The sequence below is a fragment of the Micromonospora sp. NPDC047620 genome (assembly GCF_043205005.1).
Taxonomy (GTDB): domain Bacteria; phylum Actinomycetota; class Actinomycetes; order Mycobacteriales; family Micromonosporaceae; genus Micromonospora.
On the sequence record NZ_JBIDDG010000007.1, the window covers coordinates 115,344 to 170,747 of the forward strand.

At 73.6% G+C, this 55,404-nt stretch carries 52 protein-coding genes, 1 tRNA gene and 3 pseudogenes (2 of these 56 running past the window's edge); 30 read left to right on the forward strand and 26 right to left on the reverse strand.

Translation table 11 applies throughout. The features are described from left to right. From ACGF5C_RS10545 to ACGF5C_RS10580, 8 genes and pseudogenes are all read right to left on the reverse strand, one after another. Positions 1–717, reverse strand: the 5' portion of a protein-coding gene (locus ACGF5C_RS10545) for an acyl-CoA carboxylase subunit beta (RefSeq protein ID WP_393299399.1). Its footprint begins 672 nt before the window's first position; 717 of the gene's 1,389 nt are visible here — the first part of the coding sequence; the start codon lies at positions 715–717; its stop codon lies beyond the left edge, outside the window. Positions 718–778: 61 nt separating this feature from the next. After that, positions 779–2,005, reverse strand: a complete 1,227-nt coding sequence (fabF, locus tag ACGF5C_RS10550) for a beta-ketoacyl-ACP synthase II (RefSeq protein ID WP_393299402.1) — start codon at positions 2,003–2,005, stop codon at positions 779–781. A gap of 2 nt (positions 2,006–2,007) precedes the next feature. Further along, a complete protein-coding gene (locus ACGF5C_RS10555; RefSeq protein WP_007072348.1) occupies positions 2,008–2,247 on the reverse strand; it encodes an acyl carrier protein in 240 nt (79 codons plus the stop codon). Between the two features lie 84 nt (positions 2,248–2,331). Further along, positions 2,332–3,276: a beta-ketoacyl-ACP synthase III gene (locus ACGF5C_RS10560; protein WP_357450886.1), complete on the reverse strand. Its 945-nt coding sequence runs from the start codon at positions 3,274–3,276 to the stop codon at positions 2,332–2,334. After that, the gene (locus ACGF5C_RS10565) at positions 3,273–4,442 is read right to left on the reverse strand and encodes an acyltransferase domain-containing protein (RefSeq protein ID WP_393299405.1); all 1,170 of its coding nucleotides are present in this window, start codon (positions 4,440–4,442) and stop codon (positions 3,273–3,275) included. The genes ACGF5C_RS10560 and ACGF5C_RS10565 overlap by 4 nt, the downstream gene beginning before the upstream one ends. A 78-nt stretch (positions 4,443–4,520) precedes the next feature. Beyond that, positions 4,521–5,798, reverse strand: a pseudogene (locus ACGF5C_RS10570) (PucR family transcriptional regulator); the annotation flags it as partial. A gap of 73 nt (positions 5,799–5,871) precedes the next feature. Further along, positions 5,872–6,540, reverse strand: a complete 669-nt coding sequence (locus ACGF5C_RS10575) for a response regulator (protein WP_393299408.1) — start codon at positions 6,538–6,540, stop codon at positions 5,872–5,874. Between the two features lie 16 nt (positions 6,541–6,556). Then, positions 6,557–7,747, reverse strand: a complete 1,191-nt coding sequence (locus ACGF5C_RS10580) for a sensor histidine kinase (protein ID WP_393299411.1) — start codon at positions 7,745–7,747, stop codon at positions 6,557–6,559. A gap of 266 nt (positions 7,748–8,013) precedes the next feature. Here ACGF5C_RS10580 and ACGF5C_RS10585 point away from each other — a divergent pair, with 266 nt between their 5' ends. The 3 genes from ACGF5C_RS10585 to ACGF5C_RS10595 all read left to right on the forward strand — a co-directional run bounded on the left by ACGF5C_RS10585 (position 8,014) and on the right by ACGF5C_RS10595 (position 9,107). After that, on the forward strand, positions 8,014–8,553 hold the full coding sequence (locus ACGF5C_RS10585; protein ID WP_393299414.1) for a hypothetical protein: 540 nt from the start codon (positions 8,014–8,016) through the stop codon (positions 8,551–8,553). 96 nt (positions 8,554–8,649) lie between these two features. Continuing rightward, on the forward strand, positions 8,650–8,994 hold the full coding sequence (locus ACGF5C_RS10590; protein WP_393299417.1) for a hypothetical protein: 345 nt from the start codon (positions 8,650–8,652) through the stop codon (positions 8,992–8,994). Positions 8,995–9,014: 20 nt separating this feature from the next. Further along, positions 9,015–9,107, forward strand: a complete 93-nt coding sequence (locus ACGF5C_RS10595; RefSeq protein WP_393299420.1) for a zinc-binding dehydrogenase — start codon at positions 9,015–9,017, stop codon at positions 9,105–9,107. A gap of 108 nt (positions 9,108–9,215) precedes the next feature. Here ACGF5C_RS10595 and ACGF5C_RS10600 read toward each other — a convergent pair whose 3' ends face one another. Beyond that, positions 9,216–9,866, reverse strand: a complete 651-nt coding sequence (locus ACGF5C_RS10600; protein ID WP_393299423.1) for a hypothetical protein — start codon at positions 9,864–9,866, stop codon at positions 9,216–9,218. A gap of 226 nt (positions 9,867–10,092) precedes the next feature. On the opposite strand from ACGF5C_RS10600, the gene ACGF5C_RS10605 reads away from it, so the two are divergent. Further along, positions 10,093–10,734 (forward strand): copper resistance CopC family protein, encoded by a 642-nt coding sequence (locus tag ACGF5C_RS10605; RefSeq protein ID WP_393299426.1) that lies wholly within the window; start codon positions 10,093–10,095, stop codon positions 10,732–10,734. A 76-nt stretch (positions 10,735–10,810) separates the two neighbouring features. Here ACGF5C_RS10605 and gltX read toward each other — a convergent pair whose 3' ends face one another. The 3 genes from gltX to ACGF5C_RS10620 all read right to left on the reverse strand — a co-directional run bounded on the left by gltX (position 10,811) and on the right by ACGF5C_RS10620 (position 14,911). Beyond that, positions 10,811–12,220 carry a glutamate--tRNA ligase gene (gene gltX / locus ACGF5C_RS10610; RefSeq protein WP_393299429.1) on the reverse strand — a complete coding sequence of 470 codons (1,410 nt, stop codon included), beginning with the start codon at positions 12,218–12,220 and terminating at the stop codon, positions 10,811–10,813. Between the two features lie 85 nt (positions 12,221–12,305). After that, entirely contained in the window at positions 12,306–13,583 is a 1,278-nt protein-coding gene (locus tag ACGF5C_RS10615; protein WP_393299432.1) for an MFS transporter, read from the reverse strand. Continuing rightward, positions 13,580–14,911 (reverse strand): GH1 family beta-glucosidase, encoded by a 1,332-nt coding sequence (locus ACGF5C_RS10620; RefSeq protein ID WP_393299435.1) that lies wholly within the window; start codon positions 14,909–14,911, stop codon positions 13,580–13,582. Before ACGF5C_RS10620 ends, ACGF5C_RS10615 begins: the two co-directional genes overlap by 4 nt. A 187-nt stretch (positions 14,912–15,098) precedes the next feature. Here ACGF5C_RS10620 and ACGF5C_RS10625 point away from each other — a divergent pair, with 187 nt between their 5' ends. Next, positions 15,099–15,545, forward strand: a complete 447-nt coding sequence (locus ACGF5C_RS10625; RefSeq protein ID WP_393299438.1) for an SRPBCC family protein — start codon at positions 15,099–15,101, stop codon at positions 15,543–15,545. Positions 15,546–15,682: 137 nt separating this feature from the next. On the opposite strand, the gene aceE is transcribed toward ACGF5C_RS10625, so the two are convergent. Beyond that, a complete protein-coding gene (gene aceE / locus ACGF5C_RS10630; RefSeq protein WP_393299440.1) occupies positions 15,683–18,427 on the reverse strand; it encodes a pyruvate dehydrogenase (acetyl-transferring), homodimeric type in 2,745 nt (914 codons plus the stop codon). 222 nt (positions 18,428–18,649) lie between these two features. Between aceE and ACGF5C_RS10635 the strand changes: the two genes are divergently transcribed. Further along, positions 18,650–19,054 carry a YjbQ family protein gene (locus tag ACGF5C_RS10635; RefSeq protein WP_393299443.1) on the forward strand — a complete coding sequence of 135 codons (405 nt, stop codon included), beginning with the start codon at positions 18,650–18,652 and terminating at the stop codon, positions 19,052–19,054. 58 nt (positions 19,055–19,112) lie between these two features. On the opposite strand, the gene ACGF5C_RS10640 is transcribed toward ACGF5C_RS10635, so the two are convergent. Then, entirely contained in the window at positions 19,113–19,697 is a 585-nt protein-coding gene (locus tag ACGF5C_RS10640; RefSeq protein ID WP_393299446.1) for an NADPH-dependent FMN reductase, read from the reverse strand. Between the two features lie 94 nt (positions 19,698–19,791). Here ACGF5C_RS10640 and ACGF5C_RS10645 point away from each other — a divergent pair, with 94 nt between their 5' ends. The 5 genes from ACGF5C_RS10645 to ACGF5C_RS10665 all read left to right on the forward strand — a co-directional run bounded on the left by ACGF5C_RS10645 (position 19,792) and on the right by ACGF5C_RS10665 (position 24,054). Further along, positions 19,792–20,274, forward strand: a complete 483-nt coding sequence (locus tag ACGF5C_RS10645; protein ID WP_393299449.1) for a MarR family winged helix-turn-helix transcriptional regulator — start codon at positions 19,792–19,794, stop codon at positions 20,272–20,274. Positions 20,275–20,325: 51 nt separating this feature from the next. Beyond that, complete coding sequence (locus ACGF5C_RS10650; RefSeq protein WP_393299452.1) at positions 20,326–22,806, forward strand: transketolase C-terminal domain-containing protein; 2,481 nt, start codon at positions 20,326–20,328, stop codon at positions 22,804–22,806. A gap of 110 nt (positions 22,807–22,916) precedes the next feature. Next, the gene (locus ACGF5C_RS10655; protein ID WP_357450928.1) at positions 22,917–23,354 is read left to right on the forward strand and encodes a DUF3052 domain-containing protein; all 438 of its coding nucleotides are present in this window, start codon (positions 22,917–22,919) and stop codon (positions 23,352–23,354) included. A gap of 80 nt (positions 23,355–23,434) precedes the next feature. Next, complete coding sequence (locus ACGF5C_RS10660) at positions 23,435–23,902, forward strand: peroxiredoxin (protein ID WP_091104391.1); 468 nt, start codon at positions 23,435–23,437, stop codon at positions 23,900–23,902. A gap of 80 nt (positions 23,903–23,982) precedes the next feature. Further along, positions 23,983–24,054: transfer RNA gene (locus ACGF5C_RS10665), tRNA-Val, on the forward strand. A 77-nt stretch (positions 24,055–24,131) separates the two neighbouring features. Here the strand turns inward: ACGF5C_RS10665 and ACGF5C_RS10670 are convergent. Then, a complete protein-coding gene (locus ACGF5C_RS10670; RefSeq protein ID WP_393299455.1) occupies positions 24,132–24,407 on the reverse strand; it encodes a tyrosine-type recombinase/integrase in 276 nt (91 codons plus the stop codon). A 298-nt stretch (positions 24,408–24,705) separates the two neighbouring features. On the opposite strand from ACGF5C_RS10670, the gene ACGF5C_RS10675 reads away from it, so the two are divergent. The 3 genes from ACGF5C_RS10675 (at position 24,706) to mraY (ending at position 28,821) form a co-directional block, all read left to right on the forward strand. Then, positions 24,706–25,287, forward strand: coding sequence for an IS607 family transposase (locus tag ACGF5C_RS10675; RefSeq protein WP_393299458.1), 582 nt, complete (start codon positions 24,706–24,708; stop codon positions 25,285–25,287). Further along, positions 25,284–26,663, forward strand: coding sequence for an IS607 family element RNA-guided endonuclease TnpB (gene tnpB, locus ACGF5C_RS10680; RefSeq protein WP_393299461.1), 1,380 nt, complete (start codon positions 25,284–25,286; stop codon positions 26,661–26,663). Before ACGF5C_RS10675 ends, tnpB begins: the two co-directional genes overlap by 4 nt. A 1,054-nt stretch (positions 26,664–27,717) precedes the next feature. Further along, a complete protein-coding gene (gene mraY / locus ACGF5C_RS10685) occupies positions 27,718–28,821 on the forward strand; it encodes a phospho-N-acetylmuramoyl-pentapeptide-transferase (protein WP_393299464.1) in 1,104 nt (367 codons plus the stop codon). A gap of 569 nt (positions 28,822–29,390) precedes the next feature. Here mraY and ACGF5C_RS10690 read toward each other — a convergent pair. From ACGF5C_RS10690 to ACGF5C_RS10700, 3 genes are all read right to left on the reverse strand, one after another. Next, positions 29,391–30,344 (reverse strand): peptidoglycan DD-metalloendopeptidase family protein, encoded by a 954-nt coding sequence (locus ACGF5C_RS10690; protein WP_393299467.1) that lies wholly within the window; start codon positions 30,342–30,344, stop codon positions 29,391–29,393. Then, entirely contained in the window at positions 30,341–30,655 is a 315-nt protein-coding gene (locus tag ACGF5C_RS10695; protein WP_393299470.1) for a hypothetical protein, read from the reverse strand. The genes ACGF5C_RS10690 and ACGF5C_RS10695 overlap by 4 nt, the downstream gene beginning before the upstream one ends. Before the next feature lie 280 nt (positions 30,656–30,935). Next, positions 30,936–31,811 carry a hypothetical protein gene (locus ACGF5C_RS10700; protein ID WP_393299473.1) on the reverse strand — a complete coding sequence of 292 codons (876 nt, stop codon included), beginning with the start codon at positions 31,809–31,811 and terminating at the stop codon, positions 30,936–30,938. Between the two features lie 135 nt (positions 31,812–31,946). Between ACGF5C_RS10700 and ACGF5C_RS10705 the strand changes: the two genes are divergently transcribed. After that, positions 31,947–33,758 (forward strand): sigma-70 family RNA polymerase sigma factor, encoded by a 1,812-nt coding sequence (locus ACGF5C_RS10705; protein WP_393299476.1) that lies wholly within the window; start codon positions 31,947–31,949, stop codon positions 33,756–33,758. Positions 33,759–33,839: 81 nt separating this feature from the next. Next, positions 33,840–34,286, forward strand: a complete 447-nt coding sequence (locus ACGF5C_RS10710; protein ID WP_393299479.1) for a GNAT family N-acetyltransferase — start codon at positions 33,840–33,842, stop codon at positions 34,284–34,286. Positions 34,287–34,359: 73 nt separating this feature from the next. Here ACGF5C_RS10710 and ACGF5C_RS10715 read toward each other — a convergent pair whose 3' ends face one another. After that, complete coding sequence (locus ACGF5C_RS10715; protein WP_393299482.1) at positions 34,360–34,947, reverse strand: GNAT family N-acetyltransferase; 588 nt, start codon at positions 34,945–34,947, stop codon at positions 34,360–34,362. Positions 34,948–35,068: 121 nt separating this feature from the next. On the opposite strand from ACGF5C_RS10715, the gene ACGF5C_RS10720 reads away from it, so the two are divergent. Continuing rightward, the gene (locus ACGF5C_RS10720) at positions 35,069–35,866 is read left to right on the forward strand and encodes an alpha/beta fold hydrolase (protein ID WP_393299485.1); all 798 of its coding nucleotides are present in this window, start codon (positions 35,069–35,071) and stop codon (positions 35,864–35,866) included. A gap of 78 nt (positions 35,867–35,944) precedes the next feature. On the opposite strand, the gene ACGF5C_RS10725 is transcribed toward ACGF5C_RS10720, so the two are convergent. After that, positions 35,945–36,685 (reverse strand): SDR family NAD(P)-dependent oxidoreductase, encoded by a 741-nt coding sequence (locus ACGF5C_RS10725; RefSeq protein ID WP_393299487.1) that lies wholly within the window; start codon positions 36,683–36,685, stop codon positions 35,945–35,947. A 103-nt stretch (positions 36,686–36,788) separates the two neighbouring features. Next, complete coding sequence (locus ACGF5C_RS10730; RefSeq protein ID WP_393299489.1) at positions 36,789–37,370, reverse strand: dihydrofolate reductase family protein; 582 nt, start codon at positions 37,368–37,370, stop codon at positions 36,789–36,791. 75 nt (positions 37,371–37,445) lie between these two features. Here ACGF5C_RS10730 and ACGF5C_RS10735 point away from each other — a divergent pair, with 75 nt between their 5' ends. Both ACGF5C_RS10735 and ACGF5C_RS10740 read left to right on the forward strand, forming a co-directional pair. Further along, positions 37,446–38,027, forward strand: a complete 582-nt coding sequence (locus tag ACGF5C_RS10735) for a TetR/AcrR family transcriptional regulator (RefSeq protein ID WP_393299492.1) — start codon at positions 37,446–37,448, stop codon at positions 38,025–38,027. A gap of 136 nt (positions 38,028–38,163) precedes the next feature. Continuing rightward, positions 38,164–39,309, forward strand: coding sequence for a polysaccharide pyruvyl transferase family protein (locus tag ACGF5C_RS10740; RefSeq protein WP_393299495.1), 1,146 nt, complete (start codon positions 38,164–38,166; stop codon positions 39,307–39,309). A gap of 52 nt (positions 39,310–39,361) precedes the next feature. On the opposite strand, the gene ACGF5C_RS10745 is transcribed toward ACGF5C_RS10740, so the two are convergent. Next, positions 39,362–39,568, reverse strand: coding sequence for a hypothetical protein (locus ACGF5C_RS10745; RefSeq protein ID WP_393263104.1), 207 nt, complete (start codon positions 39,566–39,568; stop codon positions 39,362–39,364). A gap of 106 nt (positions 39,569–39,674) precedes the next feature. Here ACGF5C_RS10745 and ACGF5C_RS10750 point away from each other — a divergent pair, with 106 nt between their 5' ends. Beyond that, positions 39,675–40,196 carry a DinB family protein gene (locus ACGF5C_RS10750; protein WP_393299498.1) on the forward strand — a complete coding sequence of 174 codons (522 nt, stop codon included), beginning with the start codon at positions 39,675–39,677 and terminating at the stop codon, positions 40,194–40,196. 37 nt (positions 40,197–40,233) lie between these two features. Here the strand turns inward: ACGF5C_RS10750 and ACGF5C_RS10755 are convergent, their stop codons facing one another. Next, positions 40,234–41,106 (reverse strand): carbohydrate kinase family protein, encoded by an 873-nt coding sequence (locus ACGF5C_RS10755; protein WP_393299500.1) that lies wholly within the window; start codon positions 41,104–41,106, stop codon positions 40,234–40,236. 278 nt (positions 41,107–41,384) lie between these two features. Between ACGF5C_RS10755 and ACGF5C_RS10760 the strand changes: the two are divergent. The 3 genes and pseudogenes from ACGF5C_RS10760 to ACGF5C_RS10770 form a co-directional block, all read left to right on the forward strand. Beyond that, positions 41,385–41,844 (forward strand): annotated as a pseudogene (locus ACGF5C_RS10760) (ATP-dependent helicase); the annotation flags it as partial. Between the two features lie 191 nt (positions 41,845–42,035). Continuing rightward, positions 42,036–44,759 (forward strand): annotated as a pseudogene (locus ACGF5C_RS10765) (SNF2-related protein); the annotation flags it as partial. Further along, the gene (locus ACGF5C_RS10770; protein ID WP_393299503.1) at positions 44,756–45,832 is read left to right on the forward strand and encodes an SWIM zinc finger family protein; all 1,077 of its coding nucleotides are present in this window, start codon (positions 44,756–44,758) and stop codon (positions 45,830–45,832) included. The pseudogene ACGF5C_RS10765 and the gene ACGF5C_RS10770, both read left to right, overlap by 4 nt. A 181-nt stretch (positions 45,833–46,013) precedes the next feature. Here the strand turns inward: ACGF5C_RS10770 and ACGF5C_RS10775 are convergent, their stop codons facing one another. The 3 genes from ACGF5C_RS10775 to ACGF5C_RS10785 form a co-directional block, all read right to left on the reverse strand. Then, positions 46,014–46,271: a DUF3040 domain-containing protein gene (locus ACGF5C_RS10775; RefSeq protein ID WP_111132775.1), complete on the reverse strand. Its 258-nt coding sequence runs from the start codon at positions 46,269–46,271 to the stop codon at positions 46,014–46,016. A 1,005-nt stretch (positions 46,272–47,276) separates the two neighbouring features. Further along, positions 47,277–47,492 carry a hypothetical protein gene (locus ACGF5C_RS10780; RefSeq protein ID WP_393299505.1) on the reverse strand — a complete coding sequence of 72 codons (216 nt, stop codon included), beginning with the start codon at positions 47,490–47,492 and terminating at the stop codon, positions 47,277–47,279. Positions 47,493–47,641: 149 nt separating this feature from the next. Next, positions 47,642–48,313 (reverse strand): bifunctional DNA primase/polymerase, encoded by a 672-nt coding sequence (locus ACGF5C_RS10785; protein WP_350707799.1) that lies wholly within the window; start codon positions 48,311–48,313, stop codon positions 47,642–47,644. 245 nt (positions 48,314–48,558) lie between these two features. Here ACGF5C_RS10785 and ACGF5C_RS10790 point away from each other — a divergent pair, with 245 nt between their 5' ends. From ACGF5C_RS10790 to mctP, 7 genes are all read left to right on the forward strand, one after another. Further along, positions 48,559–49,785: a helix-turn-helix domain-containing protein gene (locus ACGF5C_RS10790; protein WP_393299508.1), complete on the forward strand. Its 1,227-nt coding sequence runs from the start codon at positions 48,559–48,561 to the stop codon at positions 49,783–49,785. A gap of 16 nt (positions 49,786–49,801) precedes the next feature. Next, positions 49,802–50,374, forward strand: a complete 573-nt coding sequence (locus tag ACGF5C_RS10795; protein WP_393299511.1) for a flavoprotein — start codon at positions 49,802–49,804, stop codon at positions 50,372–50,374. A 169-nt stretch (positions 50,375–50,543) separates the two neighbouring features. Then, entirely contained in the window at positions 50,544–51,380 is an 837-nt protein-coding gene (locus ACGF5C_RS10800; RefSeq protein WP_393299833.1) for a Nif3-like dinuclear metal center hexameric protein, read from the forward strand. Then, positions 51,370–52,107 carry a zinc ribbon domain-containing protein gene (locus ACGF5C_RS10805; RefSeq protein WP_393299514.1) on the forward strand — a complete coding sequence of 246 codons (738 nt, stop codon included), beginning with the start codon at positions 51,370–51,372 and terminating at the stop codon, positions 52,105–52,107. The genes ACGF5C_RS10800 and ACGF5C_RS10805 overlap by 11 nt, the downstream gene beginning before the upstream one ends. Before the next feature lie 3 nt (positions 52,108–52,110). Next, positions 52,111–53,334, forward strand: coding sequence for a bifunctional RNase H/acid phosphatase (locus ACGF5C_RS10810; RefSeq protein WP_393299517.1), 1,224 nt, complete (start codon positions 52,111–52,113; stop codon positions 53,332–53,334). Positions 53,335–53,575: 241 nt separating this feature from the next. After that, on the forward strand, positions 53,576–53,818 hold the full coding sequence (locus tag ACGF5C_RS10815; protein WP_393299519.1) for a DUF3311 domain-containing protein: 243 nt from the start codon (positions 53,576–53,578) through the stop codon (positions 53,816–53,818). Positions 53,819–53,876: 58 nt separating this feature from the next. Further along, positions 53,877–55,404, forward strand: the 5' portion of a protein-coding gene (gene mctP, locus ACGF5C_RS10820; protein WP_393299522.1) for a monocarboxylate uptake permease MctP. Its footprint extends 128 nt past the window's final position; the window shows 1,528 of its 1,656 coding nt (coding positions 1–1,528); its start codon is at positions 53,877–53,879; the stop codon falls past the right edge of the window.

Consider the following 55,404-nt stretch of genomic DNA (forward strand, 5'->3'; position numbering starts at 1 on the left):
GACCACCGGCTTGACGTCGTAGGCCCGGTTCGTCTCCACCGGCATCTTCGCCGCCAGGTCGTGCCCCTGGTCGCCCTCCACCGCCACGTCGTCGGGCGACAGCCGCCCCTGGCGTCCCAGCAGCGCGGTGAGCTTGCGCGACTCGGCCAGCGCCGACTCGTCGTCCTTGCACGTCACGTGGACCACCCCGGAGCGGCGGCCGTGCGGCTCCGGCCCGCCCAGCCGCTCCATGTCGACCTGCTCACCGGTGACGCTGCGTACCACCTCCGGACCGGTCACGAAGATCCGTCCGGCCCCGCTCATGACCACGATGTCGGTCAGCGCCGGCCCGTACGCCGCGCCGCCGGCCGCCGGACCCAGCACCATCGAGATCTGCGGCACCCGCCCCGACGCGCGCACCATCGCGGCGAACACCTGACCCACCGCGTCCAGCGCCACCACGCCCTCGGCCAACCGGGCCCCACCGGAGTGCCACAACCCCAGCACCGGCACCCGCTCCCGCACCGCGGTGTCGATGGCGTCCACGACGTGCCGGCACCCCTCGGTGCCCATCGCCCCGCCCATCCGCGTGGCGTCGGTCGCGTACGCGACCGCCGGCGTGCCGTCGATCTCGCCCCGCGCCCACAGGACGCCGGAGGTGTCCCGGGGCGCCATCAACCGCAACGAACCGGCATCGAACAGCGCCCGCAGCCGCAACTCCGGATCTCGGTAGTCCACGACGGGTGAAGTGTCCGCACCAACGGCGGTGGTGGTCACGTGAGCCTCCAAGGCTGTGGTCTCAGGCCCGCGTGAAGACGAGAGCCACGTTGTGCCCGCCGAAGCCGAACGAGTTGTTCAGCGCGGCGGGGATGTCCATGTGGCGCGCCTTGTTCGCGGCCACCTCCAGGGTGAGGCCGTCGTCCGGGTCGTCGAGGTTGATCGTCGGGGGCACGACACTGTCGCGGATCGCCAGGATGGTGGCGATCGACTCCAGCGCGCCCGCCGCACCCAGCAGGTGACCGGACATCGACTTGGTGGAGGACAGCACCGGGTGGTCGCCGAGCGCCTCGTGCAGCGCCTTGATCTCCGCCACGTCACCGACCGGGGTCGACGTGGCGTGCGCGTTGACGTGCGTGATGTCGGACCTGGCGACGTCCGCGTCGGCGATCGCCTTCGCGATGGCCCGGATCGCGCCCTCCCCCTCCGGGTGGGGCTGCACGATGTCGTAGCCGTCGGAGGTGATGCCGGCCCCGGCCAGGCGCGCGTACACCCGGGCACCCCGGGCGGCGGCGTGGTCCGCGCGCTCCAGCACCAGGATGCCCGCGCCCTCGCCGAGCACGAAGCCGTCGCGGCCCTTGTCCCACGGCCGGGAGGCCCGCTCCGGCTCGTCGTTGCGCGTCGACATGGCCCGCATCGAGCTGAAGCCGGCGATCGGCAGCTGGTGGATGACCGCCTCGGTGCCGCCGGCCACCACCACGTCGGCGCGGCCGGCGCGGATCATGTCCAGGCCGAGCGCGATCGCCTCCGCACCGGTCGCGCAGGCGCTGGCCACCGAGTGCACCCCCGCCCTCGCGCCCAGCTCCAGCCCCACCCAGGCGGCGGGGCCGTTCGGCATCAGCATCGGGATGGTGTGCGGGGAGACCCGCCGTGGCCCGGACGCCTCCAGGACGTCGTCCTGGGCGAGCAGGGTCAGCGCGCCGCCGATGCCCGAGCCGACGCTGACGCCCAGCCGCTCCCGGTCCAGCCCGGAGTCGGCCAGGCCGGCGTCCGCCCAGGCCTGCTGCGCCGCGATGATCGCGATCGCCTCGGAACGGTCCAGCCGGCGCAGCTTGACCCGGTCCAGCAGGCCGGCCGGATCCACCGCGAGCTGGGCGGCGATCCGGACCGGCAGCTGCGCGGCCCACTCCGGGGTGAGGGCACTCACCCCGGAGCGGCCGGCGAGCATGGCGTCCCAGGTCGACGCGACGTCCCCGCCCAGCGGGGTGGTCGCGCCGAGCCCGGTGACGACGACGTCGGTGTGCGCCATGATCAGGACTGCGCCTCGATGTAGCTGACGGCGTCCCCGACGGTCTTCAGGTTCTGCACCTCGTTGTCCGGGATCTTGACGCCGAACTTCTCCTCGGCCGCCACCACGACCTCCACCATGGAGAGCGAGTCGACGTCCAGGTCGTCGGTGAAGGACTTCCCCTCGGCCACGTCGTCCGGGTTCACCCCGGCAACCTCTTCGAGGATCTCGGCGAGGCCGGCGGTGATCTCGTCACGGGTCATTGCGGTTTGGTTCCTCTCATCGGTTTCACTCGACGGCCGACGACGCCGGCCGTCACTCCCCGGCGCTGGCGCGCCGGAGGGGCTTCAGGGGCAGCGGACGACCTGACCGGCGTAGGTCAGGCCGCCGCCGAAGCCGAAGAGCAGCACCGGGGCGCCCGAGGGCACCTCCCGCCGCTCGACCAGCTTGGACAGGGCCAGCGGCACGCTCGCCGCCGAGGTGTTGCCGGACTCGACGATGTCCTTGGCGATGATCGCGTTCGGGATGCCGAGCCGCTTCACGATGCCGTCGATGATCCGGGCGTTGGCCTGGTGCGGCACGAAGGCGGCCAGCTCCGACGGGTCCACCCCGGCGCGCTCGCACGCCTGCCGGGCCAGCGGCGCCAGCTCGGTGGTGGCCCAGCGGAAGACCGACTGACCCTCCTGCTGGATGTACGGGCGCCAGCCCTCGATGCGTACCGCGTCGCTCTTCTCCGGGGCCGAACCCCAGACCACCGGGCCGATGCCGGCGGGCTCGTCCTCGGCGGTGGCCGTCACCACGGCGGCGCCCGCGCCGTCGGCGAAGATGATGCAGGTGGAGCGGTCCGTCCAGTCGACGATGTCGGAGAGCTTCTCCGCGCCGATCACCAGGGCGTTGCGCGAGGCGCCGGCCCGGACGGCGTGGTCCACCGTGCCCAGCGCGTAGGCGAAACCGGAGCAGGCCGTGTTGATGTCGTACGCCCCGGGCGCGGTGATGCCGAGCTTGGCGGCGACCCGGCAGGCGACGTTCGGGCTGCGGTCGACGGCGCTGCAGGTGGCCACGACGACCAGGTCGATGTCGGCGGCGGTGAGGCCGGCGTTGGCCAGCGCCTTGCCGGCGGCGGCGGCGGCCATGTCGGTGACCGACTCGCCGTCGGCGATCCGTCGGGTGACGATGCCGACCCGGTCGCGGATCCACTCGTCGCTGGTCTCCACCAGCTGCGCGATCTCGTCGTTGGTGACCACCCGGGAGGGCTGGTAGTGCCCCATGGCGAGGATCCGGCTGCCGGTCATGCGTGACCTCCGATGCGAACGAGCGGCTGGCCCGGCGCGACCGGGTCGTCGTGGTGGGCGAGCCACTCGGTGAGCACCCCGCTGGCGTGGGCGGCCACCTCGACCGGGCCCTGCCGGGTGGCGATGTGGCCGACGACCTGCCCGGCGTCGAGCGTCTCGCCCTCGGCGAGGCCCTCCGCCGGCTCGAAGGTGCCGGCCGACGGGGCCACCACCACGCGGAACTGCATGGTCGGCTCGTGGCTCGGCGCCATCCCGTGCCGGGCGATCAGGTCCCGTGCGGCGGGCAGGTCGTCCGGGGTGTTCAGGGTGACGATCTCCGGGAGGCCGCTCTCCTTGAGCTCCCGCTTGACCAGGCCCGCGAGGGTGCCCGCCGGGGGCAGCTCGATCACGCCGGTCACCCCGAGGTCGGCCAGCGTGCGCATGCAGAGGTCCCAGCGCACCGGCGCGGTGACCTGCCGGACCAGGCGCTGCACCATGTCGCGCCCGTGGTTGACCGCGGCGCCGTCGATGTTGGACAGCAGGATCCGGGTCGGGTCGGCGGGGGTGATCCCGGCGGCGACGGCGGCGAGCGCCGCCTCGGCGGGGGCCATGTACGGGGTGTGGAAGGCGCCGGCCACCTTGAGGCGGATCACCCGGGCCTTGGTCGGCGGCTCGGCGGCGAGCTTCTCCAGGCCCGCGACCGCGCCGGCGGCGACGAACTGGCCGGCGCCGTTGCGGTTGGCCGGGTGCAGCCCGTGCGCGGCGATCGTGGCGAGCACCTCGTCGGGGTCCCCGCCCAGCACGGCGGCCATCCCGGTCGGCTCCAGCGCGCAGGCGTCGGCCATCTCGCGGCCGCGTACGCCGGCGAGGGTGATCGCCGCCTCCGCGGGCAGCACCCCGGCGAGCGCCGCCGCGCCCAGCTCGCCCACGCTGTGGCCGGCGGTGACGGTGACGTCGTGCGTCGGCAGGTGTTCGGCGGCGAGCAGCGCCGCCGCGACCAGCAGCGGCTGGGTGCGGGCGGTGTCCTTGATCTCGTCGGCGTCGGCCGCGGTGCCGAGGTGCACCAGGTCGACCCCGGCCATCGCCGACCACCACCGCAGACGGGCCTCGGCGCCGGGCAGGTCGAGCCAGGGGGTCAGGAAGCCGGGTTTCTGGGAACCCTGGCCGGGAGAGAGTACGGCGAGCACGTCTATGACTCTCCCGGATACGCGCGGGTAGCGCTGTGCCGCCCTCGACCAAACCGCACTAGAACCTTTGGAGGGTTCCTACAAAGATCGGCGGTGATCGTCACCCGACTGTGATGTTTTCCTGACGGCTGGGGTCATTGTCTGGGTTGGGACCACCGGGACCACCGGGTCGAGCCGGCCGACGGTGAGCGCCACCTGGAGGGCGAACGCGTCCCGCGCGGTGAGCGGCGAGAAGCCGGTCACGTCGGCGATCCGCCGCAGCCGGTAGCGCACCGTGTTCGGGTGCACGAAGAGGGCGCGGGCGGCGCTCTCCAGCGTGCCGCCGGCCGCGAAGAACGCGTCGAGGGTCTCCAGCAACTCGCCACCCGCCCGCACGAGCGCGGCGTAGACGTCGTGCCGCAGCCGCCGGCGCGCCTCCGCGTCACCGGCCAGCGCGCGCTCCGGCAGCAGGTCGCCCGCCGGCACCGGCCGGGGCGCGGTCGGCCAGGCGGGGGCGGCCCGGAAGCCGGCCAGCGCGGCGCGGGCCGACTCGGTCGCCTCGTCCAGGCTCGGCACGGCCGGGCCGACCACCACCGGCCCGTCGCCGAACGCGCCGAGCAGCTTGACGGTGGCGGCGACGGGATCGGCGGCGCCCCCGAGCACGATGACCAGCCGGTCGCCGTGCACCCCGCCGATCACCTCCGCGCCGATGCGCCGGGCCTGCCGGTGCACGGTGTGCAGCACGGCGGACACCTCGCCGCCGGGGGAGCGGCCGACGGCCACCGCCACCGGCGGGGCGTCCGCCCAGCCGAGCGCCGCCGCGCGGCTGGCCAGCACGTCCGGCGAGTCGCCCCGCAGCAGCGCGTCCACCAGCAACGCCTGCAACCGGGCGTCCCAGGAGCCGCGGGACTCGGCGGCCCGGGCGTACGCGCGGGCGGCGGCGAAGGCGATCTCCCGGGAGAACCGCAGCACCGCCTCGCGCAACTGCTGCTCCTCGCCCGGCGCGGCCAGGTGCGAGACCTGCTCCTCGACGACGTCGATCATCACCTTGATCAGCGCCACCGTCTGCTGGAGGCTGATCGAGCGGGCCAGCGCCTGCGGCGCGGTGGCGAAGACCTCGTCGGAGACCTCCTGGGTGCTGTCCGCCGTGCCACCGCCGTCGCGCAGCCACTGCACCAGCGACCGGGCACCGGCCTGGGCCACCAGCATCACCCAGGAACGGTGGTCGGCGGGCAGGTCACGGAACCAGGGCAGGGCCTCGTCCATCCGGGCCACGCTGGCGGTGGCCAGCGCCCCCGCCGCCCGCTCGATCCGGCGCAGCGTGGCCGACAGTTCCGTACCGCCCGGCTCGCTCACCGCTCCAGCCTGACACGTCCCGACCTGGACCTTCACGCCGGGCGGCGCGCGCTCGGCGGTTACCCTGGGCGGGCCGGCAGGCCGGCGGGCCGGGTCAGGCGGGCGGGGGAGCGGGCAGCCCCAGCTCCTGGGCCAGGATGGCGGCCTGCACCCGGCTGCGCAGGCCCAGCTTGGCGAGGATCCGGCTGACATGGGTCTTGGTGGTGCTCTCCGCCATCGCCAGCCGGTCGGCGATCTGCTGGTTGGACAGCCCGAGCCCGAGGCAGGCCAGCACGTCCCGCTCCCGGGGGGTCAGCGCGTCCACCGCCGCCCGGGTCGCCCCGGAGGCGGCCGGGGCGGTCGCCGCGAACGCGGTGATCAGCCGGCGGGTCACCGCCGGGGCGATGAACCCCTCGCCCCGGGCGACCGTCCGCACCGCCGCCACCAGTCCCTCGGCGTCGGTGTCCTTCAGCACGAAGCCCGCCGCGCCGGCCCGCAGCGCGCCGAAGACGTACTCGTCGAGGTCGAAGGTGGTGAGCACGAGCACGTCGGCGAGCCGGTCGGCGACGATCTCCCGGGTGGCCGAGATGCCGTCCAGCCGGGGCATCCGCACGTCCATGACCGCCACGTCGGGCCGCAGCTCGCGGCACAGCCGGACGGCCTCCGCGCCGTCGTCGGCCTCGCCCACCACGGCGACGCCGGGCGCGCCGGCCAGGATCAGCGCCAGCCCGGCCCGCACCGCCGGCTGGTCGTCGGCGAGCAGCACCCGGATCACCTCGGCCATGACACGTCCCGTCCCCTCATGCCGCCTCGCCCGTCGGCAGCTCCACCCGTACCCGCCAGCGGCCCTGCGCCGGGCCGGCGGCGAACCGCCCGTTGAGCAGCACCGCCCGCTCCCGCATCCCGATCAGGCCGGCGCCGGCGCCGCCCGGCGCGCCACCGCCGGCGCCCACCGGGTTGTCCACGCCCACCACCACCCCCGCCGGCTCGTACGCGACCAGCAGGTCGGCCTCGCCGGCGCCGTGCTTGAGCGCGTTGGTCAGCGACTCCTGCACGATCCGGTACGCGGCCAGGTCCACCCCGACCGGCAGCGGGCGGGGCTCGCCGCGCCGGGTCACCCGCACCGCCAGCCCGGCGGCGCGGGCCCGGTCGACCAGCCCGTCGACCTCGCTCAGCCGCGCCCGGGTCGTCTCGTCCGTCGCGTCGACGGCCGGCCCGCTCTCCGCCGGCTCCCGGAGCAGGCCGATCATCTGCCGCATCTCCGCCAGGCCCTGCACGCTGTTCTCCCGGATCACCCGCAGCGCCGACTGGACCTGCGCCCGGTCGAGCCCCGGCACGGAGAGCGCGGCCGTGGCGTGGATCGCCACGGCGCTCAGGTGGTTGGCGATCACGTCGTGCAGCTCCCGGGCCATCCGGGCGCGTTCCGCGCCGACCGCCTGCCGCCGGTCAAGCTCCACCAACCGCGCGGTCTGCTCGGCCCGGGCCCGCTCGGCCGCCGCCTGGTCCCGGTACTGCCGCACGCTGATCCCGGTGAGCACCGGCAGCGCCCCGGCCAGCACCACCAACACCCCGAAACCCACGCCCCGCCAGTCACCGGTCAGCAGCACCCCCGCCGCCGTGCCGAGCACGCTCAGCCCGACCATGACCCGCAGCAGCCAGCGCCAGGTCCGCGCCGAACCGAACACGCACGCGTCGTAGAGCACCTGGGTGTAGACGAGGACGGTGGCCACCGAGCCGCCCATCGCGAGGTCGACCACCACCGCCACGGTGCCGAGAGTCAGGCTGCTGCGGCTGGCGACCCGGCGCAGGCCCACCGCCACGCAGGCCGCCGCCAGCGGCAGCAGGAACAGCGGCTCCGGCAGGCCCGGATGCCAGGGCAACTGCGGCTGCGTGCCCAGGGCGTACATGACCGCGCCGCCGGCCAGGGACGCGGCGGCGAGCATCAGGTCCCGGCCGGCGGTGCCGGGCCCGAGCCAGGTCGGCGCTCGCATGGCCCCGATCCCACCACACCGGCCGCCGCCCGGGCTCCGACCGCCGCAGGAGCCCGCCCCGCCCCACCCCCACCGAAAGATGTACGCCGCCCGGCCCGGCCGGGTGCCGATGGGGGGCGGGAGCGCGGGTGCAGGGCCACGGGGCGGGTGTGGGGACGGTGGGGGGTGGGTCCGTCGAAGGAGGGAGCAAGATCTCGTCTTCGGCGGTGAGGGTCCCGCGCCCGGGGCGGGGCAGGGTGGTGGGGGCACGAACGGGGAGGGCAGGAATGCTGCTGGGAGTCATCGTCGCCTGCGAGATCGGGTTCTGGGTGGTGCTCGCCGCCGGGCTGGTCGCGCGGTATCCGCTGCGCCGGCCGCGGCTGGGCGCCGCGCTGCTGGTCTGCGTACCGCTGGTGGACCTGGTGCTGCTCGCGGCGAGCGCGCTGGACCTGCGGCGCGGCGCCACCGCGGACGTCACCCACGGCCTGGCCGCCGCGTACCTCGGCTTCTCGGTGGCCTTCGGGCACTCGATGGTCCGCTGGGCCGACCAGCGCTTCGCGCACCGCTTCGCCGGCGGCCCGCCGCCGGTCAAGCCGCCGCGGCACGGGTGGGCGCGGACCCGGCACGAGTGGCGGGAGTGGGGCAAGGGCCTGCTCGGGTGGGCGATCGCCTGCGCGCTGCTCGGGGCGGCGATCGTCTGGGTCGACGACGCCGAGCGGACCCGGGAGCTGACGAACTGGATCGGCAGGCTCTCCCTCGCCATCGTCATCTGGCTGGTCGCCTTCCCGGTCTGGGAGACGATCTTCCCGCGCCGGGCGCGGCGCTGACCCGGGTCCGGCTGCACGGCCCGTCGGTGCCGGCCAGTACGGTGACAGGGCACGTCGGGGCGACCCCGGCGGGCGTGGCGAGCGTGAGGAGACCGGATGGCGCACGGGGAGGCCGAGCACGGCTGCGCCCAGGGTGAGCCCTGCCGGCCGGGCCACCACGACCAGCAGGCGGCCGCCAAGCACCACCGCCGGCTGCCCGGCGGGTTCCCGGCCCATGCGCCGGAGCCCCCTGGTCGTGCGGCGGAGCGCGCCGACGAGGACGCCCCGGTGCCCCGGCAGCGTGCCGCCGAGGCGGCCCTGCCCCCCGGCGAGGTCGAGCCGGCGGCGGCGCAGGGCTGCCGCAGCGACCTGCCCGGTTGGGCCGGCGCGCACCGGCACGGCCCGGTCCGCCCCCGGCACCGTGTCGTCCGCCGGGAGCGACCGCCACGCCGCTGGTGCTGACCCCACGGGGCGCCGTCCACGTGGCACGGACGTTCCCGCTGGCGCAGGCCGCCGACGCCCACCGCCTCGTGGCGGCGGGGCACGTCCGCGGCAGGATGGCCCTGGAGGTCTGACCCGTCGACCCCGGCCCGGCCGCCTGGCCGGTCGGGCGGCGGCGGGCCGGTCGGGCGGGCGGCGGCGGGCCCGGGGGCGGTGCGTGTGACGGCGGCGGGGGCGGGCCGTCAGCGGGTGCGGCGGCGGACCAGCAGCGCGATCCCGGCGAGACCGGACGTGATCACCAGCACCACCGCCACGTTGAGCAGCAGCAGTCGCTGCAGCTCGCCGAGGGCCTCGTCGATGTCCTTCGCCGGGTTGAGCGCGTCCTCCGGGATGACCCGCTCGCCGCCGCCGACGCCGCCGCTCACCGTGTCGAACTGCCGCTCCAGCGGCACACCGGCGGTACGGAGCGTCTCCGACATGCTGAGGCGGCCGAGGAACCACCCCGCGGTGGTCTTGCGGGAGTCGGGCTGCTTGGCGGGCCGGTAGACCCGCGGGCCGCCGACCGCCTTCGGGTAGAGGTCGTACGTCTGCTTCGGAACGTCGCCGGCGAACACCACGACCGTGTACTTCGGACCGAGGTCGGCCGCCTTCGGGCCACGGGCCTGCCCGGCGCGGCCGAGGAAGTTGACCTGGTCGATGACCGCCACGACGTGCGCCGGGTGGGCGTCGGCGTGCAGCCGCAGCGGCTCGGCCAGGCCATCGCCGGTGATCTCCACGCCGGCGGGCGGCGGCTTCGGCGCCGCCTTCGCCGCCCCGGCGAGGCCGAGCGACAGGGCCGTCGCCGCGAGCCCGCCCGCCAGCACCGCGCCCAGTCGCCGCATCGTCCGGACCATCGCCGCCTCCTCGCCCCGTTCGATGGATGGCTTGCTGCAGGTCACGCGTTGCCTGGCCGACGGAGTGACCGAACCCGCACACATCGGGTGCCCACTCTCAAGACTCCGCAGAACGTCGATCGGTTGCAGCTCGTGGAACAGTAATTGGAACTATCTGCGATCTGGGCCCGACAAATGAGCGGCAGCCGTTGATCAGCGGGCGGATCGTACCTTTACGGAGGGGTTCATGGGGGGCAGGGTCCCACGTGCGGCGCGTACCTGGCCAGTGGTGGTCGGCGTGGCGCTCGGTGTGTCGCTGGCGCTGCCGGCCGCGCCGGCCACCGCGCACAACTCGCTGACCGGCAGCGATCCGCGCAACGGCGCCCGGGTGGCCGAGGCGCCGACCCGGATCGAGCTCCGGTTCCTGGCGAAGCCCGACCCGGGCACGACGAAGATCACAGTCACCGGGCCGGACAACGTGGCCGCGTCGGGCGGCCCGCCGACCTTCTCCGGCTCCCGGGTCAGCATCCCGTTCACCCCCGGCAAGGCGGGGCTGTACGTCGTCGGCTACCGGTTGGCGTCCAGCGACGGGCACCCGGTCTCCGGCGAGGTGCGGTTCACCCTCACCACCGGTACCCCCGCCGAACCGCCCCCGTCGACCGGTCCGACCGCGCCGGCGTCGGCCGTACCGTCGCCGACCGGCTCCGCCGCGCCGACCTCGGCCGCGCCCGCCCCGACGGGCGGCGGCGCGACGGTGGCCGCGGTGCCGGCGGCCGGGCGGAGCGAGGGCGCGGCGGGGCGGGGCTGGCTGTGGGCGCTCGGCGGCGCCGTGTCGCTGGCCGCCCTCGCGGCGGGCCTGCTGCTCCGCCGCCGCTCCGCCCGCCGCTGACCGCCACCGCCGGCCCGACAGGCCGGCGCCCGGGCCGGTCGGACCGGCCCGGGCGCTGACGGTACATCTGCCGAGGTCAGACCAGGCGGACCCGGGCGGCCCGCAGCCGGCTCAGGGTGCGCTCGCGGCCGAGCACCTCCAGCGACTCGAACAGCGGCAGCCCGACCGTGCGGCCGGTGACCGCGACGCGCACCGGCGCCTGGGCCTTGCCGAGCTTGAGGCCGCGCTCGGCGCCGACCGCCTCCAGCGTCGACTTCAGCGTCTCCGCGTCCCAGGACTCCAGCCCCTCGAAGGCCGCCGTGGCGGCGTCCAGCAGCTCCGCCGAGCCCTCCTTCATCGCCTTGGCCCAGGCGGCCTCGTCGACCAGCGGCGCGGCGAGGAAGAGGAAGTCGACGTTCGGCACGATCTCGCTGAGCACCGCGATCCGGGTCTGCGCCAGCGGGGCCACGGCCGCGAAGGCGTCCGCGTCGAACTCCTCCGGCTGCCACGGCGGCGGGGCGATCGTGCCGGTGCCGGTCAGCCACGGCCGGCAGACCTCGACGAACTCCTCGACCGGCAGCGCCCGGATGTACTCGCCGTTGAACGCGCGCAGCTTCTTCTCGTCGAAGAACGCCGGCGAGGGGTTGACCTCCGCCAGCCGGAACTCCTCCTCGATCACCGACCACGGGACGATCTCCCGGTCGCCGGAGGGCGCCCAGCCGAGCAGCATCAGGTAGTTGCGCATCGCCGCGGCGAGGTAGCCCTCGTCCCGGTACGCCTCCAGGGCCACCTTGTCCCGCCGCTTGGAGAGCTTCTGCCGCTTCTCGTTGACCACCACCGGCACGTGCGCCCAGACCGGCGGCTTGACGCCGAGGGCGTCCCAGAGCAGCTGCTGCTTCGGCGTGTTGGGCAGGTGTTCCTCGGCCCGGATCACGTGGGTGATCCCCATGGTCATGTCGTCGACCACGTTGGCCAGCAGGAACACCGGCGAGCCGTCGCCCCGGGCGATGACGAAGTCCTCGATCAGCTTGTTCTCGAACGTCGGCTCGCCGCGGATCAGGTCGACCACCACGGTCGCGCCCTCGTCGGGCGTGCGGAAGCGCAGGGCGCGGCCCTCGCCGGGCGTCAGGCCGCGGTCGCGGCAGAAGCCGTCGTAGCCCTGGTACTGCGAGCCGGTGCGGGCCTGCACGGCCTCCCGGGTGCAGTCGCAGTAGTACGCCCGGCCGGACTCGTACAGCCGCGCGGCGGCGGCCCGGTGCTCGCCGGCGTACTGGGACTGGAAGTAGGGGCCCTCGTAGCTGCCGCGCTCGATGCCGATCCAGTCCAGCGCCGAGAGGATGCCCTCGGTCCACTCCGGCTTGTTGCGCGCCGCGTCGGTGTCCTCGATGCGGAGCACGAACACCCCGCCCTGCTGCTTGGCGTAGATCCAGTTCTGCAGCGCGGAGCGGGCGCCGCCGACGTGGAACATACCGGTCGGGGAAGGGGCGAAGCGTACACGTACCGTCACGCCCCCAGCCTACGGCGGCGCGCGAGCGGGTTTGGAAGGGCCCCTTGCAATCGCCAGGCGATTGCAAGGGGCCCTTCCTTGCACCTCAGGGCACCGAGCGGATCTTCAGCACCAGGACGCTGCCCAGCACGGTGACCGCGGCGGTGACCGCGTAGAGCGCGCGGTAACCGCCGAGGTGCACCACGAGCGGGGCGGAGATGGCCGGCCCGAGCACCTGCGGGGCGGAGTTGGCGATGTTGATGACGCCGAGGTCCTTGGCCCGGTCCGCCGCAGCCGGCAGCACCTGGGTGATGAGCGCGGCGTCGACCGACAGGTAGACCCCGTAGCCGGCGCCCAGCAGCAGCGCGGCGGCCACCGCGACCGGCCAGACCGGGGCGGCGGCGAGCAGCAGCGCGGCGACGGCCATGATCCCGCCGGCGGTGATCACGAAGACCTTCCGCCGGCCGGTCCGGTCCGACAGCCGGCCGGCCACCACGGCGGTGCCCGCGAGGCCGGCGGTGTAGAGCAGGATCAGCACCAGCAGGCCGCCCTCGGGGTCGGCGTGGCGCACCTCGTCGGTGAGGAAGTAGAGCAGGTAGAGCGTGCCGAGCGCGTTGCCGAGCTGGACCAGGAACCGGGTGATCCAGGCCCAGCCGAAGTCGGGGTGGCGACGGGGCGAGACCCACATCGCGGCGAGCAGGGCGCGCGGTCGCAGCGCCGGGCGGTGCGCCCGGGGCAGCGGGTCGTCGGCGGTGAGCAGCGCGAACGGCAGGGACAGCAGCAGCACCGCCGCCGCCACCGCCAGGTAGCCGGCGGCGGTGCCGGTGACCAGGGCGGTGACCAGCACCACCCCGAGCACCAGCCCCAGCGCCTGGGGGACACCCACCCAGCCGGAGACACCGCCTCGCTGGGCGACGGGCACCCGGTCCGGCACGGCGGCGGTCAGGCTGGCCAGCATCGCGTTGAAGCAGACCTGGGCGGCGACCCAGCCGAGCGCGACCCCGGCGACGGTGCGTTGCTGGGCCAGCAGCACCAGGGCCGCCGCGCCGAGTACCGCGCCGCCGGCGGTCCAGACGTGCCGGCGGCCGAACTCCCGCCCGGCCAGCCGCAGGCAGGTCCGGTCCGACAGCGCCCCGGCGAGGGGGTTGGCGAGCACCGCGGCGAGCGCGCCGAACCCGGTGACCACGGCGAGCACGGCCTCCTTGTCGGCCGGCGCGATCCGTTCCACCTGCTGCGGCAGCAGCACCTGGATCGGCGTGAAGAACGCCATCCAGACCCCGAGGTTCGCGGCGAAGACCAGCGCGACCCAGCTCCGCCGGACCGGCACGGTCGGTTCGGCGAGCGCCGCCGGCAGCGACCCGGGCGTCGGGTCGACGGTGGTCACGGCCGGCTGATCAGGTCGCGGAACCAGGCGTACGAGGACTTGGGCGTACGGGCCTGCGTGTCGAAGTCGACGTGCACCAGGCCGAAGCGCTTGGTGAAGCCCTCCGCCCACTCCCAGTTGTCCAGCAGGGACCAGACGAAGTAGCCGGTCACGTCCACGCCCTCGTCCATCGCGGCCCGCACCGCGCGCAGGTGCCCGTCGAGGTACGCGATCCGTTCCGGGTCGTGCACCCGGCCGTCGGCGTCGGGCACGTCGTCGTACGCGCAGCCGCTCTCGGTGACCTGGATCGGCGGCAGGTCGTCGCCGTACGTGCGGTGCAGCCAGCCGAGCAGCTCACGCAGCCCGTCGGGGGCGACCGGCCAGTCGAACGCGGTGCGCGGGTACCCGTCCAGCGGCACCAGCTCGAACGGCAGCGGCGAGCCCTCGTCCGGGGCACGTACGCCGGTCGGGTTGTAGTAGTTGACCCCGAGCACGTCGATCGGGGCGGCGACGACGGCCAGGTCGCCGTCGCGCACCACGGTCTCGTCGAAGCCGAGCCCGACCGGGTAGCCCCGGCCGAGCAGCGGGTCGGTGAAGAGCCGGTTGTGCAGCGCCTCGTACGCCGCGCCCGCCGCCCGGTCGGCGTCGCTGTCGCCGGCCGGCCGCACGGGCGAGTAGTTGTTGGCGATGGCGACCGGGCTCGTGGTGCGCGCCCGCAGCGCCGCGACGGCGAGGCCGTGCCCGAGGAGTTGGTGGTGGGCGACCGGGAACGCGTCGAAGAGCAGCGTCCGCCCGGGGGCGTGCTCGCCCGTGCCGTGGCCGAGGCTCATGTGGATGAACGGCTCGTTGAGGGTGATCCAGAGCTTCACCCGGTCGCCGAGGCGGGCGGCGGTGGCGTCGGCGTACTCGGCGAACCGGTGGGCGGTGTCCCGGGCGAGCCAGCCGCCGGCGTCCTCTAGGGGCTGGGGCAGGTCCCAGTGGAAGAGGGTGGCGACCGGGTCGATGTCGTGGGCCAGCAGGTCGTCGACCAGCCGGTCGTAGAAGTCCAGCCCGGCGGCGTTGACCGGGCCGTCGCCGGTGGGCCGCACCCGGGGCCAGGCGACGGAGAAGCGGTACGCCGAGACGCCCAGCCCGGCCAGCAGCGCGACGTCCTCCGCGTGCCGGTGGTAGTGGTCGCAGGCCACGTCGCCGGTGCTGCCGTCGGCGATGCGGCCGGGGTCGTGGGCGAAGGTGTCCCAGATGGACGGGCCGCGCCCGTCCTCGCCGACGCCGCCCTCGATCTGGTAGGCGGAGGTGGACACTCCCCAGCGGAATCCGGCGGGGAACTCGGGCATCGCTGCGGTCGACATGCGCCCTCCCGTCGTACGTGAATCGTGCTCGCGACTCTAGGGGGCGGCTGGGCGTTGCGCCATAGGCCGTACGACGCCGTAGCGCAATGGATTTCGGCGTGTCTTTTTCCGAACCCGTCCAGGTACGTCCGAATTTGCGCATAGAGTGCCGATATCGTGGGATGTCCTCACTGGAGGAAAGACGGAAATGATCCTCGTGGAACGCAGTGCGCACGTGATGGCGCCGGTGGAAGCGGTCTGGAACGTCGTGCAGCGGGCCGAGCAGTTGCCGGCCTGGCTGGCGGGGGTCCGTGCGGCCGAGGTGCTCTCGGGAGAGGGCTTCGGGCGGCGACAACTGGTCCAGGCCGGCCGTGGCGCGGCGCATGAGGCCGAGGTGATCGCCTACCAGGAGCCGACCCTGATCGGCTGGCGCGAACGCGCCAAGGGCGCCGGTGCCCGGGCGGAGGCGCGCACCGAGATCTACGTCCAGCTCACCGCGGACGAGGAGGAGGGCGGGACGATCGTGCGACTCATCGTCGTGCGCTGGCCGGCCGGTCCGGTCAAGGCCGCCCTGCTCCGCCTCGGCCTGCGCAGGGTCGGCGCCGACCTGGAGGACTCGCTCGCCCGGCTGACCGATCTGGCCGCCGTCGGCTGAGCCGGGCACGTCCTGGCGCCACCCGCGACGGCGGTGGCCCGGTGTCCCCGCCAGGGACTCCGGACCACCGCCGGTTCGCTCGTCCGGCGACGACGAAGGGCCCGGCGCGGGTGCGCCGGGCCCTTCGTGCGTGCGTCCTAGCTGTCGCCGCCGGTCTCGCCGACCGGGGCCGCGTTGACGTCCTCGATGGCGTACTTCTTGGCCGCCTCGGCCGGCACGCTCGCCGGCACCGTGCCGCGGAGGGCCAGCTGCCGCAGCGTCGCGACCACCACCGACTCGGCGTCGACGTGGAAGTGCCGGCGCAGGGCGTGCCGGGTGTCGGACATGCCGAACCCGTCCGTGCCGAGCGACGTGTAGTCACCCGGCACCCAGCGGGCGATCAGGTCCGGCACCGCGCGCATCCAGTCGCTGACCGCGACCTTCGGGCCCTCGGCGTCGGCCAGCTTCTGCTGGATGTACGGCACCCGCTGCTCCGCGCCCGGGTTGAGCAGGTTGTGCTCCTCGCACTGCACCGCGTCCCGGCGCAGCTCCGTCCAGGAGGTCACCGACCAGACGTCGGCGGCCACGCCCCAGTCCTGGGCCAGCAGCTGCTGCGCCTTGAGCGCCCACTGCATGCCGGTGCCCGAGGCGAGCACGTTGGCCTTCGGCGCGTCGTCGCCCACCGACGGGGCGGGGGAGTAGCGGTAGATGCCCTTGAGCACGCCCTCGACGTCCACCCCCTCCGGCTCCGCCGGCTGGAGGATCGGCTCGTTGTAGATCGTCAGGTAGTAGAAGACGTTCTCCTGCGCCTCGCCGTACATCCGGTGCAGGCCGTTCTCGACGATGTGCGCGATCTCGAACGCGAACGCCGGGTCGTACGCGACCACCGCCGGGTTGGTGGCGGCGATCAGGAGCGAGTGGCCGTCCTCGTGCTGGAGCCCCTCACCGTTGAGCGTGGTGCGGCCGGCGGTGGCGCCGAGCAGGAAGCCCCGGGCCATCTGGTCGGCGGCGGCCCACAGCCCGTCGGCGGTGCGCTGGAACCCGAACATCGAGTAGAAGATGTACATCGGGATCATCGGCTCGTCGTGCGTCGCGTACGCCGAGCCCGCCGCGGTGAACGAGGCGACCGAGCCGGCCTCGTTGATGCCCTCGTGCAGGATCTGCCCGCCGACGGCCTCCTTGTACGACAGGAACAGCTCGCGGTCGACGGAGGTGTAGCGCTGGCCGTGTGGCGAGTAGATCTTCTGCGTCGGGAAGAGCGAGTCCATGCCGAAGGTGCGGGCCTCGTCCGGGATGATCGGCACCCAGCGCTTGCCGAACTCCTTGTCCTTCATCACGTCCTTGAGCAGGCGGACGAAGGCCATGGTGGTGGCCACCTTCTGCTTGCCCGAGCCGCGCTTGACGTCGGCGAAGCGCTCCGGGCCCGGGATGGCCAGCCGCTTGCTCCCCGGCCGCCGCGACGGCAGGTAGCCGCCGAGCTGCTGGCGCCGCTCCTTGAGGTAGGCGATCTCGTCGGACTTCTCGCCCGGGTTGTAGTACGGCGGGAGGTAGGGGTTGTCCTCCAGCACCTTGTCCGGGATGTCCAGGTAGAGCCGGTCGCGGAAGGTCTTCAGGTCCTCCAGCGTCAGCTTCTTCATCTGGTGCGTGGCGTTGCGGCCCTCGAAGTGCGAGCCGAGCGTCCAGCCCTTGATCGTCTTGGCCAGGATCACGGTCGGCTGGCCGGTGTGCTCCATCGCCGCCTTGTAGGCCGCGTAGAGCTTGCGGTAGTCGTGCCCGCCCCGCTTGAGGTTCCAGATCTCGTCGTCGCTGAGGTCCTCGACCATCTTGCGGGTCCGCTGGTCGCGGCCGAAGAAGTGCTCCCGGACGTACGCCCCGGACTCCGCCTTGTAGGTCTGGTAGTCGCCGTCGGGCGTGGTGTTCATCAGGTTGACCAGCGCGCCGTCGGTGTCCGCCGCCAGCAGCGGGTCCCACTCGCGGCCCCAGACCACCTTGATGACGTTCCAGCCGGCGCCCCGGAAGAACGCCTCCAGCTCCTGCATGACCTTGCCGTTGCCCCGCACCGGCCCGTCGAGCCGCTGGAGGTTGCAGTTGATCACGAAGGTGAGGTTGTCCAGCTCCTCGCGGGCGGCCACGCCGATCGCGCCGAGCGTCTCCGGCTCGTCCATCTCGCCGTCGCCCAGGTACGCCCATACGTGCTGGTCCGAGGTGTCCTTGATGCCCCGGTGGTGCAGGTAGCGGTTGAACCGCGCCTGGTAGATCGCGTTCAGCCCGCCGAGGCCCATGGAGACCGTGGGGAACTCCCAGAAGTCCGGCATCAGCCGCGGGTGCGGGTACGACGGCAGGCCGCCACCCGGGTGGGACAACTCCTGGCGGAAGCCGTCGAGCTGGTGCTCGGTCAGCCGCCCCTCGAGGAACGCCCGCGCGTACATGCCGGGGGAGGCGTGGCCCTGGTAGAAGATGTGGTCGCCGCCGCCCGGGTGGTTCTTGCCCCGGAAGAAGTGGTTGAAGCCCACCTCGTAGAGGGAGGCGGAGCTGGCGAAGGTGGAGATGTGTCCGCCGACGCCGATCTCGGGGCGCTGCGCCCGGTGCACGAGCATGGCCGCGTTCCACCGGACGTACGCCCGGATCCGCCGCTCCACGTGCTCGTCACCCGGGAACCACGGCTCGCGCTCCGGCGGGATGGTGTTGATGTAGTCGGTGGTGGTCAGCGACGGCACCCCGACCTGGCGCTCGCGGGCCCGCTCCAGCAGGCGCAGCATGACATAGCGGGCGCGCTTGGTTCCGCGCTCGTCGATGACACCATCGAGCGACTCGACCCATTCGCTGGTCTCTTCAGGGTCGATGTCCGGAAGCTGGCTCGGCAGACCAGCGGTGATCACCGGGCGCTTGCGTTCCGTAGCCACAGGCGTTCCCTCGGTTCTGTGTGGGATAGGTCTCTAGCGTCATCCTGCCCCCTGGTGGCACCCGCCGTCACGCCCACCGCCCTGAGACGCGACGCTGAACACAGGTACCCGCCAGTAACTTTCTGCGACCGGCGATCCACCAGTCGATCCGCCGGTCCAGGTCCGGTCCGGTGCCGGGGACTCCGGCGGCGGTTGGTCACCCCTTCGGGCAGAATGCGTCGTATGCGCAGTGAGGTGATCACGGTCCAGACCGGGTCCCGGCCGGCCGTCCGGGACATCACGGCGGAGGCCGAGCGGTTCGTCGCCGGTCAGGGCGATGGCCTGCTGCACGTCTTCGTGCCGCACGCCACGGCGGGGCTGGCGCTCATCGAGACCGGCTCGGGCTCCGACGACGACCTGCTCACCGCGCTCGACGACCTGCTGCCCACGGACGACCGCTGGCGGCACCGGCACGGCTCGCCCGGCCACGGGCGCGACCACGTGCTGCCGGCGTTCGTCCCCCCGTACGCGACGCTGCCGGTGGTCGGCGGGCGGTTGGCGCTGGGCACCTGGCAGTCGCTCTGTCTGGTCGACCCCAACGGCGACAACCCCACCCGGACCGTCCGGTTCTCCTTCCTCCCCGGCTGACCGCCCCCGCCCCGCATCGGGGCAGGGGCGGTGCCGGGTGGGCCTTCCGCGTCGCCGGTCAGGCGGCCGTGGCGAGCTGGGTGACGCGGACGCGGGTGACCAGCGCGTCGAGCAGGCCGCGGAGCAGTGCCTCGGTGGTCTCGTCCTTGACGGTGCCGTCGAGGGCCAGCTTCTCGTGCGCGTTCGTCACGATGATCTCCGGCTTGCTCAGCACGGCCGAGTCGGTCCAGAGGAAGAGCTGCCGGAGCTGGAGCTGGGCCCGTACGGTGCCCATGCCGGTCGGTGCCGCGCCCATGATGGCCACCGGCTTGTGCGCCAGGGGCGACACCCACGAGGTGATCGGGAAGCTCGGCCGGGACGCCCAGTCGAGCGCGTTCTTGAGCACGCCCGGCACGCCGTAGTTGTACTCCGGGGTGGCGATGAGCAGCGCGTCCGCCGCCGCGATCCGCTCCCGCAGGTCCACCACGGGCGCGGGCGGCTCGGGCTCGACGTCCTCGCTGAAGGGCGGGATGGCGCCGAGGTGCTCGTACCGCTGGATGGTCATGCCCTCGGGGGCGAGGCGCTGCGCGGCCCGGATCAGCGCCGTGTTGAACGACGCGTCGCGCAGGCTGCCGGAGATGGCGAGGACCGAGAGGTCGGACATGCGGGAACTCCTCCGTCGGGTGCCCATCGCGATTTGCGTGAGCTTCTCAATAGTAGAGCTACTCAACTATTGAACCGCAAGTAGGATGTGAGGCATGGCGCAGCACACCGACCTCTCCACCCGACCCGCTCCGGGCGACCGCCCCGAGCTGGCCGGCGACGTGGTGCGCCGGATCATGCACGTCGCCTCCGCGATGCGGCACCACCAGGACGTGGAGGTCGGCGCGCTGGGGCTCACCCCCGCCGCCGCCCGGGCGCTGCACGAGCTCGACCCCGACCGGCCGCTGCCGGCCCGGGACCTCGCCACGGTCCTCGGCTGCGACCGCTCCAACGTGACCGCCCTGGTCGACAAGCTGGAGCAGGCCGGGCTGGTGGAGCGGCGGATCGACCCGGCGGACCGGCGGCAGAAGACGCTGGTGGTGACCGACGAGGGTCGGCGGGTGCGGGCCCGGGTGCGGCAGGTCATGTCGGACTCCCGACTGCTCGCCGGGCTCACGGTCGACGAGCTGGCGAGCCTGCGCGAGCTGGTGTGGAAGGTCTCCGACGGCGGCTGCCCCGAGTCGTGCGGCGACGCCTGAACCGCCCCGCGTCGTTCGTGTCCGGGTGGGCGAGTCGGGCGCTCGTCGGTAATGCTGTCCGACGTGACCACCCCGCAAGATCTCGACGACCGGTTCCGGGAGGCGCTGGCCGCGCTGGCCGCCCCGCACCAGCCGCGTGACCCGGCGCGGCCGATCACCGACGACGCGACGCTCACCGGTGCCCGGGTGCTGGACCTCTTCGACGCCCAGGTGACCAGCCGCCAGCTCGACCTGGCGGGGCGCTGGCTGCGCAGCTTCGGCGAGGGGTTCTACACGATCGGCTCCGCCGGCCACGAGGGGAACGCCGCGGTCGCCGCCGCCCTGCGCGCCACCGATCCGGCGCTGCTGCACTACCGCTCGGGCGCCTTCTACTGCGTCCGTGCCGGTCAGGCCGCCGACACCGCCCGACCCGACCCGGCCGACCGGCCCGACCAGCCCACCGGCGCCGACCCGGCGCCCCCGGAAGACCACGCCGGCCGCGCGGACGGGCCCGGCCCGAACGAGCCGGCCGACGCGCCGCCGACCACCGGGGCCGCCGCGGACCGGCCGCTCCCCCCGGGGTACGCCGAGGCGGCCCGCGACGTGCTGCGGGGGATGGTCGCCTCCAGCCGGGAACCGATCGCCGGCGGGCGGCACAAGGTCTTCGGCCGGGCCGACCTGGCCGTCGTCCCGACCACCTCCACCATCGCCTCGCACCTGCCCCGCGCCGTCGGTACGGGGCTTGCCGTGGAACGCCTGCGCCGGATGGACACGGCCGGCCGGCGCGCCGGGGAGGGGGTGCGGGTCGGCAGCGGCGGGGGAGCGGCGCACGCGCCCTGGCCGCCCGATGCCATCGTGGTCTGCTCGTTCGGCGACGCCTCGGTCAACCACGCCAGCGCCACCGCCGCGTTCAACACCGCCGGCTGGTACGACCACACCGGCCTGCGCATCCCGGTGCTCTTCGTCTGCGAGGACAACGGCCTCGGCATCAGCGTCCGCTCCCCGAAGGGGTGGGTGGAGACCGCGCTGCGCTCCAGGCCGGGCATCCGCTACTTCGCGGCCGACGGCGGCGACCTGGTGCGGGCGTACGAGGTGGCGGCCGAGGCGGCGGCCTGGGTCCGCCGGCACCGGCGCCCGGCCGTGCTGCACCTGTCGACGGTACGGCTGATGGGGCACGCCGGCGCGGACGCCGAGACCGCGTACCGCGGTGCCGACGAGATCGCCGCCGACCTCGACCGGGACCCGCTGGTCGGCACCGCGCGGCTGCTGGTCGAGGCGGGCGTCGCGTCCGGCGACGAGCTGCTGGCCCGCTACGACGAGATCGGCTGGCAGGTGCGCCGGATCGCCGAGGAGGTGCTGGACGAGCCGAAACTCGCCGCGCCGGCCGAGGTGGTGGCGCCGCTGGCCCCCCGCCGGCCGGTGCGGGTCGCCCGCGCGGTGGCGGACGCGGCGGCCCGGGCCAGCGGCCCCGGCGCCGGGGCGCGGGCGGAGGCGTTCGGCGGCAAGCCGCCCGAGCTGACCGGCCCGCTGACCCTGGCGCAGAGCATCAACGCCGCGCTCGCCGACGGGATGCTCGACCACCCGCAGATGGCCGTGTTCGGCGAGGACGTCGGGGCCAAGGGCGGCGTGTACGGGGTGACCAAGGGGCTGCGGGACCGGTTCGGCGCGGCCCGGGTCTTCGACACCCTGCTCGACGAGACCTCGATCCTCGGGCTGGGGCTCGGCGCCGGGCTGGCCGGGATGCTGCCCGTGCCCGAGATCCAGTACCTGGCGTACCTGCACAACGCCGAGGACCAGGTGCGCGGCGAGGCGGCGACCACGCAGTTCTTCTCGCAGGGGGCGTTCCGTAACCCGATGGTGGTGCGGGTGGCCGGGCTGGCGTACCAGGAGGGCTTCGGCGGGCACTTCCACAACGACAACTCGGTGGCCGTACTCCGGGACGTGCCGGGCCTGGTGATCGCGGTGCCGGCGCGGCCGGACGACGCCGCGCCCATGTTGCGCACCTGCCTGGCCAGCGCGGCGGTGGACGGCAGCGTCTGCGTCTTCCTGGAGCCGATCGCGCTCTACCACACCCGCGACCTATACGCCGACGGCGACGGCGAGTGGCTGGCCCCCTATGCCGAGCCGGGCGCGTGGACCGGCGGGCACGTGCCGATCGGGCGGGCCCGGGTCTACGGGGTCGGCTCCGCCGAGGACGTCACGATCATCACGTTCGGTAACGGGGTGCGGATGTCGCTGCGTGCGGCGGCGACCCTCGCCGACGAGGGGATCGGCGTTCGGGTGGTGGATCTGCGCTGGCTCGCCCCGCTGCCGGTGGCGGACATCATCCGGGAGGCCGCCGCGACCGGCCGTGTGCTGGTGGTGGACGAGACGCGCCGGTCCGGCGGGGTGGGCGAGGGGGTGATCGCCGCCCTGGTCGACGCCGGATATGTCGGGGCGGCGCGGCGAGTGGCCGGAGTTGACTCTTTTGTACCATTAGGTCCGGCGGCGCGTCAGGTTCTGGTCTCCGAGGAAGCAATTACCCAGGGTGCCCGTACGCTCCTGGCACGGTAAATTCCGTTCCACCCGGTGCGCCACTTGCGCGGGGAGCCACAACTGTGTGGACTTGCCTGACGGCGTCGCACGACGCCGCCAGCAGGGATGAGATGAGGAGGCACGCGACAGTGAGCGCGACCGCTGGTCAGGCCGCCGACGGGGTACGCAGCCTGGCGGACCGGTTCGGGATCGAGCCGGGGATGGTCGTCATGGAGATGGGGTACGACGACGACGTCGACCAGGATCTCCGGGACGCCCTGACCGACCGCTGTGGAGAGCTGGTCGACGAGGACACCGACGAGGTGGTCGACGCGGTGCTGGTCTGGTACCGCGACGGCGACGGTGATCTCTTCGAGCTTCTCGTCGACGCCCTCGGCCCGCTGGCCGACAACGGTGTCGTGTGGCTGCTCACGCCCAAGGCCGGGCGCGAGGGGCACGTCGAGCCGAGCGAGATCGCCGAGTCCGCGCCCACCGCCGGCCTCCAACAGACCTCGACCGTCAACGCCGGCCGGGACTGGAGCGGCGCCCGCCTCGTCCTGCGGCGCGGGGCCAAGGGCAAGAAGTAGGCGCCGCTGTGGCACCCGGCGGCGCCCATCGCCGGGTGTGGCAGGCTGGTGCCCATCCGACCCGATCCTGAGGAGCTCGCATGCCGATCGAGGTTGGCGCCGAGGCGCCGGACTTCGTGCTCAAGGACCAGAACAACCAGGAGGTCCGGCTCTCGGACTTCCGCGGCAAGCGCACCGTGCTGCTGGTCTTCTACCCGCTCGCCTTCACCGGCATCTGCCAGGGTGAGCTGTGCGAGGTGCGGGACAACCTCAACGAGTACGTCAACGACGACGTCCAGGTGCTCACCGTCAGCGTCGACTCGGTCTACGCCCACAAGATCTGGGCCGACCGGGAGGGCTACCAGTTCCCGCTGCTGGCCGACTTCTGGCCGCACGGCGCGGTGGCCCAGGCGTACGGCGTCTTCAACGATGTCGCCGGCATCGCCAACCGGGGCACCTTCGTCATCGACAAGGCGGGCGTGGTGCGCTTCGCTGAGATGAACATGCCGGGCGAGGCCCGCGACCAGCAGGGCTGGCGCAAGGCCCTGGCGGAGGCCGTCGCGGCCTGACCAACCGGGCACACCGTACGACCGGGCCGGCGGGTGGCAGGGTAAGCTTGCCAGCCTCCGGCCCGCCGTACGGGCGTTCCGGGCGCGTAGCTCAGTGGGAGAGCACTCGCCTTACAAGCGAGGGGTCGCAGGTTCGAAACCTGCCGCGCCCACCCATCACCACCAGGACCGACGCCGGCCCGAAGATCAGAGATTCGGCCGATGACAGCAACGGTGACAGCAACCGGGTTCACGAGAGCCGTCCGTCGAGCTTGCCGAGGGCTTGCCGCATGACGTCAAGGTTGGCGTGCGAGTAGATCTTCAACGTGATCTTCACGTCTGCGTGCCGGGCGATGGCCTGGACGACGTGCGGCGGGACGCCCAGCTCCATCAGCAGAGACACGACGGTGTGTCGTAGGTCGTGCAGCCGGACGTCTGGGCAACCGGCCTTCTCTCTGGGGGCGGCGAAGTGGCGGTTGAGGTTGCGGGGCTCCATCGGCGTACCGACCTCGGAGGGAAAGACCAAGCCGTGGTCCTGCCAGATCTCGGCGACCTGCTCGCGTTCCCGGCGCTGGCGCTCCTGGTGGTCGAGCAGCGCCAGCCAGGTCCAGTCAGGCAGGGGCAGGACGCTATCCGAGTCCTCGGTCTTGGTGTCTTGCAGCTGTAGCTTCCCACCGGCCCGTTGGTCTGACCGATAGCGGCGGTGCCAGTGTCGAGGTCTGACCAGCGCAGCCCGAGGAGTTCACCGCGTCGCAGTCCGAGGGTTAGCGGCAGCTAGCACGGCGGGGATCTTTGGCGCTCTTTAATGCTCTACAATGGAGCATGTGAACTTGAAGGAATGGGCAGCGTCGCAGGGCATCGCGTACATCACCGCCCGTCGGCAGTACGCGGCCGGGACGTTGCCCGTTCCTACATACCGGCTCGGGCGGCTCATCATGGTCGGCGAGCCCCTAAGCGGCGCCACCCGGAACGCCGGGCAAGTCGTGGCCTACGCCCGGGTGTCGTCGTCCGAGCAGAAGACGGATCTGGACCGGCAGGTCGCCCGGGTCACCACATGGGCGACCGGGCAGCGTCTCGCCGTGGACCGGGTGGTGACCGAGGTCGGATCCGCACTAAACGGGCACCGCAAGAGGTTCCTCGCCCTGCTGCGCGACCCGGCCGTGACGACCATCGTCGTGGAGCACCGCGACCGATTCGCGCGTTTCGGAGCCGAGTATGTCGAGGCCGCCCTCGCCGCGCAGGGTCGCCGGCTGCTCGTGGTCGACCCGGCCGAGGTAGACGACGACCTAGTGCGCGACGTTACCGAGATCCTGACGTCGCTATGCGCCCGCCTCTACGGGCGGCGTGCCGCCGCGAACCGTGCCCGCCGCGCTGTCGAGGCCGCCACCAAGGACGACCCGGCGTGAAGACGATCCAGGCGTACCGGTTCGCCCTCGACCTGACCCCGGGCCAGGAGCGTGCGGTGCTGGCGCATGCCGGGGCCGCTCGCGTTGCGCACAACTGGGCGCTGGCGCGGGTCAAGGCCGTCATGAACCAGCGGGCCGCCGAACGAACCTACGGCGTGCCGGATGACCTCCTGACCCCAAGCATGTCGTGGACGCTGCCCGCCCTGCGTAAGACGTGGAACGCCGCCAAGGAGCAGGTCGCCCCGTGGTGGAGGGAATGCTCGAAGGAGGCGTTCAACACCGGCCTGGATGCGCTCGCTCGCGGGTTGAAGAATTGGGCTGACTCTCGTTCGGGTAAGCGGGCCGGACGGCCGGTCGGGTTCCCCCGGTTCAAGTCCCGCCGCCGCACCACCCCGTCCGTGCGGTTCACCACGGGCACGATCCGGGTCGAGCCGGGCCGTAAGCATGTGGTGCTGCCCCGACTGGGACGGTTGAAGCTGCACGAGTCGGCCCGAAAGCTCGCCCGCCGCCTCGAAGCAGGCACTGCCCGGATCATGTCCGCCACGGTCCGCCGTGACGGCGGCCGGTGGCACGTCGCCTTCTGCGTCGAGGTTGAACGGTGCGAGCGAACGCCGGCCCGACCCGACAGCGTGGTCGGTGTGGACGTCGGGATCAAGCACCTCGCGGTGCTGTCCACCGGCGAAATAGTCGACAATCCGCGCCACCTGACCGTCGCGCAGGCCCGGCTGCGGACGCTGGGCCGGGCGCTGTCGCGCAAGCAGGGTCCGGACCGGCGTATCGGACGACGGCCGTCGAAACGGTGGGAACGCACCGCTGCCCGGCTCGGCCGCGCCCACGCCCGCGTCGCGAATCTGCGCCGAGACGGCATGCACAAGCTCACCACCCGACTCGCCCGCGAGCACGGCACTATCGTGGTCGAAGACCTCAACGTGGCCGGCATGCTCGCCAACCGCAGGCTGGCCCGGCACATCACCGACGCCGGATTCGCCGAGATCCGCCGGCAGCTCACCTACAAGACCCAGTGGAACGGCGGACGACTGATCATCGCCGACCGTTGGTACCCATCCAGCAAGACATGCTCGGGTTGCGGCGCGGCGAAAGCCAAGCTCGCCCTGTCCGAGCGCGAGTACCACTGCGAGGCGTGTGGCCTGGTTATGAACCGCGACCGCAACGCCTCGCTGAACCTAGCCGCCCTCGCGGCCGAGTTCGACCCCGCCGGGAGTGGCCCGGTGGCAGCACGTGGAGCCGACCGTAAGACCCGCGTACGCGGGCAGGTGGCCGTGAAGCGTGAACCCAGCACGGCATCCGCCGGTCAGACCGGGACCGTCCCACCGCAAGGTAGGACTGCTGATCGCGTGCTCACTAGAGCGCACTGAAAGGTAACGGTCGCAGCCACGACGTAGAGCGCGTAGAGCCGGTGCCCCTCCGTCACAGCGAGGAGCCTGCGAACCTGTTCCACGGACAGGCCCTTGCCGACTCGGTACCGAGGCGAGGGGACGCGGATCAGCTTGGCGGCGTTGCGCGACACCAGCTCCTCCCGCATGGCGTGTTGAAGCGCGTTGCGCAGCACGGCGTGCACGAACTGGATCTGTCGGGCGCTCGGATACCGCTGGCAGCACTGGCCGACCGAGCAACACCGACGGTCGGCACGACGGCTCTTGTCGAGGCCGGCCGTGCAGCAGAGGCACTTACGGCGGAACTCGTCCATGAACGCCTTGACGTGCTGAACCTGCAACCCGTCGAGGCGCTTGGTGCCGAGGGCCGGGATCAGGTGCAGTCGTACCGCGCTCTCGTACCCGCGACGGAAGGCGACTCGGACCTGGGAATGCTCGGGCGGGAGGCGGGTCCAGCTCTGGCCGTGGAGGAGAAACCTGCCGGACCGGAGGATCCGGGCTTGGCATCCTCCGGGAGTCACCGACTAGGCACTCATGGCTCCCATGATTCCCGCTGGTCCGACAAGGCGTGTCATCCAGGTCCTGATACCCATGTGCCACGCAGCTCCATCGTGACAATGGTTGAGGCCGGCGATTGGGCAGTGGAGCTTCCGCATCCCGTACTGCTGCACGTAGGCGAGCAACTTTGGATCCAAGGCTCGACGGTCTGCGTTTGTCACCGGGGCGAAGGCGTGACCGTCTACGAGGGGGACGGCTTCTGGCGCTGCCGGTAGGAACCGTCCCAGGCCTGGTAGCCGCCAAGTATCGAAGCAAACGCGGTCCGAGACCCCGTCGGATTCGTGTCGGCGAGTTACGAACCACGGCGCTGTGAGGTCCAGGGCTACTCCGCTCGCCGTCGGATGGCAAGCTCGTGTCTCGTGATCGATGATTTTGCTAAGGACTATCTGCACGGCCAGCTCAGGTCGATACGTCAGGCGCTGATCTGGAAGCTCGGTGGGGACGCCGTGAGAAATCCGGATCTCGTGGAGGTTCGCCCGTGAGGGCGGTCATCGTTGCGGCCGCGGTCGCGTTCATCATCTCCCTGTTCGGCACGCCGGTGGCGATTCGCGTCTTCACCGCGCTCAAGGCCGGCCAGCCGATCCGATCCATCGGGCTTGCCAGTAACCAGGGCAAGAAGGGCACGCCCACGATGGGCGGCGTCGTCTTCATCGTGGCGACCGTCTTCGCCTATGTCGCCGGGCACATTGCCCTGACCACCGTGCCCGATCGGCAGATTGCGCAGGAGGGGCCGACCATGACGGCCCTGGTGCTGCTCGGGCTGTTCGTCTTCTGCGGCGCGGTCGGCTTCTTCGATGACTTCCTCAAGGTGCGCCGGCGCAACTCCGATGGACTGTCCGCCAAAGGCAAGCTGCTCGGCCAGGCGATCGTCGGCGGCGGGTTCGGCATCGCCGCGCTCTATGTGCCGAGCACCAACGGCCAGACCGTGGCCAGCGAGCACATCTCGCTCATCCGCGACATCAGCTGGCTGGACGTCGGCAAGGTCGGCGCGGTCATGGTCATCGTCTTCGTGATCATGGCGATGTCGAACGGCGTGAACCTCACCGACGGCCTCGACGGCCTGGCCACCGGCGCGTCGATTCTGGTGCTCGGCGCGTACGCGATGATCGGCTTCTGGCAGTACCGGCACTGGTGCGCCGACGACGCGTACGCCCGCGTGAACGACTACTGCTACCAGGTCCGGGATCCCCTGGAGATCGCCATGATCGCGGCGGCTGCGGCCGGCGCCTGCGTGGGCTTCCTGTGGTGGAACGCGTCCCCGGCGCGGATCTTCATGGGTGACGTGGGCTCGCTCGGGCTCGGCGCCCTGATCGGCGGACTTGCGGTGGCAACCCGCACGACGCTGCTTTCGATCATGATCGGCGGGCTCTTCGTCATCATCACGACGACCTGGGTGATCCAGATCGTCTCGTTCCGGACCACCGGAAGACGTGTCTTCCGGATGGTGCCGTTGCACCACCACTTCGAGTTGGCCGGATGGAGCGAGGTCAATATTGTGGTCCGGTTTTGGATCGTGGCCGGTGTCTGCGTGGCGGTTGGCCTGGGCCTGTTCTACTCGGATTTCTTGGCGGCCGTTGGATAAAGCCACGCGACAAGCCTGTGTTGTGCCACCGACGGTGATCCGCCGGGCAGCCTGGTTCCCCACCGGGGTGCCAGCGTCTGGCAGCAGCATTGCCTAAGCCGGTCGCGGCCAGACCCCTCGGTCGCTGTGTCAGCAGGAAGTGAGCAAGAGGTCTGGCGTCATCTATCACGGGGCGACCTCCGGCGGCGGCTGGAGCGCACGCGACGACATCACGTGGTATCGGCTGTGAACTGGCGACAGGCGAGATCGACGTTCACACCGAAGCAGTCATCCCTGTTGCTGTCGACAGCAACGGTGACAGCAACAGGGCCGAACAGCGCGAGCCGAAGCCAGCCGGCGGCGGATCACTGCCCGACGTCAGAGACGTGCGCGGACGATGCCGGACGGAGCGCCCAGAACTTACAAGCGAGGGGTCGCAGGTTCGAACCTGCCGCGCCCACATACATGTGACTGCGGCTGACCTGAACCAGCCGGGACGAGGACAGCAACCGGGTCCACGAGAGCCGCCGTCGAGCTTGCCGCGGGCGTTGGCAGGAACATGGCGAGGACCAGCCCGCGCCTGGCGGCGGTCAGGTGGCGTTGTCCGACGTCACGGATGCCCCGGTCGCCGGTTGCTCGCAGTCCGCGCCGAAGGTGTGCGCCACGGACTGGCCCCAGTCCGTCGAGTCGGCCTGCACCTGGAAGTGCAGGTGCGGTGCGGTCGACCGGCCCGTGTTGCCTGAGAGCGCGATTGCCTGTCCCTGCGTCACCTGGTCGCCCACGTTCACGAGCACGCCGTTGGCCTGAATGTGGAAGTACCAGCTCGTGAATCCGCCGGCGTGGCGGAGCCGCACGGCGTTGCCCCAGTTCTGCAGGCTCCCGTTCGGGAATGGGGTGTTGGCCGGAGTGGTCGGCTGGTTGGGGTCGTAGGTCGTTGTCAGGTTCTCCTGGAGCCACTCGACGGTACCTTCGCGGGCGGCGCGGATCTCCGTGCCCATGGGCAGGTCGAAGTCGAAAGCCCAAGATTGGCTGCCATTGTGGGAGCCGGCGGGGTTGTTGTTTCCTTGTCCAACTCTGTAAGCGACCCCGCCCTTCCACGGGTACCGGTAGGCGCCAACCGGATCTTCGTCGAGGTCGAGGCACGCAATCCTGAGCCCCTGCTGGAAGTACGCGCCGTCCTCGGTCTTGAAGTCGACAACGTGTCGCCGCCAACTGCACCACTGGGTGCCGTCCCCCGGACGCCACACTGCGGCGAGCCGCCCATTATCGGTCGTCAGAGTGCCGAGGCGCAGCCCTTGGGCGAAGTAGGTCCGATCCCGGGCGGCGAAGTCGTCGCCCGTCATGCCCCAGTGGACCCATTGTGTGCCGTCGCCTGGGTGCCACACGGCGGCGAATTTTCCGTCCTTGATCAGGAGGGTGGTGATGCGGAGTCCTTGTGGGAAGTAGGTGGAGTCTTTGGCTTTGAAGTCGTCTTCCGTCATGCCCCAGTGCACCCACTGGGTGCCGTCGCCCGGACGCCAGACAGTTGCGAAGGCATCGGTCATAGTGTCCCCCTCTTCTGTGCCTCTTCCAGCGCCTTCTCGTACTCCTTCTTGGCTACCGTCAGTCTCGCCTGAAGTTCGAGCATGGCGTCTCGCCGCTGCTCGGCGGTCTCGCCGGGATTCACCTGACCCAGCAGAGCCTTTACCGGCGGCGTGTTCATGGCCGGGGTGTACGGGTTTTCAGGATTCAGGAGATGCTCGACGTGGTTGAGCGCCATCGAGATCGTCTGGACCCTTTCGAGAGCTTGCAGCAGCTTGTTCTGCGCCTCCTGCTCCTCGGGGCTGAGATTGACGTCGTCCGAATCCGAGTCCATGACCAATCACCCTTGCTGGTGCGGACTGATCGCAGGTCACGCGGTTGCGGTCGTCGTCTGAGCTTAAGAACTTTTCGTCGGGCCCACGTGACAAACGGCCGGTTGTCCGAGACGACCGACATGAAGCCACGGCGGCCGGGCCGGGCGAGTCCACGGACGGGCGGCGGGATCACAGGTGCGGAACCCGCCGCGCCCACACCGACCAGCACGTGCGGCGGGCCGCCGGATCACCGGCGGCCCGCCGCGTCTCAGGTCGTCGTACCGCTGAGCAGACCGGCGGTCAGCTCGCGCAGACGGCGTACGCCCGCACCTTCCAGTTGCTGCTGAAGCCGTCCTCGTCCTCCGCGGCGCTGACGGTCACGGTGGTCGAGGTCGTGGGCAGCATCTGGGTCAGGCGCACCTGGCCGTCGCCGCCGAGGATTTCGCCGCCCACTCCGTGCACCCGCGTGCCGGGCGGGCAGGTGGCCTCGACCGACCGGGTGGCGGCGGAGTTGTAGAGGCTGTCGTTGATGACGCGCTGCTCACCGGGCAGTGGGTCGGCGCAGATCGCGGTGGCGTCCAGCCACCACGTGCCGGCGAAGCCGGTGCCGTCCTCGGCACCCGCCACCACGACGCTGTTCTGGTGGATGCGCAGATCCTCCAGGACGACCTCGCTGTTCGACGCCCCGACGACCGCGCCACCGACCCCGATGGCGTGCTTGCCGGGCGGGCAGGACTTCTCGAACCAGTTCGATGTGCCGAAGCTGCTGGGCGCCGAACTGCCGGACACGGTCACCAGGCCCGCGGGCGCGGGGGCGCACACCGCGCTCGCCGTGACCGCCCAGTCGCCGCCGACCCCGTTCTCGTCCTCCCGGCCGGTGACCGAGTACGTGTTGCCGTCGACCAGCGGCCGCATGATGTCCATGCCGACCTGTCCGAGGCCCGCGCCGGTGATCGCGCCGCCACCACCGATGACCTTGGTGCCGGTCGGACACGTCGCGGGCTGCGACTTCGCGAAGGTGTTGCTGGGGCCGGTCGTCGTCTTGATGCTCAGGCCGGGCACCGCCGTCACCGGTCCGGTGAGGACCACCTGGCCGAGCACGAGCGCGCTCAGCGCCGCCCCACCCACGGCGGCCGTCCGTCGCGACCACCGGGTGCGGTTCGATCCCTCTCGCATGGTGTCTTTCCTTCCTGGGTTGTTCGTAGCGATGACACCGGTAGGAGCGCGGTGGGGTCGGGATGCCAACAGAAACCCCCGAAGAAAAAATTCCGCGGCTTTACTGGACGCGTCGAGGAGCAGCGAGGGACACGGATGGACACGGCGGCACAGGACGACACCGCACTCGTCGAGGCGGTGCGCCGCGGCGAGCGGGCCGGGCTGGAGGGCATGTACCGGCGGTACGCCGACCGGCTGTACACGTACGCCCGGACCATGCTGCGCGAGCCGGAGGCCGCCGCGGACGCCGTCCACGACGCCTTCCTCACCGCAAGCCAGCGCATCGGCCAGCTCCGGGAGCCCGACCGGCTGCGCCCCTGGTTGTACGCGATCGTGCGCAACGAATGCCTCCGGCAGCTCCGGGAGCGGGCCCGCTCCCTGCCGTTGGAGGAGGCCGGCGAGCCGGTGGCCGACGCCGCCGACCCGGCCACGGGCGTCAACGCCGAGCAGGTACGCGACCTGGTGCACAGCGCCGCCGCCGCGCTGAACCCGGGCGACCGCGAGGTGGTCCACCTGGCCATCCGCCACGACCTGTCGTCCGCCGACATCGGCGCGGCCCTCGGGGTGCCCGCGAACCACGCGCACGCCCGCCTGTCGCGCGCCCGTTCGCAGCTCGAACGGGCGCTGGGGGCGCTGCTGGTGGCCCGTACCGGGGCCCGGGACTGCCCCACCCTCGCCGGCCTGATCGACGGCTGGCAGGGTCGGCTCACGCCGACCCTGCGCAAGCGGGTCTCGCGGCACATCGAGAGCTGCGCGGTGTGCGGACTGGTCCGACGGGAACAGCTCAGCCCGTCCGCGCTGCTGTCGGCGTACACGGCGCCGGCCTTCCTGGTCGTCGCGGACACGGTGTGGCCGAGGCTGGCCGAGGTCTGCGCGACCGGTGCCCTGGCCGACCTGGCGGCCGACGAACCCTCCGGGTCGGGGGATACCGGGCCGGCGGACGGATCCGTCGACGGGCCCACGCCGACGACCGGCGGAGCGGTGGCCCAGGACGGTACGGCGGTGACCCCGGGCGGCGAGGCGGCGGCCCCGGGCGGTGGGGCCGCGGCCCCGGATGGTGCGGCGGTGGCCCCGGGCGGCGAGGCGGTGCCGCGCGGTGCGGTGGTGCCGGGCGGTGCGACGCACCGTGCGGTGACGCCACGATCCGGCCGGTCTCGTACCACTCGGCCCGTCGCCGGTGCGGACCACGTGGTGCGGACGACCGCGCCGGGCCGCGACCGGCGCCGTCGGCGGATGGCCGCGACCGCGGCTCTACTGATCCTTCTCGCCGTCCTCGGCACCTGGGCACTGACAACCGGTCGCCCGACCGCCGGCCGGGACGGCTCCGGCCGACCGGTGTCCGAGGCGCTCGCGTCACCGGCCGGTGGCCCGGCGGAGCCCGCCGTCGCGCCGCTGCCGTCCGGCACGGCCACGCCAGCCGGCACCCGAGCCGACACGCCGGTGCCGGCCGGCGCCGCCGCCTCGACGGCCGGGACCGTGGCCGGGCCGGCGGGCGGTGACGGGGCCGCCCGGACCGATGCGCCCGCCGCGCCCGACGTCGTGCCGGGTGGCACCGCACCGGCCACCTCCAGGCCACCGACCGTGCCCCGGCCGACCAGCACACCGCAGGTCGCCGCGCCGTTCACGGTCTCCGCCACCGCGCGGGTGCGGTGTGGCGCGGACACGTACAGCCTCGTGGTGCAGGCCACCGGCAGCGCCGCGCTCAGCGGTGCCGAGGTTCGCTGGACACCCACCGGGGGCAGGACGTCGGTCCGGGCCATGACGGCGGACGGCTCGTCGGCGCGGGCGACCGTCGGACGGCTGCGGGCACCGACGCTGACCTGGTCGGTACGGGCGACCACGGTGGACGGCCGCACGGCGCAGAGCGCGACCTACACGGTCAGCGACCCGTGCGTGCGGCCGGGATAGCCGGGACGGCGGCTGCGCGGGGCAGCCCGGAAGCGGGGATTGGCATACGTTGCCGGGGTGGTGACCCTGAGGCTCGAGCCGATGACCGACAGGCAGTACCTCCGCTACCGGGAGCGGGCGGAGGAGAGCTACGCGCAGAACATCTGCGATTCCGGGGCGATGCCGCTGCCGGAGGCGCGCCGAAAGGCGCAGGAGGACTACGGGCAACTGCTGCCCGACGGCCTGGCGACGGAGGGCCATCACCTGTGGACGGCCTACGACGGCGACGACGAGGTCGGCATGCTGTGGCTCCACGTCGAACAGAAGTCGGACGGGCCGCACGCCTTCGGCTACGACTTCGAGGTGCGGGCGGACCTGCGGCGGAAGGGCTACGGCCGCGCCATGATCCAGGCGGTCGAGAAGTTGTGCCGGGAGCGGGGAGTCGTCTCCATCGGCCTGAGCGTCTTCGGCTTCAACCTTCCCGCCCGGACGTTGTACGAACAGATGGGCTTCGAGGTGACGGCTCTCCAGATGCGCAAGCGGCTGTAGCCGGGGAGGACGGCACGCCGGTGCCAGCCGGCGGCCTCCGGCACGTGTCGCCGTGACCCCCAGCCCGGCCGGTTCAGATCCCGCGACGCGCGGCCCACTCGTCGGCGAGCATCGCGAAGACGAGTTCGCTGCTCCACCCGCCCTTGAAGAACTCGTTCTCGACCAGGCGGGCCTCCTGCCGCATCCCCAGCCGGCGCGCCAGCCGCGCCGACGGGTCGTTGCGCTCGTCGACCCGCGCGACGACGCGGTGCAGGCCGAGGTCCTCGAAGCCGAGGCGGAGCAGGGCCCGCGCCGCCTCGGTGGCGTACCCGTGGCCGCCGAAGGCGGGATTCACCGCATAGCCGAGTTCGCCGCTCGCGTGCAGGCGGCTGTGCCAGAACAGCACCACGTCGCCCACCAGCTCGCCGGTGCCGGCGACCTCGACGCCGAGCGTCAGCGACTGTCCCTCGTCGGTGAGTTCCCGGCGCGCCCACACCGACGAGATCCGGTCGACGACGACCTGGCGGGTCATCGGCTCGAAGGGCACGTAGCGGCACACGTCCGGTCGGCTGCGGTAGGCGAGCAGCGCGTCGACGTCACCGCCGGTCAGCGGCCGCAGCAGCAGCCGCTCGGTGCGGACCGGGTACTGCGGACGTAGGGCGACCTGGGTGGGAACCGACATCGCGTCATCGTGCCACCCCTCGCCCCCGTACGCCGTCCGCGGTGCCCGGGCGCACAGCCTCCTCGGCCGCGCCACCGCCGGACGGCCGGCGGATGTCGTACCGACGAGGTTGGATGAGGAAATGAGCTACGCGGAGGTCAACGGGCTGCGCCTGTGGTGGGAGGAGCACGGCGAGGGCCCGCCGTTGCTGCTGTTGCACGGCGGCTTCGGGGCAGCGGAGATGTTCTCGGCGATCCTGCCGGCCCTGGCCGGGCGTCGCCGGGTGATCGCGGTCGACCTCCAGGGGCACGGGCGCACCGCCGACGTCGACCGTCCGCTGCGTTTCGAGTCGATGGCCGACGACGTCGCGGCGCTGATCACCCGGCTCGGCCTGGCCGAGGCCGACCTGCTGGGTTATTCGCTCGGCGGCGGCGTGGCGCTGCGTACCGCGATCCAGTATCCGGCGCTGGTGCGCCGGCTGGTCGTCGTCTCCGCGCCGTGCCGGCGGCAGGGCTGGTATCCGGAGGTGCTGGCGGGCATGCCCGAGCCCGACGAGGAGGCGGGCGAGCGGATGCGTGGCACCCCGCCGCACCAGCTCTACACGCGGATCGCGCCCCGGCCGGAGGACTGGCCCACGCTCTGGGCGAAGACGGGCGAGCTGCTGCGGCGCGACTACGACTGGTCGGCCGAGGTGGCCGCCCTCGTCGTGCCCACCCTGCTCGTCTTCGCCGACGCCGACTCGGTCAGCACCGCGCACATGGTGGAGTTCTTCGGGCTGCTCGGCGGTGGACACCGGGACGCCGGCTGGGACGGCGTCGACCGGCCGGCCTCCCGGCTGGCCGTGCTGCCCGGGCTCACCCACTACGACATCGCGGCCTCGCCGGCGCTGCCGGCCGCGGTCCTGCCGTTCCTGACCCATCCCGTGGCGACGCCCGGCTGACGCCGGCACCGGTCGGGCTGGACGCGGACCGGGGCCGGGCGCGGCGGGACCGGTAGCACCGCCGCGCCCGGCGCCGGGTCAGCTGGTGAAGCCGCCGTCCACGTTGACCACCGCCCCGGTGACGTAGCCGGCCTCCGGGCCGGCCAGGTGCGCGACGGTCGCGGCGATGTCGGCCGGCGCGGCGTAGCGGCCGAGGGCGGTGAAGCCCGCGATCGCGGCGGCGTTCGGCCCGTCCGCGGGGTTGGCGTCGGTGTCCGTCGGCCCCGGATTCACCAGGTTGGCCGTGATCCCGCGCGGCCCGAGTTCCCGGGCGAGTCCCCGGGTCAGGCCGACCAGCGCGGTCTTGCTCATCGAGTAGAGCGACAGGCCGGGGAAGACGGCCCGCTCCCCGACGTTGCTGCCGATGTTGATGATCCGGCCGCCCTCGGTGAGGTGGCGCGCGGCGGCCTGCGCGGCGAGGAAGGGGGCCCGGACGTTGACCGCGAGCGTCCGCTCCACCTCGTCGTCGCCCAGCTCCGTCAGCGGGCCGACCAGGAAGACCCCGGCGTTGTTGACCAGGATGTCCAGCCGGCCCAGCTCCGTGGCCGTCCGGTCGACCGCGTCGCGGACGGCGGCCGGGTCGGCGCTGTCGGCCCGGACCGCCAGCGCCCGTCGGCCGAGCGCCTCGACCTGCTTGACCACCACCGTCGCGCGGTCGGTGGAGTGCTCGTACGTGATCGCCACGTCGGCCCCGTCCTGCGCCAGGCGCAGGGCGACGGCGGCGCCGATGCCCCGGGCGCCGCCGGTGACCAGGGCGACCCTTCCGCTCAGTGTCGTCATGCCAATCATCGTCGACTGGGCGGCCGATCCCGGTCTGGCGGCGATCGGACGCCTCGTTCCGGGGCCGACGCGGGGTGTTCCCGCGTCGGCCCCGGCGGCGCGGTTACCCGACTTCCGTGGGGCGGGCGTAGTGGAGGATGACGACCCCGCTGTCGAACGGGCGGGTGCCCACCAGGTCGAACCGGCGCGGGTCGAATCCGCGGTCGGCGAGCGGGATGCCGCTGCCGATCACGTACGGGTTGAGCTTGATGATCAGCTCGTCGACCTCGGGCAGGAGCTGGCCGGCGAGCTGGCCGCCGCCGCAGAGCCAGATGTCGCGGCCGGGCCGGCGCTTCAGCTCGCGGACGAACTCGACCGGGTCGGTGGAGACGATCTCCACCTCCGGCTCGGCGGCCGGGGGCAGGGTGCGGGAGAAGACGTACTGCTTGAGGTGGGCGTACGGGCTGGTGACGCCGATCTTGAGGGCCGGGTCGTAGGTGGCCCGGCCCATCACCAGGGCGTCGAAGCGGCCCGCCGGCTCGTCGATGCCGAACTGCGGGTGGGTGAACGTGGGGAGCGTCTGCGACCAGTTCGCCGCAAGGTGCGCGGCCACGTCGGCGTCCAGACGGAGGAAGTCGGGCGACCCGTCGGGGGCGGCGATGAAGCCGTCGAGGGTGCTGGCGACGTAGTACACGAGTTTGCGCAAACCGGTTCCCCAATCACTACTGATGTAGTGGATGACTGTACTACAGCCGTAGTGGATCCTGCTAGGTTTCTTCTCATGGCGCGGAACGTGGAGCGGCGGGCGGCCCTGGCGGACGCGGGGCTGCGGGTGCTGGCGGCAACGGGGGCGCGGGGGCTCACCCACCGGGCCGTCGACGCCGAGGCGGGCGTGCCGACGGGCACCACCTCCAACTACTTCCGCTCGCGCGACGCCCTGCTCGGCGCGCTCGGCGAGCGGATCATGGAGCGGTTCGCCCCGGACGAGGGGGTCCTGGCCGAGTTGGGCGCCCGCGAGCCGTCGCTGGAGCTGTTCGTCGACTACCTGCGGTACATCGTGGAGCGGACCACCCGGCAGCCCGACCTCACCCGGGCACTGATCGAGCTGCGGCTGGAGGCGGTCCGCCGGCCCGACCTGGCCCGGGTCCTCGGCGACACGCTGCGCCGGGGCTACCGCGACGACGTCGCGTTCCACGTCGCGTCCGGGTTGCCGGGCGGCGCGTTCGAGGTCGCCCTGCTGCACTACGCCATGGACGGGCTGCTGCTCGATCTGCTCAGCACGTCCATCGACGCCGGTTTCGACCCCGACGAGGTGATCGTGGCATTCGTGTCCCGACTGGTGGGCGGCGCGACCGACCGGTGACCCACGGAACGTGACCACACCCGGACACCGGGGGCCGGACACGACGGGACGCGCCGCCCCGCCCGGGTCGGCCGCCCAGGAGTGTTCCCCGGCGCAGCGGGAACCCCCCCCGGACGCACCTGGGGAGGAGCGACCGATGACGCGTGGCGGCGGACTGACGATCGGCGTGCTCGGCTCGTACGGGGGCCGCAACCTCGGCGACGAGGCGATCCTGACCGGCCTCCTGGCCGACCTGCGGGAGCAGGAGCCGGACGGGCGGATCATCGTCTTCTCCCGTAACCCCGAGCACACCCGGATCGCCCACCCCGACGTCGAGGCGGTGCCGTGGGAGGGGATCAGCCGCACCGACTCCGCGCTGGTCCTGGGCGAGCTCGACGTGCTGATCCTCGGCGGCGGCGGCATCCTCTACGACCGGGAGGCCCGCCGCTACCTGCGGGTGGTCCGGGTCGCCCAGGAGCGCGGGCTGCCGTTGCTGACGTACGCGGTGGGGGTCGGGCCGCTCAGCGAGAGCATCGACACCGGGATGGTGCGGGAGACCCTGGCCAGCGCCGCCCAGGTGACCGTGCGGGACCAGGAGTCGCGGATGGTGCTGGAGGAGGCGGGGCTGCTCAACCCGATTACGGTCACCGCGGACCCGGCGTTCCTGCTCGAACCCGAGGACTTCCCGGCGGAGCTGCTCCGCGAGGAGGGCGTGCCGGCCGGGAAGCGGCTGGTCGGGATGAGCGTACGGGAGCCGGGCCGGGCCGCCGAGCGGCTCGACGTCGACGGCTACCACCGCCTGCTGGCCCAGATCGGCGACTTCCTTGTGCACCGGATCGACGCGTACGTGCTCTTCGTCCCGATGGAGCGCGACGACATCCGGCACTCGCACGGCGTGTTGTCGCACATGACCGCCGCCGAGCGGGGCCGGATCCTGCACGGCAGCTATCAGCCCGAGCAGGTGCTCGGGCTGATGCGTCACTTCGACCTGGCCGTCGGCATGCGGCTGCACTTCCTGATCTTCGCCGCGATGGTCGGCACGCCGTTCCTGCCGCTGCCGTACGCCGGCAAGGTCTTCGACCTGGCCCAGCGGCTCGGTGTGCCGGCGCTGCGGGGCGTGGAGCGGGAGGTGGAGGGCCCGCTGCTGGCCGAGGTCGACCGGCTCTGGGACGAGCGGGAGGAGCGGGCCGCGGCCACCGCCCGGCGGGTGGCCGGCGTGTGCGACGAGGCCCGGGGGACCTCGCAGGTCACCCGTGCGGTGCTGGAGAGCCTCCGCGCCCGCACCCTGAGCGGGGTGGCCTGAGGGGCGACGCCCACCGGCCCCGCCCGCTGCCGAACCCGGGCCCCGGCCCGGCTCAGACCGCCGGCCCGCGCCAGCAGTAGCGCCACCGGTCGGCACCGGCATCCACGGACTCCAGCTCGTAGATCTCCGCCTCGGCCAGCCCTTCCGGGCCGAGGTGGTGGTGGGTCAGCGGCGGGCGGCCGTTCGTGTCCAGCTCGACGGTGACCGTCTCGCCGTCGGCCGGGCCACCCGCCAGCGGGATTTCTGCCGTTGATGCCATGCGCCCATCCTGCCCCGCCCGGCCCGACCCCGCAGCGGATAGCGCGGGCCGCCGGACGGCACGGCGAGGGGCAGCGCGCGGGCCGCCGGACGATTAGGGTCCGCGGATGGCGGAGATTCGGATCGACCCCACGCTCGGCCCGGTGCTGGCCCGTACGGGCGACGAGCGGGCCGTGCTCGAAGCGTTCCTCGACTTCCACCGTGGTGTGCTGCTGCGCAAGCTGCGCGGGCTGTCCGACGCCGACGCGGCCCGGCGGCTGGTGCCCTCGGCCACCACCGTCGCCGGCCTCGTCAAGCACCTGACCCTGGTGGAGCGGAACTGGTTCCCGTGCCTGCTCGCCCCCGGCCCGGGCGACGTCTACCTCACCTCGGAGGAGGACGCGTCGGCAAGCTTCGCGCTGACGGCGGAGGACACCGTCGAGCGGCTCGCCGAGGCGTACGAGCGGGCCTGCGCCCGGTCCCGGGAGGTCGCCGGGCGGTTCGACCTCGACCACGTCGTCCCGCACCCGCAGCTCGGCGAGGTCTCGCTGCGCTGGATCCTGGTGCACATGGTCGAGGAGACCGCCCGGCACGCCGGGCACGCCGACATCCTCCGCGAGCTGACCGACGGCGCCACCGGCGCCGTCTGACGGCCACCCGGGAGGCGGTGCCGCCCGCACCCTGACGTCAGGGGCGCGGCAGCAGGCCGGCCGGGTACTCCATGCCGTCGTGGGTGCAGGCCGCCGCCGCGACCCGGGCCCCGTACGCCGCCGCGGCGGCCGGTGGCGCGCCGCGCAGCCGGGCGGCGATCACGCCCGCCGCGAACGCGTCCCCGGCGCCGTTGGTGTCGACGACCGGGGCGGGCGGCTCGGCGGCGGGCACCCGGGTCGGCCCGTCGCCGCCGGCGTGCAGGTCGGCGCCGTCCGCCCCGTGGGTCACCAGCACCGTGCGGGGCGCCAGCGCGGCGGCCAGCGCGTCGGAGCCCGCGCCCAGCCGGACCCCGCTGACGAAGACCACGTCGGCCGCCTCGGCGAAGGGGCGGTGGTAGGCGTTCTCGCCGTCCCAGTCGTGCAGGTCGGTGGAGAGGACGGCCCCGTCGGCGAGCCCGGCGCGCAGGGCGGGCAGCAGGGGAGGGACCCAGTCCATGATCGACAGATGCACGTGCGCCGACTCGCGGACCAGCGCCACCAGCTCGGCCGCCGCGAACGGCGCCGGCCCCCGCCACGGACGCGGGTCGTAGAGCGACATCCGCCGCCCCGCCGGGTCCACCATGTTCACCGACCGCCGGGTGCCGGCCGGGGCGTCGCCGAGCACGGCGTGCACACCGGCGCGGGCCAGCGCCGCCCGGACCACGTCCCCGGCCGGGTCCGCGCCGAGGACGTCGACCACCGCCACCCGGAGCCCGAGCGCGTGCGCGGCGAGCGCCAGCCCGGAACCGGTGTTGCCGATTCGCAGCTCGATGGGTTCGACGGTGACGGAGTCCGCGGCGGGCAGCGGGATCGCGGGCACCCGCACCCGCACGTCCACGCCGAGGCCGCCGATCACGAGGAGGTCGAACATTCGCCGACCCTAGCCGGAGCGGGTCGGCACGGCGCTGCCGGCCGACCCGCTCCGGAGGTCACCTTCCCCGTTGTCGAGCCAGCGCGATCTGGCCGCCGGCCGAGGGCCGCGGGGGCAGGGGTGAGGGGCGGCGCTGAAAGTCGTTTGGAAACAGCGGAGACCGACCGACCGGACGATCTGGGCCCGTCCGGCGCCTCCGGTCACACCGGGCACGGTGTGCGCGCCGGGGTCGCGGCCGGCCCGATATCCTCGCCGAGTCGTCACGAGGAGGGGGACGCGTGCTGGTCGTCCACGGGGTCTGGCGGTGGGGCGTCGGGCTCGCTGTCTGGGCCGAGGACAGCACCCTGCCGGCCCGTGCGCCGCGCCGCCCCGGCCGCGCGCCCCGGGAGCGGCCGCACCCGTTCGCGGCCGGCCACCCGACGCTGGCCACCGCGCTGGCCGAGGCGGCCGATCCGGCCGACCTCGGCACGGCGCTGCTCACCCTCCCCACCCGGGCGGGCTCGCCGCTGGACTCGCCGGAGCTGGTCCGTACCGCCGTCGCGGAGCCGGTCCGTGGGCCGGTCACCCTCGCCGGGTGGCGCGTTCCCGTCCTCCGGTACGCCCCGGACGCCGCCCTGGCCCTCCTGCGCGGGCTCGACAGGCTGGCCGTCGTGCCCGGCGCGACCCTGCGCCACCTCGCCGAGCTGGCCGACTTCGCGGTCGAGCTGGCGGCCCGGGGCCGGGTCCTGCCCGGCCTCGCCGCCCCGGCGCTGGCGGGATCCACCGACGGCGCCCCCGCGTCGACCCTGTCCACCGGCGGCACCCTTGCGCCGACCGGGCGGCCCGAGGGCGCGGGCAGGTCGGGGAAACCCGGCCACGACGGCACGCGCCGTCGCGCGTCGCAGGTCGACGACTGGTCCACCGTGGACGGGCAGCGGGTGCGGGTCGCCGCCCGGGCGGTGTGGCGGCCCCTGCTGACCGGCACGGACGCCGCCTGGGCGCGGGCGTTGGCGCTGGCCCTGCCGCCGGCCGCGCGCGCCACCGCCAACGCGCCGGCCCGCCCGGGCGCCACCGCCAACGCGCCGGCCCGCCCGGGCGCCACCGCCAACGCGCCGGCCCGCCCGGGCGCCGCCGCCAACGCGCCGGGCCGCCCGCGCGCCACCGTCGACGACGGGCCGGGCATCGACGACGGGCCGGGTGCGCTGGTCGCCGACGCGCTCGACGCGCTCACGGACGCCGCGGTCCGGGCGGCTCTCGCGGAGACCACGCTGGCCCGGGGCGTACGCCCGAACGGCGCCGTGCCGGCCTGGCTGGCCGCCCTCTCCGGACCGGTCCGGGACTTCGCCGCCGAGCCGGCCGCGCTGGACACCCTCCGTGCCGAGCTGGCCGCCTGGCAGCGCGACGCGGCCGGCGGCGCGGTGCGGGCGAGCTTCCGCCTGGTCGAGCCGCCCGCCGACGAGATCGCCGAGCCGGTCGTCGTGGTGCCGGCCGACCCGGCGGCGCCGGTCGCGACGAGCGGGACGTGGCGGGTCGAGTTCGGGCTCCAGGCGGCCGACGAGCCGAGCCTGCACGTGGACGCCGGGCAGGTCTGGCGGGCGCCGGAGACCGTCGCCGGGCTGGCCGGCCGGCGGGACGACCCGCAGGAGACCCTGCTCGCCGAGCTGGGCCGGGCCAGCCGGCTCTGGCCCGAGCTGGACACCGCCCTGCGCACCGCGACGCCGGAGGCGCTGGAGCTGGACGTCGAGGGCGCGCACCGGTTCCTCCGCGAGGGCGCGCCGGTGCTGCACGCCGCCGGCTTCGCCGTGCTGCTGCCGTCCTGGTGGCGGCGCCCGTCGTCGCGGCTGGGCGCCCGGTTGCAGGCCCGCAGCCGGACCGCCCCCGGCGCCGTCGCCGCAGGCGGCGGGGTCGGGCTGGACGCCCTGGTCGACTACCGCTGGGAGGTGGCCCTCGGCGACGAGCCGCTGACGGCCGAGGAGCTGGCGTCGCTGGCCGCGCTGAAGACCCCGCTGGTGCGGCTGCGCGGGCGGTGGGTGGAGCTGGACCCGAAGCGCCTCGCGGCCGGCCTGCGGCTGCTCCGTTCCTCCGGCGCGCTGACCGTCGCCGACCTGCTCCGCCTGGGCCTGGCCGACGGCGGTCAGCCCGACGCTCTGCCGGTGCTGGAGGTGAGCGCGGACGGTGCGCTCGGCGACCTGCTGGCCGGGGCGGTGGAGCGGCGCCTCACCCCGCTCGATCCGCCGCCCGGGTTCCACGGCACGCTGCGGCCGTACCAGCGGCGGGGGCTCGCCTGGCTGGCGTTCCTGCAGTCGCTCGGGCTCGGCGGGGTGCTCGCCGACGACATGGGGCTCGGCAAGACGGTGCAACTGCTCGCCCTGCTCGCGCAGGACCCGCCGGAGGCCGGCCCGACGCTGCTGGTCTGCCCGATGTCGCTGGTGGGCAACTGGCAGCGGGAGGCGTCCCGGTTCACGCCGGGGCTGCGCGTACACGTGCACCACGGCGCGGAACGGGCGCGGGGGGCGGCGTTCGCGACGGCCGTGCACGAGGCGGACCTGGTCGTCACCACCTACTCGGTGGCGGCCCGGGACGCGGTCGACCTGGCCGGCGTCGACTGGCACCGGGTGGTGGTCGACGAGGCCCAGGCGATCAAGAACGCCGCCACCCGGCAGGCCGAGGCGGTCCGCGCGCTGCCCGCCCGGCACCGGATCGCGGTGACCGGCACGCCCGTGGAGAACCGGCTGGCCGACCTCTGGTCGATCATGCAGTTCGCCAACCCGGGCCTGCTGGGCCCGGCGGCGACCTTCAAGAAGGCGTACGCGGAGCCGATCGAGCGGCACGGCGACGCCGAGGCGGCCGAGCGGTTGCGCCGGATCACCGGCCCGTTCGTGCTGCGCCGGCTCAAGACCGACTCCTCGATCATCTCCGACCTGCCGGAGAAGCTGGAGATGGAGGTGCTCTGCAACCTCACCGCCGAGCAGGCGTCGCTCTACCGGGCGGTGGTCGACGACATGCTGGCCCGGATCGAGTCCAGCGACGGCATCGAGCGGCGCGGTCTGGTGCTGGCCACCATGACCCGACTCAAGCAGGTCTGCAACCACCCGGCCCAACTGCTGCGCGACGGCTCGGCGCTGGACGGCCGCTCCGGCAAGCTGGCCCGGCTGGAGGAGATCCTGGACGAGGTCCTGGCGGCGGGGGAGCGCGCCCTGCTGTTCACCCAGTACGCCGAGTTCGGCGGCATGCTGCGCGGCCACCTGTCGGCCCGGTTCGGCCGGGAGGTGCTCTTCCTGCACGGCGGCGTCGGCAAGGCCGACCGGGACGCGATGGTCACCCGGTTCCAGTCCCCGGACGGGCCGGCGATCTTCGTGCTGTCGCTCAAGGCCGGCGGCACCGGGCTCACCCTCACCGAGGCCAACCACGTGGTGCACGTCGACCGGTGGTGGAACCCGGCCGTCGAGGACCAGGCCACCGACCGGGCCTTCCGGATCGGCCAGCGGCGCCGGGTGCAGGTCCGCAAGTTCGTCTGCGCCGGCACGGTGGAGGAGAAGGTGGCGGCGCTGATCGCCGACAAGCGGAGCCTGGCCGCCTCCGTCGTCGGCACCGGCGAGCAGTGGGTCACCGAGCTGTCCACCGCGCAACTGCGCGAGCTGTTCACCCTGGAGGCCGGGGCGGTGGTGGAGTGAGCGGGCAGCCCGAACGCGACGGCGGGGCGACCGGCCGGTTCGCCGACTACGGCCGGCCGCGCCGGGTCGACGGCGGGCTGAAGGCGCGCAGCACCCGGGGCGCGATCGGGCGGTCCTGGTGGTCGCGGCGCTTCCTGGAGGTGCTGGAGTCGTTCGCCCTCGGCACCCGGCTGACCCGCGGCCGGGCGTACGCGCGGGCCGGCCAGGTCGTCCGCCTGGACGTCGCCCCGGGCACCGTCAGCGCTTTGGTGCAGGGCTCCCGCGCGCAGCCGTACGAGGTGAGCATCGCGCTGACCCCGTTCCCGCCGGAGCTGTGGTCCCGCGTCGAGGCGGACCTGGCCGCCCAGGCGTTCTTCAGCGCCCGGCTGCTCGCCGGCGACCTGCCCCCGGAGCTGGAGGAGCTGTTCACGGCGGCCGGCGCCCCGCTCTTCCCGGCCGGGGTGGCGGAGCTGCGCCAGCGGTGCAGCTGCCCCGACTTCGCCGTGCCGTGCAAGCACCTCGCGGCCACCTTCTACCTGCTGGCCGAGGCGTTCGACGCCGACCCGTTCCAGCTACTGCACTGGCGGGGCCGGGGCCGGGCCGCGCTGCTCGACCGGCTGCGCGCCCTGCGGGCCGGGACCGCCGCCGGCGCCGACCCGCCGGCCGGCCCGTCCACCGTGCCGCCGGGCGGCGACGCCGTGACCGGTCCGTCCGCCATGGAGCGCCGGGATGCCGGCGCCGGGCCGTCCACACCGGAGTCCCGCGATGCCGGCGGCGGGCCGTCCGCCGTGCGGCGCCACGACGCCGGCGACGGGCCGTCCATTGTGGACCTGCGCGGCTCCGGCGACCGGCGGGACGCCGTGGAGTCCCCGCCGGTCGGGGCCGCGCGGGCGCTCGCCGGCCTGCCGCCGGCGCCGCTGGCCGAGTCGGTCGACCGGTTCTGGCTGCCGCCCGTCCCGCTGCCCGACCGGCCGCCCAGCCTGGCGACCGGGCCCGACCTGCTGCTGCGGCAGCTCGGCGCGCCGGCCCCCGCCATCGGCGGGCCCGGCCTGGTCGAACGGCTGCGGCGGGCGTATCGGCTGCTCGGCCGGTGAGCCTTCCCCTCCGGCGGATCGCCGGCCGGTGTCACCCGGCGCGGTGCCGGCGGCACGGCATGGCCGCGCCGGCCGGCGGATCGCCGGCCCGCCGGGACCGTCGTCGCCCGTCACAGCCAGCGGCACGGCATGGCCGCGCCGGCCGGCGGATCGCCGGCCCGCCGGGACCGTCGTCGCCCGGTCACAGCCAGCGGCGGCGGAACCGCCACATGAGTGCGGCGTTGGCCACCAGCACCACCGCGCAGATGGCCCCCGCCAGCCGGCCGGCCAGCACGGTCATCGCCGGGAGCGAGGCCCACAGCACGATGGTCAGAAGCATCAGCCACCGGCTCCGGCGGGCCCGGGCCCGGTGGTCGAGCCGGGCGAAGAACGCCGGGTCACTCTCCCGGAGGTGACGGGTGATCTGCTCGAACCTGCGCTGATCCTCTTTGCTGAGCATGTGCCTTCCCCTCACGCGTTCAGCGGTTCGGCGGCATACCCGCTGCGGCGGCGGCTCACGCTCTCGTCCTGGTGCTTACTTTGCCGCCCGCCGGGGCGGCGGCGTGCCGGGCCCGTGGAACGGGCGCTCCAGGGCAGGCTTATCCGCACCTTGAATTTGCCTGTGTCACTGAATGCGGCGTCAGGCGTCGGCTGGCCCAGAATCGTTACGTGCGGTCCGTGGCGGGCCGCGTACGCCCTGCTCGGGAGGTCCGTGCCGGGGCGGGCGGAAAGCCGCCCCCGCCGCGCCGCGCTGAGGGCCGTCTTACGTGCCCTCGTGAGCGCTCTCCGCGCTTGCTTGATGGCCCCCGGGGCCTTGGTTACCGTCCCGTAAACCCCCTCAGGCACGAGTCGCCGCACCTGCACCCCTTGCCCGATCGCAGTCGTCGCGGCGCGTGGAGAACGGATTGGTGCATGGCCGACCAGAATGTGCCACCACGCCGACCGTGGGACGACCGCGGCCGGGACGGACGCCAGCACCCCGCCTACGACGGACACCGCGACAGCTACCCTGCGCCGTACCGCTACGACGCCCCCGCCCAGCACCCCGGTGGACACCCGGTCGACCCGCGCCGGCCGTACGCCCACGCCGGCCACCCGGCCGCGTGCTGCCCGCAGTGGGTCGGCCCGGGCGGCTTCGCCCACCAGGCCGCCGCGCCGTCGACCGGCGCCGGACCGCCCAACCTGGACGATGACGACGAGCCGGGCCGCGGGGTCGGCCGGCGCAGGGCCCTCGTGGCCCTCGGCGGCACCGCCGCCGTGGTCGCGGGCGGCGCGGCCCTGGCGATGACCCCGCAGGTCCGCAGCCTCTTCGGCGACGACGTGGCGGCCGGCGACGCCACCGGCACCACGGTGACCGACGGCACCCCCGCCCGTCCGGGCGGGCAGCAGCCGAGCACGGTGCGCCGGGGCGGGCCGGGGCACGGCCGGGTGGGGCGGGGATGCGAGCGGCGTGGGTTGGGTTGGGTTAGCGGAAGGGGCGGTGGGTGGTGGCCGGGCGGGAGCCGAGGGGGCGTGGACGGCCCGGGCGGGAGCCGGCGGGGCGGGTGGCCGCCCAGCGGTGGCGCGGCCGGTGGTGGCGGGGCGGCGGCTCGGCCCCGCCCGGCTGACGCGCGGCGTCGTCGGTGGACATGTAACCCCCCGCTCCCGGCGCGGACGCGCCGTCGCCGTGCTCAACGAGCACCGGCCCTCCGGCGTCGCGTCCGACCCGCTGGGTGGGAACCGGCGCTCCGGCGTCGCGTCCGACCCGCTGGGTGGGAACCGGCGCTCCGGCGTCGCGTCCGACCCTTTCGGCGGGAACGGGTGCTCCGTGCAGCTGTCGAGGGAAGGCGGTCACATGCCTCGGCGGGGCAGCGGCAGGTGCCCGGGGAGGAGGTCGGAGGTGAGCGTGACGCCGGTGGCCCGCAGGGCGTCGATCAGGGCGTTCTGCACCAGGTAGGAGTCCGGCAACTGCCAGCGGGCCTGCTCGGGCGCGACCGCCCAGCGGACGGTGCCCTCGGGCAGCCGGGTCGGCGGGGCCGGGATCCACGAGCCGGGACCGTGCCGGACCACGTGGAAGCAGTGGTCCAACTCGGGGCGGAGCGGATCGCCGGGGCGGACCAGGAACATCCAGCGGCCGGTCGGGGTCACCAGCACCGGCCCGCGTACGCCGACGCCGGCCGGGTGGGTCTGCACCGCGTCCAGGACGTGGCGACCGAGGTGCGTGGGGACCTCCAGCACGTCGAACGCCCGCCCGGTGGGCAGCAGCACGCCGTGCGGCCGGGTGCGCCACCAGGTTGCCACCCGGGCCGGGTCGGCGCTCGCCGCGTGCTCCCAGTTCTCCAGCGCCGGGTGGCAGCCGACCGTGGGACAACCGGCGCGTCCGCAGACGAAGCGGCTGCGGGCGAGGCAGGCGCCGGGGGTGACGTCCCAGCCGTGCGCCGCGTAGCGCACGGCCACCCGACGCAGCCGTACGCGCTCCAAGGGCGACAGTTGCACGACGCGCGGCCCGACGTTCCCCCACATGTGCCATCTCCCTTCGCCGGACCCGGTCGGCGTCCAGGTCGCATGTCGAGCACCGTCACTGCCGTAACCCGTGATCGTTGAGCTGACGAACGGCTCATGCAACTTGCACGAAAAATACGAGAACTGGCTGTACGGCTGACGTACACGCTGTGCGACCAGCGGAAACCTGAGGCGTACCGCGCGCCCGCAACCGCGATGGGTCGACCCGGCCGCAGGCCGGGGCCAGACAGGGGAGGGATGGGCAGATGGACGAGTTACCCATAGGGCGGCGGGTGGCCTACTGGCGGGGGCGGCGCAAGATGTCCCAGCAGGTCTTCGCGGACCGGCTGGGCAAGTCGAAGAGCTGGGTGGACAAGGTCGAGCGCGGGGTGCGCCGGCTGGACAAGTTCTCCGTCCTCTACGAGATCGCCGACATCCTCCAGGTCGACGTGCAACTGCTGCTCGGCAAGGATCCGGAGCGGCGTACGGACGCGTTGAACTGCATCGACCAGATCGAGGTGCAGGAGATCCGGGCGGCCCTGGAGCGGTACGACTCGATGAGTGCGTACTTCGACGCCGCGCCGTACCCGCCCCCGCTGGACGACATGCGCAAGGCCGTCAACCACGCCTGGCTGACCTACCAGTACGGCCGCTACGGGATGCTCACCCGGGCGCTGCCGAAGCTGCTGCGCGACGCCCAGGCCGCCGACGCCGGCTACGGCGGCGACGAGGGCCGGGAGGCGGCCCACCTGCTCGGTCAGGTCTACCAGATCGCCTCGTCGGTGCTGCGCAAGCTGGGCGAGTGCGACCTGGCCTGGCTGGCTGCCGACCGCTCGATGGCGGTCGCCCAGCGCGCCGACGACCCGCTGCTGGCCGGCATCGCCACCACCCGGGTCTGCAACGCGCTGGTGGCGATGGGCCGGCCCCGCCCCGCCCTCGAACTCAACGTCGCCATCGCCAACCGGCTCGCCCCCGGCGGCGGCAACGAGGCGTCCCCGGACCGCCTCTCGGTCTACGGGATGCTGCTGCTCCAGGGCGCGATGGCCGCCGCCCGGATCGGCGACTCCGCCACGGTCGGCGATCTGATCAACGGCGCGCAGGAGGCGGCCACCCTGCTGGGCGGCGACCACAACCACTACTGGACTTCGTTCGGGCCGACGAACGTGGAACTGCACCGGGCAGCCGCCGCGGTCGAGATGGGCGACGGGGGCCGCGCGGTGGAGGTCCACCACCGGATCCAGGAGCTGGCGTTCAACGCGCTGCTGCCCGAGCGCCGGGCCCACCACCTGCTCGACATCGCCCGGGGCTTCGCCCAGGTCGGCGACGTGTCCAACGCCGGCGAGATGCTGCTGCGCGGCGACCGCCTCGCCCCGTCGGACATCCGCTGCCGGCCGATCGCCCACGAGGTGATGTCGGACGTCCTGCGTCGCACACGTGGTGCGCCGCCTTCTCCGATTGCGGAGTTGGCTGAGCACATGGGAGTAGGGGTATGAGCGCGGAGCCGGCCTGATGGCCGGCCCGCACCCGAGCAGCGAGCGCCGCGAGGTGCTCTACGTCATCGCCTGCGGCTCGCCGCTGGCCCGCCACGTCGGCCGGCTCGTCGAGCTGGCCCAGCAGGACGGCTGGGACGTCTGCGTGGTCACCACGCCGGACGGCGCGAAGTTCGTCGACCGGGCCGCGCTGGCCCGACAGACGGGGCACCCGGTCCGCACCCACTACAAGAACCCGGGTGACCTCGACGTGCTGCCGCCGGCGGACGCGATGATCGTCTGCCCGGCGACGGTCAACACGGTCAACAAGTGGGCGGCCGGGATCACCGACACGCTGGCCCTCGGGCTGCTGGTCGAGGCGCAGGGACTGGGGGTGCCGCTGGTGGCCGTGCCGTACACCAACGCGGCGATGGCGGCCCACCCGGCCTTCCGGGCCGGCATCGCCCGGCTCGCGGAGTGGGGGGTGACGGTGCTCTTCGGCGACCACGTCGTCCCGCTGCACCCGCCCGGCACCGGCGAGCGCCACGTGCACGCCTTCCCGTGGGCGGCGGGCCTGGCCGCCGTCCGGGACCGGCTCTGCCCCGCCGCCTGACCGCAAGAAGTGGTCCCTTGCTGACGCTGTGCGCCAGCAAGGGACCACTTGGCGCGCCCGGTAGCGGCGGACACGCCGTCGCGTCGGTGGGCGACGCCCCCGGCCACGCCCCGCGCCGGTAAGCTGGCCCGCCGTGAGCACCAACGCGGACCCGCCGACCGTCTCCGACGTGGTCGCCGAGCTGGAGCGGCGCTACCCGCCGGCGTGGGCCGAGGAATGGGACCGGGTCGGGCTGGTGCTCGGCGAGCCGTGCGCCCCGGTGCGCCGGGTCCTCTGCGTGGTCGACGTGGTGCCCGAGACGGTCGCCGAGGCGCTCGACGCCGGCGTCGACATGATCGTCGCCCACCACCCGCTGCTGCTGCGCGGCGTCTCCTCGGTGGCCCCGACGACCTACAAGGGCCGGATCGTCCACCGGCTGATCAAGGCCGACGTGGCGCTGTACGTCGCGCACACCAACGCCGACGTGGCCGACCCGGGGGTCTCCGACGCGCTCGCCGCCCAGTTCGGGCTGACCGGGCTGCGCCCGCTGCACCGGCCCGCGCCCGGCTCGCCGGCCCACGGCGCCGGCCGGGGGATCGGCCGGATCGGCGAGCTGCCGGAGCCGATGACCCTGGCGGAGCTGACCCGGCACGCCGCCACGGTGCTGCCCGCCACGGCCTGGGGAGTTCGCGCCGCCGGGGACCCCGGGCGTATGGTTCGAACCCTCGCGGTCAGCGGCGGCGCGGGAGACAGTTTCCTCGCCGACGCGACCGCCGCCGGGGTGGACGCGTTCCTCACCGCCGACCTGCGGCACCACCCGGCGGGCGAGCACCTCGCCGCCGACGGCCCGGCCCTGCTCGACGCCGCCCACTGGGCGACCGAACGACCGTGGCTGGACGACCTGGCCGCCATCCTGCGGGAGGCGACAGGCGTCGAGACGCTGGTGTCCGACCTGGACACCGACCCGTGGACCGTACACGCCGCCCCACCCGCGGTGGACGACAAGGAGCCCGACCGTGAAGGCTGACCCGCAGGTCCAGCGCCGCCTGCTCGACCTCCAGGCGATCGACACCGCCCTCGCCCAGCTCGCCCACCGCCGCCGTACGCTGCCGGAGCGGGCCGAGCTGGAGGCGCTGGCCCGGGAGCTGTCCGCGCTGGAGGACGAGCGGGTCCGTGCCCAGGTGGCGGTCGACGACCTGGACCGGGACATCGCCCGGCTGGAGAAGGACGTCGACCAGGTGCGCGCCCGCAAGTCCAAGAACGAGGACCGGCTGGCCGCAGGCCACGGCCCGGCCCGGGAGCTGGAGGCCCTCCAGCACGAGCTGGTCTCGCTCAACCGCCGCCAGGGCGACCTGGAGGACGCCGAGCTGGAGCTGATGGAGCAGCGGGAGACCGCCCAGGGCGTGCTGGACGGCGTCGAGAAGCGGCTCGCCGAGGCCCGGGATAAGCGGGACGCCGCCGAGCGGCGCCGCGACGAGAGCCTGGCCGAGATCGCCAAGGAGGAGGAGTTCAAGCGCGGCGCCCGTCAGCCGCTCGCGGCCGACCTCCCGGCCGACCTGGTCCAGCTGTACGACAAGATCCGCGAGGACTCGGGGCTCGGCGCGGCGCTGCTCGCCGCCGGCCGGTGCGGCGGCTGCCGGCTGGACCTCTCGGGTGCCGACCTGGCCCGGATCCGCAAGGCGGCACCGGACGAGGTCGTCCGCTGCGAGGAGTGCCGGCGCATCATGGTCCGCACCAACGAGTCCGGCCTGTAGCCCGTGGCGCCGCGCGTGGTCGTCGTCGAGGCCGACGGCGGGTCCCGGGGCAACCCCGGCCCGGCAGGCTACGGCGCGGTGGTCCGCGACCTGGGCACCGGTGAGGTGCTGGCCGAGCGGAGCGAGTCGATCGGCGTCGCCACCAACAACGTCGCCGAGTACCGGGGGCTGATCGCCGGGCTGGAGGCGGCCGCCGAGTTGGGCGCCAGCGAGGTCGAGGCCAGGATGGACTCGAAACTGGTGGTCGAGCAGATGTGCGGCCGCTGGCAGATCAAGCACCCGGGGCTGCGCCCGCTCGCCGCGCAGGCCGCCGGCCTGGTGGACCGCTTCGCGGCGGTCCGGTTCAGCTGGATCCCCCGGGAGCGCAACCGGCACGCCGACGGCCTCGCCAACGCCGCCATGGACGCCGCCGCCGCGGGCCGCGTCCCGGCCCCGGCCCGGGTCGAGCCGCCGCGCGTCGTGGAGCCCCCGCGCGAGGTCGCCGGCCCCGATTCGGCCGCCCGGGCCAGGGCCCGCGAGGTGGCCGCCCGCGCCGCCTCGGCGGCGACCGCCGGCACCGACCCGGCGACCGCGCCCGCCTCCTGGGAGCCGCGGCCGAGCTTCACCGCCACCCGGCTGATCCTGGTGCGGCACGGCGAGACCCCGTACACCGAACAGCGCCGCTACTCCGGCCGCGGCGACGTGCCGCTGTCCGAGCGGGGCCGGGCCCAGGCCCGGGCCACGGCCGCCCGGGTGGCCGAGCTGGCCCCGTCCGTCGCGGCCGTGGTCAGCTCGCCCCTGTCCCGGTGTACGCAGACCGCGGAGGCGATCGCCGGGGCGCTCGGCGGGGTGCCGGTCCGTCGCGAGGACGATCTCGTCGAGTGCGACTTCGGGGCCTGGGAGGGGCGTACCTTCGCCGAGGTCCGCGAGGAGTGGCCGGGGGAGATGGACGCCTGGCTCGCCTCGACGCGGGTGGCCCCGCCCGACGGGGAGTCGTTCACCGACGTCGCCGAGCGCTGCCGCCGCGCGGTCGACGGGCTGTGTCGCGCGTACCCCGGGGAGACCGTCGTGGTGGTCTCCCACGTCTCGCCGATCAAGCTGGTGCTGCGCGACGCGCTCGCGGCCGGCGACGGGTTCCTGCACCGGCTCTTCCTGGACGCGGCCGGCATCTCGGTGCTGGACATGTGGCCCGACGGCGGCGTCGCCGTGCGCACGGTCAACGACACCGCGCACCTTTCCGCGGCCTGAGCCCGGTCCGCCCCGGCGGGCTGGCAGCCCGGCAGCCCGGCGGACCGAACAGCCCGGCGGGCCGCCGCCCCGACTGCCGCCGCCCCGACCGGCCGGCCTTCGCCGGTGCCGGCAGCCGTTCGGCGCACGCCGCCGCCCGTTCGGCGCACCGGCGTCATCCGCTCGAACGTGACCGGGCTCACATGGTCGTAGCCTCCGGCCGTCATCCTGCCGATCTACGACCCACCCGGAGGTGTGTCACATGGCCGCACCCGAACCGGAGGCGCCCACGGCGGCGCCGACCAGGGCTAAGGACCACAGTCCCTGGAACTGGTTGCTCTTCATTCCGATCCTGGTGCCGTTGATCCCGGCGTTCTTCAACGGCGACTCGCCCCGTGTCCTCGGCTTCCCGCGCTTCTACTGGCTCCAGCTCGCCTACATCCTGCTCGGCGTGGCCACCACGACGCTGGTGTACCAGATGACGAAGAAGCGGGGTGGCCGGTGAGCGCGAGGAGTGAGCCGGGCCTGCGAGCCCCGCAGTCGCGAACGAAGGTGGTGCAGTGATGTGGCGGGACCACCTCACCGAGATCATCGTCTTCTCGCTGCTGTTCCTGCTGGTCAGCGGGATGGGGTTCGTGGCCGCCCGGTGGCGCGCCCCGAAGGACATGGCCCACCTCGACGAGTGGGGGCTGGGCGGGCGCAACTTCGGCGGCTGGATCACCTGGTTCCTGGTCGGCGGTGACCTCTACACGGCGTACACCTTCGTGGCGGTGCCGGCGCTGATGTTCGGGGCCGGCGCGGCCGGGTTCTTCGCTGTTCCGTACACCATCGTGATCTATCCGCTGGTGTTCCTGGTGCTGTGCCGGCTCTGGTCCGTCTCGCACCGGCACGGCTTCGTCACCCCGGCGGACTTCGTCCGCAGCCGGTTCGACTCCCCGGTGCTGGCGCTGCTGGTGGCGATCACCGGCATCGTGGCCACGATGCCCTACATCGCGCTGCAACTGGTCGGCATCGAGGCGGTGCTCAAGACGATGGGGGTCACCGGCGAGAGCGCCCTGGCCCGGCACCTGCCGATCATCGTCGCGTTCGCGATCCTGGCCGCGTACACCTACCAGTCCGGGCTGCGCGCCCCTGCGCTGATCGCGTTCGTCAAGGACACGCTGATCTACGTCGTGATCCTGGTGGCGGTCATCTGGCTGCCGTACAAGCTCGGCGGCTGGGGCGAGATCTTCGACGCCGCCGACGCGAAGTTCGACGCGTCGCCGAACCCGAACGACGGGGTGCTGCTGAGCGCCAACAACCAGCTCCAGTACGTCACGCTGGCGTTCGGCTCGGCGCTGGCGCTGTTCCTCTACCCGCACAGCATCACCGGCGTGCTGGCCAGCCGGAACCGGGACGTCATCAAGCGGAACATGTCGGCGCTGCCCGCGTACAGCCTGCTGCTCGGGCTGATCGCGCTGCTCGGCTTCATGGCCATCGCGGCCGGGGTGAAGCCGCTGCCCGGGGCGAAGGAAGGGAGCGTGGACAGCAACACCGTGGTGCCGGTCCTGTTCGACCAGCAGTTCCCCGACTGGTTCGCGGGCGTCGCGTACGCGGCCATCGGGATCGGCGCGCTGGTGCCGGCGGCGATCATGTCGATCGCGGCGGCGAACCTGTTCACCCGCAACATCTACAAGGAGTACCTGAAGCGGGACGCCTCCCCGGCCCAGGAGGCGAACGTATCGAAGATCACCTCGCTGGTGGTGAAGGTCGGGGCGGTGGCCTGCATCGTCTTCCTCGACCCGCAGTTCTCCATCGACCTCCAGCTCATCGGCGGCGTGATCATCCTCCAGACGCTGCCGGCGGTGGCGCTGGGCCTCTACACCCGCTGGTTCCACCGGGGCGCGCTCGTCGCCGGCTGGGTCGCCGGCATGGGGCTGGGCATGTGGATGCTCTACCAGATCCCCAACGCGGCCACCGGGCGCAAGCACTTCGGCGGCTCGGCGTTCCCGCTGGCCGACTTCGGCTTCGACACCCCGAAGACGATCTACGTCGGGATCGTGGCCGTGCTGGTCAACCTGGCGGTGGCGGCGCTGCTGACGGTGGTGCTGC

Coding starts and splice junctions, on each gene's coding strand:
- ACGF5C_RS10640 (WP_393299446.1), bottom strand. CDS start 19,697: ATGTCCGACCTCTCGGTCCTCGCCATCTCCGGCAGCCTGCGCGACGCG.
- ACGF5C_RS10725 (WP_393299487.1), bottom strand. CDS start 36,685: ATGACGACACTGAGCGGAAGGGTCGCCCTGGTCACCGGCGGCGCCCGG.
- ACGF5C_RS10635 (WP_393299443.1), top strand. CDS start 18,650: ATGCGCAGTGAGGTGATCACGGTCCAGACCGGGTCCCGGCCGGCCGTC.
- ACGF5C_RS10710 (WP_393299479.1), top strand. CDS start 33,840: ATGACCGACAGGCAGTACCTCCGCTACCGGGAGCGGGCGGAGGAGAGC.
- ACGF5C_RS10600 (WP_393299423.1), bottom strand. CDS start 9,866: ATGGTCCGGACGATGCGGCGACTGGGCGCGGTGCTGGCGGGCGGGCTC.
- ACGF5C_RS10700 (WP_393299473.1), bottom strand. CDS start 31,811: ATGCGAGAGGGATCGAACCGCACCCGGTGGTCGCGACGGACGGCCGCC.
- ACGF5C_RS10690 (WP_393299467.1), bottom strand. CDS start 30,344: ATGACCGATGCCTTCGCAACTGTCTGGCGTCCGGGCGACGGCACCCAG.
- ACGF5C_RS10590 (WP_393299417.1), top strand. CDS start 8,650: ATGGCGCACGGGGAGGCCGAGCACGGCTGCGCCCAGGGTGAGCCCTGC.
- ACGF5C_RS10625 (WP_393299438.1), top strand. CDS start 15,099: ATGATCCTCGTGGAACGCAGTGCGCACGTGATGGCGCCGGTGGAAGCG.
- ACGF5C_RS10745 (WP_393263104.1), bottom strand. CDS start 39,568: ATGGCATCAACGGCAGAAATCCCGCTGGCGGGTGGCCCGGCCGACGGC.
- ACGF5C_RS10755 (WP_393299500.1), bottom strand. CDS start 41,106: ATGTTCGACCTCCTCGTGATCGGCGGCCTCGGCGTGGACGTGCGGGTG.
- ACGF5C_RS10750 (WP_393299498.1), top strand. CDS start 39,675: ATGGCGGAGATTCGGATCGACCCCACGCTCGGCCCGGTGCTGGCCCGT.
- ACGF5C_RS10795 (WP_393299511.1), top strand. CDS start 49,802: ATGGCCGGCCCGCACCCGAGCAGCGAGCGCCGCGAGGTGCTCTACGTC.
- ACGF5C_RS10705 (WP_393299476.1), top strand. CDS start 31,947: ATGGACACGGCGGCACAGGACGACACCGCACTCGTCGAGGCGGTGCGC.
- ACGF5C_RS10555 (WP_007072348.1), bottom strand. CDS start 2,247: ATGACCCGTGACGAGATCACCGCCGGCCTCGCCGAGATCCTCGAAGAG.
- ACGF5C_RS10620 (WP_393299435.1), bottom strand. CDS start 14,911: ATGTCGACCGCAGCGATGCCCGAGTTCCCCGCCGGATTCCGCTGGGGA.
- ACGF5C_RS10735 (WP_393299492.1), top strand. CDS start 37,446: ATGGCGCGGAACGTGGAGCGGCGGGCGGCCCTGGCGGACGCGGGGCTG.
- ACGF5C_RS10815 (WP_393299519.1), top strand. CDS start 53,576: ATGGCCGCACCCGAACCGGAGGCGCCCACGGCGGCGCCGACCAGGGCT.
- ACGF5C_RS10580 (WP_393299411.1), bottom strand. CDS start 7,747: ATGCGAGCGCCGACCTGGCTCGGGCCCGGCACCGCCGGCCGGGACCTG.
- ACGF5C_RS10605 (WP_393299426.1), top strand. CDS start 10,093: ATGGGGGGCAGGGTCCCACGTGCGGCGCGTACCTGGCCAGTGGTGGTC.
- ACGF5C_RS10785 (WP_350707799.1), bottom strand. CDS start 48,313: ATGTGGGGGAACGTCGGGCCGCGCGTCGTGCAACTGTCGCCCTTGGAG.
- ACGF5C_RS10650 (WP_393299452.1), top strand. CDS start 20,326: ATGCTGTCCGACGTGACCACCCCGCAAGATCTCGACGACCGGTTCCGG.
- ACGF5C_RS10575 (WP_393299408.1), bottom strand. CDS start 6,540: ATGGCCGAGGTGATCCGGGTGCTGCTCGCCGACGACCAGCCGGCGGTG.
- ACGF5C_RS10740 (WP_393299495.1), top strand. CDS start 38,164: ATGACGCGTGGCGGCGGACTGACGATCGGCGTGCTCGGCTCGTACGGG.
- ACGF5C_RS10790 (WP_393299508.1), top strand. CDS start 48,559: ATGGACGAGTTACCCATAGGGCGGCGGGTGGCCTACTGGCGGGGGCGG.
- fabF (WP_393299402.1), bottom strand. CDS start 2,005: ATGGCGCACACCGACGTCGTCGTCACCGGGCTCGGCGCGACCACCCCG.
- ACGF5C_RS10585 (WP_393299414.1), top strand. CDS start 8,014: ATGCTGCTGGGAGTCATCGTCGCCTGCGAGATCGGGTTCTGGGTGGTG.
- ACGF5C_RS10715 (WP_393299482.1), bottom strand. CDS start 34,947: ATGTCGGTTCCCACCCAGGTCGCCCTACGTCCGCAGTACCCGGTCCGC.
- ACGF5C_RS10560 (WP_357450886.1), bottom strand. CDS start 3,276: ATGACCGGCAGCCGGATCCTCGCCATGGGGCACTACCAGCCCTCCCGG.
- ACGF5C_RS10645 (WP_393299449.1), top strand. CDS start 19,792: ATGGCGCAGCACACCGACCTCTCCACCCGACCCGCTCCGGGCGACCGC.
- ACGF5C_RS10660 (WP_091104391.1), top strand. CDS start 23,435: ATGCCGATCGAGGTTGGCGCCGAGGCGCCGGACTTCGTGCTCAAGGAC.
- ACGF5C_RS10775 (WP_111132775.1), bottom strand. CDS start 46,271: ATGCTCAGCAAAGAGGATCAGCGCAGGTTCGAGCAGATCACCCGTCAC.
- ACGF5C_RS10695 (WP_393299470.1), bottom strand. CDS start 30,655: ATGGACTCGGATTCGGACGACGTCAATCTCAGCCCCGAGGAGCAGGAG.
- ACGF5C_RS10720 (WP_393299485.1), top strand. CDS start 35,069: ATGAGCTACGCGGAGGTCAACGGGCTGCGCCTGTGGTGGGAGGAGCAC.